Source organism: Clostridium sp. UBA5119 (assembly GCF_002414285.1).
Lineage (GTDB): Bacteria > Bacillota > Clostridia > Clostridiales > Clostridiaceae > Clostridium_J > Clostridium_J sulfidigenes.
Genome location: NZ_DHYX01000051.1, coordinates 26,389 through 84,059 on the forward strand (window position 1 = coordinate 26,389; position 57,671 = coordinate 84,059).

At 31.0% G+C, this 57,671-nt stretch carries 53 protein-coding genes, 5 pseudogenes and 1 riboswitch (1 of these 59 running past the window's edge); of the genes and pseudogenes, 53 read left to right on the forward strand and 5 right to left on the reverse strand.

Annotation, left to right across the window (positions count from 1 at the left end; translation table 11 throughout):
* The 41 genes and pseudogenes from B2671_RS07820 to B2671_RS08020 all read left to right on the forward strand — a co-directional run.
* On the forward strand, positions 1-279 hold a 279-nt coding region (locus B2671_RS07820; protein WP_346869905.1), incomplete at its 5' end, for a hypothetical protein.
* Positions 269-568, forward strand: coding sequence for a hypothetical protein (locus B2671_RS07825; protein ID WP_346869906.1), 300 nt, complete (start codon positions 269-271; stop codon positions 566-568). The genes B2671_RS07820 and B2671_RS07825, both read left to right, overlap by 11 nt.
* A gap of 13 nt (positions 569-581) precedes the next feature.
* Entirely contained in the window at positions 582-1,571 is a 990-nt protein-coding gene (locus B2671_RS07830; RefSeq protein ID WP_346869907.1) for an NAD-dependent 4,6-dehydratase LegB, read from the forward strand.
* A gap of 18 nt (positions 1,572-1,589) precedes the next feature.
* Complete coding sequence (locus tag B2671_RS07835; RefSeq protein ID WP_346869908.1) at positions 1,590-2,753, forward strand: LegC family aminotransferase; 1,164 nt, start codon at positions 1,590-1,592, stop codon at positions 2,751-2,753.
* 29 nt (positions 2,754-2,782) lie between these two features.
* Complete coding sequence (locus tag B2671_RS07840; RefSeq protein ID WP_346869909.1) at positions 2,783-3,826, forward strand: nucleotidyltransferase family protein; 1,044 nt, start codon at positions 2,783-2,785, stop codon at positions 3,824-3,826.
* A 25-nt stretch (positions 3,827-3,851) separates the two neighbouring features.
* Positions 3,852-4,523: an acetyltransferase gene (locus B2671_RS07845; RefSeq protein WP_346869910.1), complete on the forward strand. Its 672-nt coding sequence runs from the start codon at positions 3,852-3,854 to the stop codon at positions 4,521-4,523.
* Between the two features lie 11 nt (positions 4,524-4,534).
* Positions 4,535-5,539, forward strand: coding sequence for an N-acetylneuraminate synthase (gene neuB, locus B2671_RS07850; protein WP_346869911.1), 1,005 nt, complete (start codon positions 4,535-4,537; stop codon positions 5,537-5,539).
* Positions 5,536-6,696 (forward strand): UDP-N-acetylglucosamine 2-epimerase, encoded by a 1,161-nt coding sequence (gene neuC, locus B2671_RS07855; RefSeq protein WP_346869912.1) that lies wholly within the window; start codon positions 5,536-5,538, stop codon positions 6,694-6,696. Before neuB ends, neuC begins: the two co-directional genes overlap by 4 nt.
* Before the next feature lie 25 nt (positions 6,697-6,721).
* Positions 6,722-7,420 carry an acylneuraminate cytidylyltransferase family protein gene (locus tag B2671_RS07860; RefSeq protein WP_346869913.1) on the forward strand — a complete coding sequence of 233 codons (699 nt, stop codon included), beginning with the start codon at positions 6,722-6,724 and terminating at the stop codon, positions 7,418-7,420.
* An 89-nt stretch (positions 7,421-7,509) separates the two neighbouring features.
* Positions 7,510-8,328 carry an EFR1 family ferrodoxin gene (locus tag B2671_RS07865; RefSeq protein ID WP_346869914.1) on the forward strand — a complete coding sequence of 273 codons (819 nt, stop codon included), beginning with the start codon at positions 7,510-7,512 and terminating at the stop codon, positions 8,326-8,328.
* 395 nt (positions 8,329-8,723) lie between these two features.
* Positions 8,724-10,319: a methyl-accepting chemotaxis protein gene (locus tag B2671_RS07870; RefSeq protein WP_422653229.1), complete on the forward strand. Its 1,596-nt coding sequence runs from the start codon at positions 8,724-8,726 to the stop codon at positions 10,317-10,319.
* Between the two features lie 271 nt (positions 10,320-10,590).
* Positions 10,591-11,436 carry a flagellin gene (locus tag B2671_RS07875; RefSeq protein WP_346869916.1) on the forward strand — a complete coding sequence of 282 codons (846 nt, stop codon included), beginning with the start codon at positions 10,591-10,593 and terminating at the stop codon, positions 11,434-11,436.
* 110 nt (positions 11,437-11,546) lie between these two features.
* Positions 11,547-11,629, forward strand: a riboswitch (cyclic di-GMP riboswitch).
* A 414-nt stretch (positions 11,630-12,043) separates the two neighbouring features.
* A complete protein-coding gene (gene flgB, locus B2671_RS07880) occupies positions 12,044-12,424 on the forward strand; it encodes a flagellar basal body rod protein FlgB (protein ID WP_346869917.1) in 381 nt (126 codons plus the stop codon).
* Positions 12,425-12,426: 2 nt separating this feature from the next.
* Positions 12,427-12,858, forward strand: a complete 432-nt coding sequence (flgC, locus tag B2671_RS07885; protein WP_346869918.1) for a flagellar basal body rod protein FlgC — start codon at positions 12,427-12,429, stop codon at positions 12,856-12,858.
* Between the two features lie 19 nt (positions 12,859-12,877).
* A complete protein-coding gene (fliE, locus tag B2671_RS07890) occupies positions 12,878-13,198 on the forward strand; it encodes a flagellar hook-basal body complex protein FliE (protein ID WP_346869919.1) in 321 nt (106 codons plus the stop codon).
* Between the two features lie 16 nt (positions 13,199-13,214).
* A complete protein-coding gene (gene fliF / locus B2671_RS07895) occupies positions 13,215-14,792 on the forward strand; it encodes a flagellar basal-body MS-ring/collar protein FliF (RefSeq protein WP_346869920.1) in 1,578 nt (525 codons plus the stop codon).
* Between the two features lie 2 nt (positions 14,793-14,794).
* Positions 14,795-15,783: pseudogene (gene fliG, locus B2671_RS07900) on the forward strand (flagellar motor switch protein FliG).
* Positions 15,767-16,534: a hypothetical protein gene (locus B2671_RS07905; RefSeq protein WP_346869921.1), complete on the forward strand. Its 768-nt coding sequence runs from the start codon at positions 15,767-15,769 to the stop codon at positions 16,532-16,534. Before fliG ends, B2671_RS07905 begins: the two are co-directional and overlap by 17 nt.
* A 14-nt stretch (positions 16,535-16,548) precedes the next feature.
* Positions 16,549-17,856: a flagellar protein export ATPase FliI gene (gene fliI, locus B2671_RS07910; protein WP_346869922.1), complete on the forward strand. Its 1,308-nt coding sequence runs from the start codon at positions 16,549-16,551 to the stop codon at positions 17,854-17,856.
* A 14-nt stretch (positions 17,857-17,870) separates the two neighbouring features.
* Positions 17,871-18,311, forward strand: coding sequence for a flagellar export protein FliJ (fliJ, locus tag B2671_RS07915; protein ID WP_346869923.1), 441 nt, complete (start codon positions 17,871-17,873; stop codon positions 18,309-18,311).
* 5 nt (positions 18,312-18,316) lie between these two features.
* A complete protein-coding gene (locus tag B2671_RS07920; protein WP_346869965.1) occupies positions 18,317-19,645 on the forward strand; it encodes a flagellar hook-length control protein FliK in 1,329 nt (442 codons plus the stop codon).
* Positions 19,646-19,656: 11 nt separating this feature from the next.
* On the forward strand, positions 19,657-20,358 hold the full coding sequence (locus tag B2671_RS07925; RefSeq protein ID WP_346869924.1) for a flagellar hook capping FlgD N-terminal domain-containing protein: 702 nt from the start codon (positions 19,657-19,659) through the stop codon (positions 20,356-20,358).
* A gap of 42 nt (positions 20,359-20,400) precedes the next feature.
* A pseudogene (locus B2671_RS07930) lies at positions 20,401-21,460 on the forward strand (flagellar hook-basal body complex protein).
* Positions 21,461-21,561: 101 nt separating this feature from the next.
* Complete coding sequence (locus tag B2671_RS07935) at positions 21,562-21,777, forward strand: flagellar FlbD family protein (protein ID WP_346847892.1); 216 nt, start codon at positions 21,562-21,564, stop codon at positions 21,775-21,777.
* Positions 21,764-22,535, forward strand: a pseudogene (locus tag B2671_RS07940) (motility protein A). The gene B2671_RS07935 and the pseudogene B2671_RS07940 overlap by 14 nt, the downstream one beginning before the upstream one ends.
* Before the next feature lie 10 nt (positions 22,536-22,545).
* Positions 22,546-23,262: an OmpA family protein gene (locus B2671_RS07945; RefSeq protein ID WP_346869925.1), complete on the forward strand. Its 717-nt coding sequence runs from the start codon at positions 22,546-22,548 to the stop codon at positions 23,260-23,262.
* 1 nt (position 23,263) lies between these two features.
* Positions 23,264-23,761 carry a flagellar basal body-associated FliL family protein gene (locus B2671_RS07950; protein ID WP_346869926.1) on the forward strand — a complete coding sequence of 166 codons (498 nt, stop codon included), beginning with the start codon at positions 23,264-23,266 and terminating at the stop codon, positions 23,759-23,761.
* Between the two features lie 7 nt (positions 23,762-23,768).
* Positions 23,769-24,110 (forward strand): flagellar biosynthetic protein FliO, encoded by a 342-nt coding sequence (locus B2671_RS07955; RefSeq protein WP_346869927.1) that lies wholly within the window; start codon positions 23,769-23,771, stop codon positions 24,108-24,110.
* Between the two features lie 32 nt (positions 24,111-24,142).
* A complete protein-coding gene (fliP, locus tag B2671_RS07960) occupies positions 24,143-24,964 on the forward strand; it encodes a flagellar type III secretion system pore protein FliP (protein WP_346869928.1) in 822 nt (273 codons plus the stop codon).
* Between the two features lie 14 nt (positions 24,965-24,978).
* Entirely contained in the window at positions 24,979-25,248 is a 270-nt protein-coding gene (locus B2671_RS07965; protein ID WP_035129252.1) for a flagellar biosynthetic protein FliQ, read from the forward strand.
* An 11-nt stretch (positions 25,249-25,259) separates the two neighbouring features.
* A complete protein-coding gene (locus tag B2671_RS07970) occupies positions 25,260-27,095 on the forward strand; it encodes a fused FliR family export protein/FlhB family type III secretion system protein (protein ID WP_346869929.1) in 1,836 nt (611 codons plus the stop codon).
* A gap of 20 nt (positions 27,096-27,115) precedes the next feature.
* Entirely contained in the window at positions 27,116-29,179 is a 2,064-nt protein-coding gene (flhA, locus tag B2671_RS07975; protein WP_346869930.1) for a flagellar biosynthesis protein FlhA, read from the forward strand.
* Positions 29,179-30,357, forward strand: coding sequence for a flagellar biosynthesis protein FlhF (gene flhF, locus B2671_RS07980; protein WP_346869931.1), 1,179 nt, complete (start codon positions 29,179-29,181; stop codon positions 30,355-30,357). Before flhA ends, flhF begins: the two co-directional genes overlap by 1 nt.
* A complete protein-coding gene (locus B2671_RS07985; protein WP_346869932.1) occupies positions 30,351-31,217 on the forward strand; it encodes a MinD/ParA family protein in 867 nt (288 codons plus the stop codon). Before flhF ends, B2671_RS07985 begins: the two co-directional genes overlap by 7 nt.
* 9 nt (positions 31,218-31,226) lie before the next feature.
* The gene (locus tag B2671_RS07990; RefSeq protein ID WP_346869933.1) at positions 31,227-31,886 is read left to right on the forward strand and encodes a flagellar brake protein; all 660 of its coding nucleotides are present in this window, start codon (positions 31,227-31,229) and stop codon (positions 31,884-31,886) included.
* Positions 31,887-31,898: 12 nt separating this feature from the next.
* Entirely contained in the window at positions 31,899-32,633 is a 735-nt protein-coding gene (locus B2671_RS07995; RefSeq protein WP_346869934.1) for a FliA/WhiG family RNA polymerase sigma factor, read from the forward strand.
* A 15-nt stretch (positions 32,634-32,648) separates the two neighbouring features.
* Complete coding sequence (locus B2671_RS08000; protein WP_346869935.1) at positions 32,649-33,191, forward strand: hypothetical protein; 543 nt, start codon at positions 32,649-32,651, stop codon at positions 33,189-33,191.
* Positions 33,192-33,199: 8 nt separating this feature from the next.
* Entirely contained in the window at positions 33,200-33,394 is a 195-nt protein-coding gene (locus tag B2671_RS08005) for a hypothetical protein (RefSeq protein ID WP_346869936.1), read from the forward strand.
* Positions 33,387-34,169, forward strand: a complete 783-nt coding sequence (locus B2671_RS08010) for a flagellar hook-basal body complex protein (protein WP_346869937.1) — start codon at positions 33,387-33,389, stop codon at positions 34,167-34,169. The genes B2671_RS08005 and B2671_RS08010 overlap by 8 nt, the downstream gene beginning before the upstream one ends.
* A 45-nt stretch (positions 34,170-34,214) precedes the next feature.
* On the forward strand, positions 34,215-34,979 hold the full coding sequence (locus B2671_RS08015) for a flagellar hook-basal body complex protein (RefSeq protein WP_422653230.1): 765 nt from the start codon (positions 34,215-34,217) through the stop codon (positions 34,977-34,979).
* A 136-nt stretch (positions 34,980-35,115) separates the two neighbouring features.
* Positions 35,116-35,883, forward strand: a complete 768-nt coding sequence (locus B2671_RS08020) for a hypothetical protein (RefSeq protein ID WP_346869939.1) — start codon at positions 35,116-35,118, stop codon at positions 35,881-35,883.
* Positions 35,884-35,930: 47 nt separating this feature from the next.
* On the opposite strand, the gene B2671_RS08025 is transcribed toward B2671_RS08020, so the two are convergent.
* A complete protein-coding gene (locus B2671_RS08025; RefSeq protein WP_346869940.1) occupies positions 35,931-37,571 on the reverse strand; it encodes a putative manganese-dependent inorganic diphosphatase in 1,641 nt (546 codons plus the stop codon).
* A gap of 165 nt (positions 37,572-37,736) precedes the next feature.
* On the opposite strand from B2671_RS08025, the gene B2671_RS08030 reads away from it, so the two are divergent.
* Complete coding sequence (locus B2671_RS08030; RefSeq protein WP_346869941.1) at positions 37,737-40,307, forward strand: calcium-translocating P-type ATPase, PMCA-type; 2,571 nt, start codon at positions 37,737-37,739, stop codon at positions 40,305-40,307.
* A gap of 190 nt (positions 40,308-40,497) precedes the next feature.
* Here the strand turns inward: B2671_RS08030 and B2671_RS08035 are convergent, their stop codons facing one another.
* The 3 genes from B2671_RS08035 to B2671_RS08045 form a co-directional block, all read right to left on the reverse strand.
* A complete protein-coding gene (locus B2671_RS08035; RefSeq protein WP_346869942.1) occupies positions 40,498-41,190 on the reverse strand; it encodes an LrgB family protein in 693 nt (230 codons plus the stop codon).
* Positions 41,187-41,546, reverse strand: coding sequence for a CidA/LrgA family protein (locus tag B2671_RS08040; protein WP_346869943.1), 360 nt, complete (start codon positions 41,544-41,546; stop codon positions 41,187-41,189). Before B2671_RS08040 ends, B2671_RS08035 begins: the two co-directional genes overlap by 4 nt.
* Positions 41,547-41,697: 151 nt before the next feature.
* Positions 41,698-42,129 (reverse strand): hypothetical protein, encoded by a 432-nt coding sequence (locus B2671_RS08045; RefSeq protein ID WP_150845003.1) that lies wholly within the window; start codon positions 42,127-42,129, stop codon positions 41,698-41,700.
* Positions 42,130-42,350: 221 nt separating this feature from the next.
* On the opposite strand from B2671_RS08045, the gene B2671_RS08050 reads away from it, so the two are divergent.
* Both B2671_RS08050 and B2671_RS08055 read left to right on the forward strand, forming a co-directional pair.
* Positions 42,351-44,642, forward strand: coding sequence for an AAA family ATPase (locus B2671_RS08050; protein ID WP_346869944.1), 2,292 nt, complete (start codon positions 42,351-42,353; stop codon positions 44,640-44,642).
* Positions 44,643-45,130: 488 nt separating this feature from the next.
* Positions 45,131-47,125 (forward strand): methyl-accepting chemotaxis protein, encoded by a 1,995-nt coding sequence (locus B2671_RS08055; protein WP_346869945.1) that lies wholly within the window; start codon positions 45,131-45,133, stop codon positions 47,123-47,125.
* A 77-nt stretch (positions 47,126-47,202) separates the two neighbouring features.
* Here B2671_RS08055 and ychF read toward each other — a convergent pair whose 3' ends face one another.
* On the reverse strand, positions 47,203-48,300 hold the full coding sequence (gene ychF, locus B2671_RS08060; RefSeq protein WP_346869946.1) for a redox-regulated ATPase YchF: 1,098 nt from the start codon (positions 48,298-48,300) through the stop codon (positions 47,203-47,205).
* 354 nt (positions 48,301-48,654) lie between these two features.
* Here ychF and rsmH point away from each other — a divergent pair, with 354 nt between their 5' ends.
* From rsmH to B2671_RS08105, 9 genes and pseudogenes are all read left to right on the forward strand, one after another.
* Complete coding sequence (gene rsmH, locus B2671_RS08065) at positions 48,655-49,587, forward strand: 16S rRNA (cytosine(1402)-N(4))-methyltransferase RsmH (protein ID WP_346869947.1); 933 nt, start codon at positions 48,655-48,657, stop codon at positions 49,585-49,587.
* A gap of 27 nt (positions 49,588-49,614) precedes the next feature.
* Entirely contained in the window at positions 49,615-50,112 is a 498-nt protein-coding gene (locus B2671_RS08070) for a septum formation initiator family protein (protein ID WP_346869948.1), read from the forward strand.
* Between the two features lie 51 nt (positions 50,113-50,163).
* Positions 50,164-52,298: pseudogene (locus B2671_RS08075) on the forward strand (stage V sporulation protein D).
* A 119-nt stretch (positions 52,299-52,417) separates the two neighbouring features.
* The gene (locus B2671_RS08080) at positions 52,418-53,866 is read left to right on the forward strand and encodes a UDP-N-acetylmuramoyl-L-alanyl-D-glutamate--2,6-diaminopimelate ligase (RefSeq protein WP_346869949.1); all 1,449 of its coding nucleotides are present in this window, start codon (positions 52,418-52,420) and stop codon (positions 53,864-53,866) included.
* Positions 53,867-55,240: a UDP-N-acetylmuramoyl-tripeptide--D-alanyl-D-alanine ligase gene (locus B2671_RS08085; protein ID WP_346869950.1), complete on the forward strand. Its 1,374-nt coding sequence runs from the start codon at positions 53,867-53,869 to the stop codon at positions 55,238-55,240. It abuts the gene before it with no gap.
* A 13-nt stretch (positions 55,241-55,253) separates the two neighbouring features.
* Positions 55,254-56,210, forward strand: coding sequence for a phospho-N-acetylmuramoyl-pentapeptide-transferase (mraY, locus tag B2671_RS08090; RefSeq protein WP_035129292.1), 957 nt, complete (start codon positions 55,254-55,256; stop codon positions 56,208-56,210).
* Positions 56,211-56,232: 22 nt separating this feature from the next.
* Positions 56,233-56,352 (forward strand): annotated as a pseudogene (locus tag B2671_RS08095) (stage V sporulation protein E); the annotation flags it as partial.
* A 4-nt stretch (positions 56,353-56,356) separates the two neighbouring features.
* Complete coding sequence (locus tag B2671_RS08100; protein WP_346869951.1) at positions 56,357-57,076, forward strand: serine hydrolase domain-containing protein; 720 nt, start codon at positions 56,357-56,359, stop codon at positions 57,074-57,076.
* A gap of 305 nt (positions 57,077-57,381) precedes the next feature.
* On the forward strand, positions 57,382-57,671 hold the 5' portion of the coding sequence (locus tag B2671_RS08105) for a LytTR family DNA-binding domain-containing protein (RefSeq protein ID WP_346869952.1). Its footprint extends 175 nt past the window's final position; 290 of the gene's 465 nt are visible here — the first part of the coding sequence; the start codon lies at positions 57,382-57,384; its stop codon lies off the right edge, out of view.

The following is a 57,671-nucleotide window of genomic DNA, read 5'->3' on the forward strand; positions in this document are numbered from 1 at the left end:
TCATTAAAGGTTTTAGAAGATGTAGATAATTTTATAAGAGAAATACCTAAAGAAATTAAATTTATAGAATATTTATTTGCAGGTACTACTAATATAGTTTTATATAATCCAGATTATAAAATTAGCAATGAAGATACAGAGTTAAGTAAGGCTAAGAAGATATATGAAAAAAGTAAAATACTTTATTCAAACTTGTTAAATGAAGCTGAATATGCATTAAAATATATAAAAAATGAAAGAGAATCTATATGTAAAGGAGAAAATTATAGTGAATATTAAGGAATTTGCAGAAAATTTAGTAGAACTTATTAGTATAAACAATGAAGAAATAAGAAATAACGGAGGTAAAATAAATACTCAAGTATTTGAAAGTATACTTGAATATATACAAATATTCATGACAGAAGCTATAAATATAAATAGTAATTGTATTAATGTAGAAAAATTCAATGAAATTCTTAAAGAGATATTAGAAGCACTAAAAAACAATGATTTCATATTAATGAGTGATATGTTTGAATATGAGATTATACCAGAAATAAATAAAGTTATAGAACAATTAAGTTAATGAGGTGTATTAGATGGGTAAAAAGATATTAATAACAGGAGCAGACGGATTTATTGGAAGTCATCTTACTGAAACACTTTTAGAAGAAGGTTATGATATTAAGGCATTTACATATTATAATTCATTTAATTCATGGGGTTGGCTAGATACATTGTCTAAAGATAAATTAAAGGAAATTGAAGTATTTACGGGAGATATAAGAGATCCTAATGGGGTTAGAGAGGCTATGAAAGGAGTAGATGAAGTATTTCATCTTGCAGCTTTAATCGCAATTCCTTTTAGCTATCATTCACCAGATTCTTATGTTGATACTAATATAAAAGGAACTTTGAATGTATTACAAGCAGCAAGAGATTTAGAAACTGAGAGGATACTAGTGACTTCTACGTCAGAAGTTTATGGAACAGCTCAATATGTTCCTATAGACGAATTGCACCCATATCAAGGTCAATCTCCTTATTCAGCAACTAAGATAGGTGCAGATAGGTTAGCGGAATCTTTTTATAGAAGCTTTAATATGCCAATTTCTATTGTTAGACCATTTAATACATACGGTCCAAGACAATCAGCTAGAGCTGTTATTCCAACAATAATAACACAATTACTGTCTGGAGAAACTGAAATAAAATTAGGTTCTTTAACACCTACAAGAGACTTTAATTTTGTTAAGGATACAGCAAGAGGGTTTATAGAAATTGCTAAATCCGATAGAACCATAGGGGAAGAAATAAACATAGCTACTCAAGATGAAATATCCATAGGAAGACTGGCTGAGGAAATGATAAGACAAATAAATCCCAACGCCAAAATAGTATGTGATGACCAAAGATTAAGACCTGATAAAAGTGAAGTAAATAGATTATTAGGTTCAAATGAAAAAATTAAGAAGTTAACAGATTGGTCGCCTAGTTATACTTTTGAAGAAGGAATTAGAGAAACTATAGAATGGTTTAGAAAACCAGAGAACTTAGCAAAGTATAAAGCCGACATATATAATATTTAAGCAAAGGAGATGAACTAGGTGAAAAAGTTTATTCCACTTTCAGTACCTAATTTAAAAGGAAATGAATTAAAATATGTTGTGGATGCGGTAGAAAAAGAATGGGTATCTACTGGTGGATCATATATAAATGAATTTGAGGATAGCATAGCTAAATATCTTAATATTGAATCTGCTGTTGCTTGTCAAAGTGGAACTGCTGGTATTCATTTATCACTAATTTTAAGTGGAGTAGATGCTGGAGATGAAGTCATAGTTCCTACATTGACATTTATTGCAGCAGTAAATCCTGTTAGATATATTGGAGCAGAACCTATATTTATGGATTGTGATGATTCATTGACAATGGATGCTAATAAACTAAAAATGTTTTGTGAAGAAGAGTGTGAATTTATTGATGGAAAATTAATAAATAAGCTTAATAGGAAGCATATAAAAGCTATAATTGTAGTTCATGTTTTTGGTAATAGTGTAAATATAGAGATGATAATGGACATTGCAGAAAAATATAATATTAAAGTTATAGAGGATGCAACAGAAGCATTAGGAACTAAATTTATCTCAGGAAAATACATTGGAAAGTATGCTGGAACTATAGGCGATTTTGGGGTGTACTCATTTAATGGAAATAAAATAATTACCACTGGTGGAGGTGGGATGATGGTATCCAATCATCCGGAACTTTTAGCAAAAGGAAAATACATCTCTACTCAAGCTAAAGATGATGAACTTTACTATATACATGATGAGATAGGATATAATTATCGAATGACTAATTTACAAGCTGCACTAGGAGTTGCACAATTAGAACAACTAGATAAGTTTATAGAAATTAAGAAAAGAAATTATGAGTTATATAATAATGGATTGAAAAATACTAAAGGATTAACAATGCTTGATTTTAATAAAAATATACAACCTAATTATTGGTTTTATTCTTTATTAATAAATAAAGATATATATCCATTAAAAGTAAAAGAAATTATTCCATACCTTAAAGAAAAAAATATACAAGTAAGACCAATATGGAATTTAATTCATACTCAAAAACCTTATAGAGAATCAAGAGCTTATAAAATAGATAGAGCTAATTATTATTTAGAAAATGTAATAAATATTCCATGTAGTAGCAATTTAACAGAAGAAGAAGTTAATTATATTATTAATGTTTTAAGTAGTATTTAAAGCATTATTAAGTATGGGGAGATATAACTATGAATATTCAGGATATAATGATAAATGAAGATATAAATATAAGACAAGCTGCTAAGGTTTTAGATAAAACTGCCAAGCAGGTTTTACTTATAACACAAGATAATAAGTTAAGGGCTGTACTTACAGATGGTGATATAAGAAGATGGATTTTAAAGAATGGGGATTTGTCGGCACCTGTAAAAGAAATTGCTAACTATTCGCCTAAATATATAACAGAAACAGAGAGATATAAAGCTAAAAGACTTATGAAGAAATATTCAATTAGTTCTATACCTGTAGTTAGTACTGAAGGCGAAGTAAAATCAATAATATTTTGGAATGACTTGGATATGGCTAGTGTTGAGAAGAAGCCTTCATTAGATATACCAGTAGTAATTATGGCTGGAGGGCTAGGCACTAGATTATATCCTTACACTAAAATTTTACCTAAGCCTCTTATACCTATTGGTGATATACCTATAGTAGAAAGAATAATTAATAGATTCAAAGAATTTGGATGTAATGAATATTATTTAACCGTTAATTATAAGAAAAATATGATTAAAGCATATTTTGAAGAAGTAGTTAAAAATTATAATAANNTAGAAGAAGATAAACCACTAGGTACTGGAGGAAGCCTTTATTTTCTTAAAGATAAAATAAAGAGCACATTTTTTGTATCTAACTGTGATATATTAATAGATAGTGATTATGAAGCTATGTATGATTATCATAAAGAAAATAAAAATTTTATTACTATGGTATGTGCAGTTAAAAATATGGTAATACCTTATGGGGTAGTTAACTTAAATAACGAAGGTAATATACAGAGTATGGTAGAAAAACCTGAGTATTCATTTTTAACTAATACAGGAATGTACATAATAGAGCCTGAGGCACTACAGTTAATAAAAAAGGATACATTTATTCACTTACCTGATATAGCAAAAGAATGTATGGATAAAGGAATGAAAGTTGGAGTTTATCCTATAACAGAGAGAGCTTGGATGGATATGGGACAACCAGATGAAATGGAAAATATGGCTAAAAGGTTAATGGTATAAATAAATTTAGAAATGAGGCATTAAAATGAGTTTGTGGAAAGGGTTACCATTATTGATATTTGGAACTTCAGGTATTTCTAAGGAAGTTAGAAGTATAATTGACGAGATTAATAGAGTTAATCAAGTTAATGTGTATGATTTTTTAGGATATGTAGGAGAAAATGACGATTTGATAGGAATGGACTTTGATTGTGAGAAAGTAGTTACATCAGATAATTATTTTGGAGAGTATATATCAAAATTTAAAGAAGTAGGTGTAGTGATTCCAATAGGGACACCGCATATTAAAAAAAAGATATATAATTTAACATCTAAGTTTAATAATGTGGTATATCCTAATATTATTTCACCATCTGCAAATATTATGTCAAAATCTAAATTGAAATTAGGAATGGGAAATATAATAGCAGCTGGAGTTAATATTACAGTTGATGTAGAAATAAATAATTTTAATTTAATAAATCTAAATTGTACCATAGGTCATGACGTTAAAATAAAAGACTTCTGTGTAATAAACCCTCTAGTATCCATATCAGGAAATGTAGAGGTAGAATCAGAAGTTCTTATCGGATCTGGAAGTTCAATCAAGCAAGGGCTGAAGATAGGGAAAAATAGTATTGTAGGGTTAGGAGCCGTAACTGTTAAAGATGTAAAGGAAGAAACTACAGTAATATCTAGAAGAGCTACTGAAATATAGGAGGTGGTAACATGTCTAAAAAAAGTGTATACATTATAGCTGAAGCAGGAGTGAATCATAATGGGAGCATTGAACTAGCGTATAAAATGGTAGATGTAGCTGTAGATGCTGGAGTAGATGCAATTAAATTCCAAACATTTATAGCTGAATTAGGAGTATCTAAATTTGCAAGAATGGCAGAATACCAAGAAAATAACACTAGAAAAAAAGAAAGTCAACTTGAGATGGTAAAGAAATTAGAACTTAGTTTTGATGAGTTTAAAAAGATAAGGGATTATTGCAATGTAAAGGGAATAGAATTTCTTTCAACACCTTTTGATTTAGAAAGTGTTAGTTTTTTAAATGAGCTAGGAATTAGTGCATTTAAAATTCCATCAGGGGAAATTACCAATCTTCCTTATTTGAGAAAAGTAGCTCAGACAGGGAAAAAAATTATAATCTCTACAGGTATGTGTAATGAAGAAGAGATAAGTGATGCACTTATATTACTTAAATCTATGGGGGTAGAGGATATAACCGTACTTCATTGTAACACAGAATATCCCACACCTATGGAAGATGTAAATCTTAAAGCTATGAATACAATTAAAGATAATTATAATGTTAAGGTTGGATATTCAGATCATACTTTAGGTATAGAAGTGCCGGTAGCTGCAGTAGCATTAGGAGCAGAAGTAATAGAAAAACACTTTACTTTAGATAAAACCATGGAAGGTCCTGATCATGTTGCTAGTTTAGATCCTAATGAGTTAAAGAATATGGTTAAGGCAATAAGAAATATAGAAATTGCACTAGGAAATGGGATTAAGAAACCAAGTAAATCTGAAATTAAGAATAAAGGTATAGCTAGAAAAAGTATTGTTGCAAGAATTAAGATAAAAGAAGGTCAAGTATTTACAGAAGAAAATTTAACTGTAAAAAGACCAGGTACTGGTATTTCGCCAATGAGATGGGATGAGGTTGTAGGAATGACTGCTTCAAGAAATTATGAAGAAGATGAGATGATAGAAATATGAAAAGAATAGCTATTGTAACAGGTACTAGAGCGGAATATGGATTGTTGAGACCTTTGATAATTAAGCTGAAAAATTGTGATGAATTTGAAGTTAAATTAATAGTTACTGGCGCACATCTGTCTCCTGAATTTGGTTATACATATAAAGAAATTGAAAATGATGAAATGATTATTGATGAAAAGGTTGAAGTATTAATGAGTTCAGATTCAGCTATTGGTATAAGTAAAACTTTAGGGTTAACAATTATTAGTTTTTCAGAAGTTTTTAGCAGAATTAATCCAGATGCTGTTGTAGTATTAGGGGATAGATATGAGATTTTTGGTGCAGTGACAGCTGCAAGTATTGCTAAAATACCTTTAGTACACCTATGTGGTGGAGAAACTACAGAAGGAGCTTTTGATGAAGCTTTTAGGCATTGTATAACTAAAATGAGTTATCTTCATTTTACAGCTAATGAAGAATATAGAAAACGTGTTATACAATTAGGGGAAAGCCCTGAAAGAGTATTTAATGTAGGAGCTATAGGAATTGAAAATATAGTATCTATGGATTTATTAACAAAGTCTGAATTAGAAGAAAATATAAAATTCAAACTAGATAAACCCTATGGACTTGTAACTTTTCATCCTGTAACTTTAGAGAAAGGTACTGCACAAAAACAATTTAAAGAACTATTAAATTCATTATCTAAGATGAAAAATATGAAGTTTATAATTACAAAGGCTAATGCAGACAGTGATGGAAGAATAATAAATAAAATGATAGATGAGTATGTGCAGAATAATAAAGAGAGAGTTATTAGTTTTACTTCAATGGGACAACTTAGATATCTAAGTGCTATGAAATATTGTTCACTTGTAATAGGGAACTCTTCAAGTGGAATAGTAGAAGCTCCAACCTTTAAGAGACCAACTATAAATATTGGGGATAGACAAAAAGGGAGAATTCAAGCAGCCTCTATAATCAATTGTAGGTCACAAGAAGATAAAATTTTGAATGGTATTAATAAAGCATTAAGTAAAGAATTTTTAGATGAAATTCAGCAAATAGTAAACCCATATGGAGATGGGAATACTACTAGTAAAATAATTGAAGTGATGACAAAAGAATTATTTAAAGACATAAATATGAAAAAAATTTTTTATGATTTAAATTAACTAAAAAATTTATGTAGGTGATTAAATGTATAAAGATAAAAAAATTCTAGCAATAATACCTGCAAGAAGCGGTTCTAAGGGGCTAAGGAATAAAAATATAAAATTATTAAATGATAAGCCATTAATAGCATATACCATTGAAGCTGCTATTGAAAGTGATATATTTACCGATATAGTTGTTTCTACTGATTCAGAAGAGTATGCAAGTATATCTAAAAGATATGGAGCAAGTATACCATTTTTAAGACCAGATGAATTAGCTAGTGACATAGCTAGTAGTGCAGATATGATTGTGTATACAATTCAAAGATTAAAGGAGCTAGGGAAAGTATATGATTATTTTATGTTGCTACAACCTACTTCACCCCTAAGAAAAGCTTTAGACATAAAAAAATCAGTAGATTTATTAATAGAAAACAAAGTAGATTCTGTAGTAAGTGTTTGTGAAGCTGAACATTCTTTAAGTATATATAATACATTGAGTGATAGTTTATCTTTAGAAGGTTTTATAAATAAAAACAGTGCAACTCGAAGGCAAGATGACAAAAAATACTATCGTATAAATGGTTCAATATATATATCTAATGTTGAAAAATATTTAAGCGAAAGGGATTTCTACGGAAAGAAAAGTAGAGCATATATTATGAGTAGAGAAAGCTCGATAGATATTGATACAGAGCTAGATTTTAGAATTTCCGAATATATTATGACTCAAGATCTTTAATTAAGCTAATTTTGCTGGGTTAAACGTAACTCAATATAATACTATGGAATCTTCATACTAGTCTTTCATTCATTAAGAGGTGATAATTTTTGCATTATAAACTAAACACATTATATTTTAGTGCTACAGATACAACTAAGAAGGTAATATCGGGTATAGCAAAAGGACTTTCAGAAGTTATGAACTTAAAGGAAAGTATAAATAATATTGATTTTACCTTACCAAAGATAAGGGAGAAATATGTATCTTTTTCAAAGGATGATATTGTTATTGTAGGAGTTCCAGTTTATGCAGGGCGAGTGCCTAATGTGCTTTTAAAGTATATAAATTCTATTAAGGGTAATGGTGCTTTGGCTGTTGCAGTGGTGGTTTATGGAAATAGAAATTATGATGATGCTTTGATAGAGTTAAGGGATATATTAGAACTAGATGGGTTTACGGTTATTGCAGGGGCTGGATTTATAGGACAACATTCTTTTTCTAAAATCTTGGCTAAGAATAGACCTGATGAAAAGGATATGGATATAGTTAGAAGGTTTGCTGATAAAATTTATAGTAAGCTTATTGATGAAGATGGAGCAAAGGGTGTATTAATAAATGGATACAAGCCTTATAGAAATTATTATATGCCAAGGGATGAAAAGGGAGAGCCTATTGATATAAGAAAGGTGAAGCCAAAAACTAAGGATAGTTGTATAGATTGTAAACTTTGTGCTAGTGTTTGTCCCATGAGCTCTGTTGATCTTGAAGATGTGACTAAAGTTAATGGAATTTGTATTAAATGCTGTGCATGTATTAAAAAATGTCCTGTAGAGGCAAAATATTTTGATGATATTGGATATTTAAAGCATAAAGAAGAATTAGAAAATAATTTTATATGTAGAAAAGAACCAGAATTATTTTTATAAAGGCACAGTGGTCATCTAGGAGATTCAAGCCTAGCTATATCAAGGGTTTATTCTAGGAAGAACATAAAAAGCTAAAAACATAAGAACATAAAAAGCATTAATGGCTAAAAATAGCTGTTAATGCTTTTAAAATGTCATAAAATTTATAGAAAACTATAAAGTTATTATAATAAATATCGATAATATTAATAATTTTAATTATACATTGCTAAAATTTTGTGACAGAGGGGATTAAATTTATGAAAAGCTTAAAATGGAAAATAACTATTATTATTCTTACTATTATTATAATTATTTCGTTGTCTATGATGTTTATGGGACTTTTTAAGTCATTTAGTATTACTAAAAATATTATAAACAAACAATTTGAGCAAACAATAGGTTCCGGTTATAGTATGCTAGATATTTATCTTAAGGAACAGTTTGGTACATTAAGTCTAAATGCTGATGGGAAACTTATAGACTCTAATGGTAAGCCAATTGATGGTGACTATGAGTATATTGACAAATTATCAGAAGGTATGGATATACTTGCCACTGTCTTTGCTAAGTCTGGTGAGGATTATGTGAGAGTATTGACCACAATTAGAGATGATAAAGGGGAACGAATTATTGGAACAAAATTGGATGCTAGTGGTAAAGCCTATGAAGAGATTTCAAAGGGTAATGAATACTTTGGAGAAGCTGATATTTTAGGTGAAAAGTATATGACAAAATATGTACCTATTTTTGGTGATAATAATGAAGTCATAGGTATTTATTATGTTGGTAAATCTGTAGAATCAATTTTAGATATATATAATGAAGGGGTATTATCTACCATAAAATCGGTAGTTATAGTAATAGTTATTGGACTGCTTATATCTGTTGCAATAAGCTATAGCTTAGGAGCATCAATTACAAAACCTATAGTTGCTTTAACTAATACTATAAAAAAACAATCAAATTTAGATTTTAAATTTAATGAAAAAGATGAAACATTGAATTATTTGAAAAGGAAAAATGAAATAGGTGTTATGGCAAATTCTCTTAAGGTTATGGAGGACAATGTAAGAGACTTTGTTATTAAAACTTCAGAAGGTGCAGAGAAGGTAATAGCAACTTCCCAGGAACTAACAGCAACAGCGGAGCAATCAGCCATAGCTTCTGAAGAGATATCAAGAACTATAGNNATAGAAAATATAGCTAGTGGAGCAAGTAGCCAAGCTCAAGATACAGGAGAAGCAGCTTTAAGTGTAGAAGAAATGGGTAGTTTACTAGAAGAGAATAAAGAATATACAGAGGAATTAAACAACGCAGCAAAGGATATAGAAAAGGAAAAAGAAGAAGGCTTTATTATATTAAAAGATTTAGTACTAAAAACGGGAGAAAGTAATAATGCTTCTAACCAGGTGTATGAAATTATAATAAGTAATAACGAAAGTGCAGAAAAGATAGAAAAGGCAAGTACAATGATTCAATCTATATCAGAACAAACAAACCTACTTGCTTTGAATGCAGCTATTGAAGCAGCAAGGGCAGGTGAGCATGGAAGAGGCTTTTCTGTAGTAGCAGAAGAGATAAGAAAACTTGCTGAAGAATCTAATAATTTTACAGGAGAAATTAAAACTGTAATAGAGGAGTTGAAATTAAAATCTGAAAATGCAGTAAATAGAATGAAAGAAGTAAAAGGAATAATTGATTCCCAATCTGAAAGTGTAGAAAAAACTGAAGAAAAATTTCATAGGATATCAAACTCTATAGAGATAACTAATAATGTTATAGATAAGCTTAATGAATCATCAGAAAAAATGAATGAAAATAAAGAAAAGCTTGTAGATCTAATGCAAAATTTATCGGCTATAGCAGAAGAAAATGCAGCAGGAACTGAGGAAGCTTCAGCAGCTATAGAAGAACAATCAGCAAGTATCGAAGAAATAGCTAATAGTAGTGAAGGATTGGTAAATATTATAGATGAACTACAAGGTATTATAAATAAATTTACAGTATAATTATTCCACGGGGTCAGACCCCGTGGTAATTTTTTCAATTAAATTTGGTGACAGGCACTTGTGAAAGAATGAAAAAGTATTAATGGCTAAAAATAGCTGTTAATGCTTTTTGCTAATCATAAAGTTATTAATAAAAAGTAACGATAAGTAAAATGAATTTAAAGTAAACATAGTTTGAATAAATGGGATTTTATTCCACGGGGTCAGACCCCAAGGAATTTTTTTCCTTTGGGTCAGACCCCGTGGTAATTTTTGTGTAAGGAGTGAGATGATGAGATTAAGTAGAAATATGTCCGCTATGAGGATATTTAATAGCTATACTAAAAATTTAGTAGCTCAGTCTAAGGCTTATGGTAGTATTAGTTCAGGTAATAAGATACAGACCTATAGAGATAATCCTAATGCTAAGGCTAAGAGTGATAAGTTGAAGTTAGAGATTAGAGGTCTTCAAATGGCCACTAGAAATATTCAAGATAGTGTAAGTCTTATGCAAACCATGGATGGTGGTATGCAAAGTATAAGTGAATCCTTGCAAAGGGCTAGAGAACTTATGGTTCAAGTTGGAGGAGCAACTACATCAGAAGATAAAGCAGTTATTCAAAGGGAAATAGATCAGAACCTAGAGCATATAACTTATACTGCAAATAATACGGAGATGAATGGTGTAAAACTGTTAGCTGATAAAAATAATCCGGGTGATACAGTGGATCTACTTATTGGAGCAACTAGTGATTATATAACTAAACTGCCAACATATAATTTCACATCCACTGGATTAGGACTGGTGAATGCTGATGGTAGTAACAAAATAAGTGTAGAGAATATAAATGATGGGTTAGAACGATTAGATGATGCTATAGATAAGCTGAATTCTGGAAGAGGAAAGTATGGAGCTCTAAGTAATAGAATGGAGTCGACTGCGGATTATACCAGTGAAATAGTAGGTAAGGTAGAAGGAGCAGAAGGTGAAATTACTGGTGCTGATATAGCATTAGAAATGGTTGAATATGCTAAAAATTCAATTTTAGTGGAATCAGGTATGGCTATGATGGCTCAAAGCAATGAATTTCCACAGGATATTCTACAAATATTGAGCAATGTATATCCTAATAGGTAGAGAAAAGAAATTTCATGTAGTAAATAAGGAATTTTAAGTAAAAAGTAAATAATTTACGTTTAAAAGGTTGAATGGAAGAAAAATATAGTATATAATGCAGATATGTGAAAAAATTAAATAGGCAAAATTGACGAAAGTTAGTGACGCAAAGCTGTAGGGGCTAAGCCTAAGGGTATGCCAGCCAGTTGCCAAAGAGTAAGTATACTTTTTGTTTTAGGTATTATAGAAGTAAATAATATTTTTATTTTAACCTTGTTGTAATTAAAAGCTACTCTTTTTGAGTAGCTTTTTATTATATAAATTTTACAATTTATTATAAAAAATTACAAAGGATTTTGTAAAATATACTGGATTATAAACAATTACTCAGTTTCGTGTTTTACAATGATTATTTTACATAAAATAACATGTAGCCATTATTATTCAATCTCTACCATACTATTTTTTACTAATGATGAAATTTGTAGATTTATTTCTATTTAAAGTAAGTTTAAAGTATATAAAATAAATAAAAAATCGTATAACTAACAAAAAAAAGAAGGGATTTAAGTATTTATGTCTAATTTATAAACATCAAGTATGTTTTAGTGGAAAATGGAGGTATAAAATGTCACAAAATGAAGTATATGGATTATTGAAAAAATCTATGAATGTAACTGTTCAGGCTAATAAGGTTATTGCTAATAATATTGCAAATGTAAATATAAAAAACTATAAGAGATATTATGTTCCCTTTGAACAGGTTATGGAAGAGTCAACAGCTAATGGTAATTTAAAAACTACAAATGAAAGACATATAGGCATTGGAAGCAAAGATGTACAAGTTAAAAAAGATGACAGTGCATCTATGCGAGAAGATGGAAATAACGTAGATATTGAAACGGAAATGACAAGTCAAGCTGCTAATACTATGATGTATGAGTCTTTAGTTAGATTTGCCAGTGGAAAGCTAAATAGTACAAGTAGAGTTATAAAAGGAGGGAACTAAAAGTGGAGGCATTTAGAGGAATGAGAATTTCAGCTAGTGGTCTTACTGCAGAAAGATTAAGAATGGATACTATCTCTTCTAATATTGTTAATGCAGGAACTACTAGAGGAGAAGATGGGAAACCTTATGTGAGAAAAATTGCTATGTTTCAAGAGAACTTAAAGGAAGCCTACAATAAAAGTAATGGAAAAGTAGAGGACAAGTTAAATGGGGTTAAAGCAGTTGGCATTGTAGATGATGAATCAGAACTTATTAAAGTATATAATCCAAGTCATCCAGATGCGGATGAAGAAGGATTTGTAACTATGCCAAATGTAAATATCTCCAATGAAATGGTGGAGTTAATAGCATCAAGTAGAGCTTATGAAGCCAATGTCAATGCAATGAATGCACAAAAAAGTATGTTTTTAAAAACTTTAGAAATAGGTAAATAAAAGATGGGAGTAGTACTTTATGATGAACAATTACATATCAAATGCAACAATTTTTCAAAATGAGATAAGGGAAATTTATGGGGTAAAAGAAAAGGATACTGAAGAGAATAGCGCTTCAAGTGGCACAGGATTTGCAGCTGTTATAAAGGATGAATTGCAGAAGGTCAACGATCTACAAGTTGAAGCAGATAACAATGTAACAGGATATATTGCAGGAGAAAAAAGTATCCATGAAGTAGTATTAGCTACAGAAGAGGCATCTATGTCCCTAGAGCTTGCTATTCAAATAAGAAATAAGCTAGTTGATGCTTATAAGGAATTTAATAATATGCAAGTATAATGGGGGTAAGGATTAGATGAGTAAGCTATCGGAGCTAATGAAGAAGATAAAAGATAAGTGGAATTCCATGTCGAAAACTAGGAAGATAGCTTTAGTGATAATTGCGGTGGTGACTTTTATAGCAGTAGGAACACTACTTTATGTATCACTTAAACCAAAGTATACAGTTTTATTTTTAAATATGGATTCCCAAGATTCAGGAAAGATTATAGCCAATTTAGAAGGTAAAGGAACTAAGTATAAAATAGAAGGAAATTCAATCTTAGTTGAAAAGTCTCAAGTAGATAAACTGAGAATGGAAATGCTATCAGAGGTTCAAATAACAGAAGGAAGCCAAGGCTTTGAACTTTTTGATGAGGGTAGCATTGGGGCTACAGATGAAGAATCAAGAATAATGTATCAAAGAGCACTTTCTGGAGAACTTGAAAGAACTATAAAGGGTTTTGAAGAAGTTGAGGCTGCAAAAGTGAATTTAGTTTTACCAAACAACTCAGCCTTTGTAACTAAACCAACTCCTGCTAGTGCTTCAGTAACGGTAAAGTTAGTGCCAGGAAATGAACTTTCACCAGAGCAAGTTAAAGCTATTGTACACTTAGTAACAGGTAGTGTGGAAAACTTAGATAAGGAAGACGTTACAATAGTATCAGATAATCTAAAGTTATTAACGGAGGGTTTGTTTGATAATGAAAAAGGAACCCAGGCTACTAGTACAGAAAATCAAATTGATTCAACTAAAAAAGTTGAAAAAGAATATGAAAAGAAAATCTTAAATGTATTAGAACCAATTTATAAAGATAATATAAAAGTATCTGTAAATGCACAACTTAATTTTGACGCTGTAAAGCAGAATAATGTTACATATGATCCAAAGGGATCTGCAGTAGTAAGTGAGCATATTATTAAAGACAATAGTAAGGGTACTGAAAATACTNNTACTTCAGGAAGTACTGTGGATAATAATATGACTAATGAGCAAGATGCAGAAAAAGATACTGAAAAAGCAGGCTATTCAGAGGAAACAAGAAATTATAATAATACTAAGAGTGAAGAAACAGTTGTGAAGGCACCAGGTCAAGTGGAGAGAATTACCACATCTGTTGTTGTAAATGGAGATATAGATAATGCAACTAAGAATACTATAAAAAATTTAGTATCTGATGCCATTGGTTTTGATGAGGCACGAGGTGATGGAATTTCAGTTGAAAGCTTAGACTTTAATGATGATTATAAAACACAAGCAGAAGAAGAAATTAACGCTATGAAGGAAGCAGAAGCAAAATCTAGAAAGATTAAGCTTATTGCTTTAGGAGTAGGGGCAGTTATAGCACTTATACTTATTATTGTAGTTGTTTCTATTATTAGAAGTAAGAGAAAAGAAGATGATGATGAAGAGGAAGAGGCTATAGAAGGACTAGATGTAGTTGTAGGAGATGAAACTTTAGAAACAGTGGCTGATTTATATAAAGATTTAGATTTAGAAGCAGAAACTGAAAGAGAAAAGATCATGAAAGAAGTTAAAAAATATGCAGAAAAGAAACCAGAACAGGTAGCTGATATTATAAAATCATGGATGACTGATGAAGAAGGGAGATAGTAATGGCTAAAACAGAAAAATTTACAGGTATTCAAAAGGCAGCAATATTATTTATCTCTTTGGGACCAGATGCATCTGCAGCGATAATAAAAAGATTAAATGAAAGAGATATACAAAAGATAACCTATGAGATTGCTAATATGTCATCGGTTAAAGCTGAGGATAGACAAGCTATTTTAGATGAGTTTATGGAATTAAATAAGGCTAAGGATTATATTCTTGAAGGTGGAGTAGAGTATGCTAGGAGCGTTTTATCTAAAGCTTTAGGAACTCAAAAGNNGAGTTTTCACAGCAGTTTAGACCTTTTTCTATTGCTAGAAAAGCTGATGCAACTCAGCTTATGAATGTAATTTCAGGAGAACATCCTCAGACTATAGCATTAATACTTTGTCATCTACAGCCTGACAAAGCGGGTCAGATAATGTCTGCACTTCCATCTGAATTACAAAGTGAAGTTGCTTTTAGAGTTGCTACTATGAGTAATATATATCCGGTGGTAGTGAAGGAAATTGAAGAGGTATTAAATAGTAAGTTATCTTCAGTGGTTACTAGTGAAAGTAGTGTTATAGGAGGAGTTCAATCTTTAGTTAATATACTTAACCAAGTTGATAGGACTACAGAGAAAAACATTACAGAAGGTCTTGAAAGGGAAGATATGGAACTTGCAGATAAAGTTAAGGAATCTATGTTTGTATTTGAGGATATTATTACTATCAATGATGTGGAAATTCAAAGAATTTTACGTGAAGTTGATAATAAGGAGCTATGTATGGCTCTAAAGGGTACTTCAGAACAAGTAATAGAAACTATATCAAGAAACCTTTCAAAACGTGCAGCAGCTACATTGAAAGAAGATATGGAATTCTTAGGACCTGTAAGACTTATGGATGTTGAAAAAGCTCAACAAAAAATTGTTGCTTTAATTAGAAGACTAGATGAAGCGGGAGAAATAACAATTGTAAGAGGTGGAGACGATGCACTCATCTTATAGGGTAATAAAAAGTGTTAATGTATGTGAAAGTGGAACGAAGGCAATAGATACAGACTTTTATATAGAGCCAGCTCCAATAATAGAAGAGACCATAGAGTTTGAGGATACTAATCCTAGGAGCATGGAGGAGTATCTAAAACTAAAGAAAAAGGGTGAAGAAATAGTTGAAAATGCCCATAAAGAAGAGGAAGCTATTCTTGCAAATGCAAAGGAAAAAGTAGAAGAGCTTCTATATGAAGCCAAGGAAGATGGATTTAACAAGGGTTATGAAGAAGGCCATAGTATCGGTTATAGAGAAGGCTTTGACAAGGCTTATGATGAAGGAGTAAAAAAAGGTGAAGAAATAATCCAAAATGCAAATTTTATTCTTTATCAAGCTAAGGAAGAGTATGATAAATTTCTTAAGTCTAAGGAGATGGGCATTAGAAAAATTATTGTAAATGCCGTAGAAAATATGCTTAAAAAGGAGTTGGAAAGTAAAGAAGCACTAAATGGATTACTTTTCAACATCCTATCTGAAGAGAAAAATGCCAAGATGATAATTATAAGGGTAGCACCTAACTATTTAGAAGAAATAGAGACAAAGATAGAAGAATTCAAGCATAGTATGGGCATCAGAGGAGAAGTAGTGGTTTTACAGGATAATTATTTAGAGTATGGAACCTTAGTTGTTGAAAAGGATGATGGAAAAACCACCTTTACTATTAAGGGGAGTATAGAGAAACTAAAGGAAATTCTCATGGAAGCATAGAGGAAGATGGTATTATGATTAATTTGAATATAGGAGACATCGAAAAAAATATTAATAAAACAAATTTTAATCATATGGAAGGCGTAGTTAAAAACATTATAGGTCTTACCATTGAAGTAAAAGGAGTTAAGGGTTTTGTAGGGGAAATTTTCCATATATATAATGAGGAAAATAAAACTATAGTCTGTGAAGTAGTAGGTTTTAAAGATGGAAATCTAATTCTTATGCCCCTTGGAAACTTAATAGGTATATCTCCTGGATGCAGAGTAGAGAGGACAGGAAAGCAGTTAAGTATAAAGTGTTCAGATGAACTTTTAGGAAGAGTTTTAGATGGAATTGGAAATCCTTTAGATGAAAAGGAATTGTCCCTTTATAAGAATTATCCCTTGGAAGCTATGCCACCAGACCCATTGAAAAGAAGAAGGATTAAAGAAGTTCTTCCTACAGGGGTAAGAGCCATAGATGGATTTCTTACTTGTGGTGAAGGACAAAGAATTGGTATCTTTGCTGGTTCAGGGGTAGGAAAAAGTACTACACTGGGAATGATTGCTAGAGAAGCTAAGGCTGATGTAAATGTGATATCCCTAATAGGAGAAAGAGGTAGAGAGGTTTTAGATTTTATAGAAAAAGATCTAGGTCCAGAAGGGTTAAAGAAATCTGTAGTAGTATGTGCTACTTCTGATCAACCAGCACTTGTTAGGCTAAAGGGTGCATTTACAGCAACAGCTATTGCGGAGTACTTTAGAGATAAAGGATTAAAGGTTATTCTTATGATGGACTCAGTAACACGTTTTGCTATGGCACAAAGGGAAATTGGACTTGCCATAGGAGAGCCTCCAGCTACTAAAGGATATACTCCTTCGGTTTTTGCAATGTTACCTAAACTTCTTGAGCGTAGCGGTATGTCTGACAAAGGATCTATTACAGCTTTTTATACCGTCCTTGTTGATGGAGATGATTTTAATGAACCCATTGCAGATGCGGTAAGAGGTATTTTAGATGGACATATTGTCTTAAGCCGTGAGTTAGCTACTAAAAATCATTATCCAGCCATAGATGTACTTAAAAGTGTATCCAGACTTATGCCAGAAATTGCAGAGGAAATCCATATAAAGGCTGCTTCCCTTGCTAGAGATTTAATGGCCTCTTATAAAGAAGCAGAAGACTTAATAAATCTAGGAGCTTATGTAAAGGGAAGTAATTCTAAAATAGATATGGCCATTGAGTATATAGATAGTATAAATGGATTTTTAACTCAAGAAATAAAAGAAGGTTGCGAAATTGAAGCTAGTAAAGACATGCTTATTAATATGTTTAAATAAAGGTGGTGTAAATTTTGGGACAAACTTATAAATTTAAATTACAAAGGTTATTGGACTTAAGAGAAAAAGAAGAAGATGGTAAAAAAATAGTTTTTATGGAGGCTCTAAGGGAAAAGAACAGAGTAGAAGAAGAGCTTAAAAATCTAGAGGATAGCTTCCAAAGATACTCTACTGTGAGTAATAACATGAGTGTAACTGAAAGAAAAATTCAACATCATTATTTAAATCTATTAAATAGTACTATTGATATTACACAAGAAAAGCTTAAAACTGATGAAGAAAGAGTGAAGCACACTAGGAAAGAATTAGTTACTGCTCAAGTAAATAAAAAGATTGTAGGCATATTAAAAGATAAGGATCAGGTAGCATTTATAAAAGAAGAAAATCGAATAGAACAAATTCAAAACGATGAATTTGCACTTTATGGATTTATACGTGAGTGTGGGAGGCGATAAATTTGATGGAAATGGCACAATTTAGTGTTGGAAATGACCTGTATAAAGGTAGTGGTACTAGTGAAAAAGTTAAGAAGTCTGAAGGCAATAAAGGATATTCCAATAAGGAATTTTCTAAGGAACTTAAAAACTACAGTACAGATAATGAAAGCTCTAAAACTAAATCAGTAAATTCTATTAAGCAAGAAAAAGTTGAAGAGCCTTCGAAGGATTACATAGTGAGCTCTGAGGAAGTTCATGAAGATGAAAAGCTAATTACCTCAGAAGATATGCAGTCACTAATAAATCTAATAATAGATCTTTTGAATAAGGAGGATACTTCTAAGGCTGAAACGGTTTCTTCTGACCTTATTAGTGGAAATGAAGGTAAAGTGGAACTACAACCTTTATTAGACCTTTTAGGAAGTGAAAAAAAGGCAAATGGCCTATTAGAATTATTAAGGGAAGCATCAATTAATAGTGACATGAAAAATAAACTTACAGAGTTATTAACTTTAATTAATGAAGATATTACTGAGCTAGACAATAGTAGTGAAAGTCTTATGAAACTATTAACATCAGAAGAAGGTATAGATAATGATGATCTAATAAGTCAGTTACAAAAAATAGTTTCAATGAAGGATGCTTACAAAGAAGATGAGCCTTTAAATATACCTAGAAGAATAGAACTGGAAACTAATGTTATAGAAAAAAGTAGTGTAGTAGCTGGAGTAGACGATAATGAAGAAAGTAGCAGTAAAGATAGTAAATTTTCAAAGGAAACAGCTATTTTGAATAAAGTAATTAATGGTGAAGAGAAGGATTCAAAGGTTACAAGAGCTGCTGATTTTATGTCATACTTTGAAAATAGTGTGCAAAAATCAGGAGAAGTATCTAGTGAAAAGCCTATAGCTATTACAAAGAGTGATGTTAATAATGATGTGATAAAAGCTCTATCATACATGGATAAAAATGGAATTAAGGATTTAACTGTAAAGATTTATCCTAAAGAGTTAGGTGAAATATCCATATCCGTAAGTATGGAACAAGGTGCTTTAAAGGCAATGATTAAGGCTACATCAAAGGAAACCGTAGAGATGTTAGCTTTAGGACTTAAGGACATAAATGAAAAGTTAAATGGAAACAACATAAAAATACAATCAGTAGATATAGGACTTTATGAAGAGGATACTACCTATTTTGCTCATGAAAACAGCCAAGGCAAAGCATATGAAAATGGTGGACAAAGAGGTAGTGAAAAGGGTAGACAAGGTTCAGAGGTGAATATAGTTGAAGAGGATGTTATATCTGAAGCTAATGTGAAAGCCTCTAATGAGATAGATTTACTAGTTTAGGAGATGATGAAATGGCAATATCAACTAATAATACAACAGCACCTTGGGTTGAAGGAAACAAAACTAAAAATGGTACACCTATTGTAAAACCAGGGGCAGAACTTGACAAAAATTCTTTCTTTAAAATATTAGCTGCTGAGCTTTCTAATCAGGATCCAACTCAATCACAAGATACTACTGCATATGTCTCACAGTTAGCTCAATTTACAACCCTTGAACAGATGAGTTCATTAAATTCCACAATGACTCTTTCTTCTGCACAAGGATTAACTGGAAAATTTGTAGCTTTAGATGCATTAGATGCTAATGGAGTACCTCAGTGTGGCGTAGTTAGGGCTGTGTATAAACATAAGGGAGACGTTTATGTTACTGTGGAAGGTGTAGATGGAAAATATACAGATTATGAATATAGTCAAGTTACAGATGTCATTGATTCAGGAGATCCAAACATGGATAACTTAACCTTCTCTAATGCAGTAACATTGATGGGTAAGATTGTTGAAATAGCACTACCAGCAGATACATCTGTAGAAAAGCCTAAGGGAGATGGCAAGGAAGAAGAAAAGCCAGTTGAACCTAAGAGTATTACAGGGAAAGTTTTAGAAGTATATAGGGATGCAGAAGGCATCAAGCTTAAGGTTGAAGTTGAAGTGGATGGAAAAATGGAAGTTAGAGATTACTTATTTGACTCTGTAATTGGAGTAAAAAGCTAATAAAAATATATTAAAAATACAGAATCGGAGGGATAGTATAATATGCTAAATTCAATGTACTCAGGGATATCAGGTTTAGGAGCAAATCAAAAAAAGTTAGATGTAATAGGAAATAATGTGGCCAACTCAGGAACTACTTCCTTTAAATCATCTTCAGTTACTTTTCAAGATAGTATGTATCAAAGTTATAAGGGAGCGTCAGGTCCAGGATTAAACTTAGGAGGAGTTAACCCTTCTAGAGTTGGTATGGGAGTTTCTATACAAAGTATAGTAACAAATATGGCTCAAGGAAGTCTGCAACCAACAGGAAGACCTTATGATGTAGCTGTAGATGGAACAGGATATTTTATAGTAGCTAAAGGAAAAGAAAATGGCACAATAACAGTTAATCCAGATCAAAGTATGGAATCTACAACTTTAGAAAGTTTTTATACAAGAGATGGTTCATTTAAGGTAGATAGTAAGGGAAATCTTCTAAATTCTAATGGATATAGAATTATGGGTTATGCTATAAGTGATGGAACAGCAACATCTCCATTAGGTGGAATAGTTAACTATGTAGATGGAGAATCTGAAAACTTAAATNNCTAATCAAAATGAATTAGTACCACTTAAAATACCAGAGACTGTTTCTAAGCTGGTAACTGATAAAGATGGAAATCCAGAAGTAGATGCTGGTGGAAATCCAACAGGAAGAAGAGAAGATGTTAGAATTCAAGGTTTCTCTATAGAAAATGATGGATTAATTAAGGCTGTCCTTGCTGATGGTAGTACTACTGTTCTTGGACAAGTTGCCATGGCATCATTTACCAACAATGAAGGTCTTGAGCAAAAGGGAAATAATATGTACTCTCCTTCAGCAAACTCAGGAAATCCATTAGCTAGAGTTGGTAAATATGTTGATAAAGCTGCTTTAGGTGGAAGAGAAGACAATGGCAAGGCTTATGGACAAGTTTTAAATGGATTCTTAGAGATGTCAAATGTCGATTTATCTGCACAGTTTACAGATATGATAGTTGCAACTCGTTCTTTCCAGGCTTGCGGTAAAATTATCACCACTGCAGATGAAATACTACAAGAACTTGTAAATTTAAAAAGATAACTTATTTAAATATGTAAATGTGATTTTCCTTAGGCTAAGACGGTGCTTATATTGATCTTAGCTTAAGTAAATTTACTATATCATAGGAGGTATAGGAGAATATGATAGAGGTTAATCCCTTAAATGGAAACAAATTTATTCTTAATAGTAATCACATTGAAAAAATTGAAGAAATCCCAGAGACAGTAATTACCTTAGTCAATGGAAAAAAGTATTTAGTTAAAGAAAGTTCTAAAGAAATAGTTGATAAGGTTATAGAGTTTAGACGAAAATACTGGGCAAATGTACGGTTGGAGGAAAGCAATGAAGAAGAATGATATGTTAACAGCTATAGGTTTTGTGATTGCAATTGTTCTTGTATTTTATGGAATGCTAAATGGAGGATCATTAAAGTTATTCTTTGATGTACCATCCTTAGCTATAACAGTAGGAGGGTCCTTCGGTGCACTTTTAATGTCTTATCCAATGAATGAAATAAAAAGATTTATCAAGGTTGCAGCACAGGCTTTCAAAGAAGATGGAACATCTAAGGTAGATAATATTGCACTATTTGTTAATTTATCTAAAAAAGCTAGAAGAGATGGACTACTTTCTTTAGAAGAAGATATACAAGAGATTAATAACGAGTTTGTTAAAAAAGGTTTAAATATGATAGTTGACGGTATTGAGCCTGAATCTATTAGAGAAATTATGACTTTAGAAATTAAAGAATTAGAAAAAAGACATGAAGATGCAGCATCTATGTTCACAACTTGGGGAGCATATGCTCCAGCCATGGGTATGATTGGAACATTAATTGGACTTATACAAATGCTTGCTAACTTATCAGATGCAGACAACTTAGCATCAGGTATGGGTAAGNNGTTCAATGCTTGCTAACTTAGTTGTACTTCCTATAGCAGGAAAGCTAAATTATAAAACATCTAATGAAGTAAACCAAATGGAAATGATGATTGAAGGAGTACTTTCTATACAATCAGGAGTAAACCCAAGGGTAATTGAAGATAAAATGATAGTATATTTATCACCAGAGGATAGAGTAAAGTATTTAAGTAGTGTTAATCAAGGAGAGTAGGTGAATAATTATGGCCAAGAAAGACATAAAAACTGATGGGTGGTTAGCTACTTATGCAGATACTGTTACTTTGCTATTAACCTTCTTTGTTTTACTTTATTCACTATCAACTATAGACTCACAAAAATTTCAGCAGATAGCTGTAGCTATGCAAAGTGTTTTTAGTGGTAAGGCTGATAGGTCCATACTTGAATTTAATTCAAGTAGTGGGGATGTACCTATAGTTGGAAAGCCACAGCTTACCGTGGAGGACATTCAAGAAAATGAAGACTTGGAAATTTTAGAGGATGTATTAACTTACATTAAGGAAAATGATTTAGAGAATGATGTTCAAATATATGAAGATGAAAAAGGTCTTAATATCCAGATGAAAGACTCGGTTCTTTTTGATACTGGAAAAGCAGAACTAAGGTCAGATAGTAAAACAGTATTAGATAAGGTTAGTGACTTAATTGGAAAGGTAGATAATAAGATTATAATTGAAGGGCATACAGATAATATACCAATTAATACACCAGCTATGCCAAATAACTGGCACCTATCTTCTGCTAGAGCATTAAGCGTATTGGATTATTTTCTTGGTAGTAAAAAGATTTTAAATCCTCAAAGGTTTTCAGCTCAGGGATGTGGAGAGTATAGACCTATAGCTAAAAATGATACGGATGAAGGTCGAGCTAAAAATAGAAGAGTTAATATTATAGTTGTAACTAATGTAAAGGAGCAGTAAAATGAACAAAAAAAATAGCAAAGGTAATGAGTTAGAAAAAGAAAAGGGTGGAAGTTCTAAATTGGTTCTAGTTATAGTAACTGCTATAGTAATATTTGCACTTATAAGTGGAGCTGTATTTGTTGGATATACCGTTGCAACAAAGAATGTAGGTAAAAATAGTAATGACACTAGTGAAAGTAATGTAGTAGAAAAGGAAGCTACCTTAAATTTAGACGAGTTCTTAGTGAATTTAAGTGATGAGGGAAAGTCTAAATTTGTAAAGGTGAAAATTTCCTTAGGGTCAAATTTAGAGAATGAGGAGCTACAAGAAGAACTTATAGCAAAGATTCCGCAAATAAGAGACAGTATAAATAAGGTATTAAGAGCTAAGAAATCTACGGACTTCAAAACAGAGGGAGATGCTTTATTAAAAGAAGAGATAATCGTAAAGGCAAATGAGCTTTTAAATAGTGGTAAGATAACCAATATTTACTTCACAGATATAATTGTTCAATAGGTGACATATGGATAGTCAATTGATTTTAACCTTATTAAAACTTGTAATATTTTTCCCCTTAGTTATAGGATTAATTCTTTGGCTAGGGAAGACCGTTGAGAAATATAGTCACATAAACAGGAAATCTACAATGAGAGTAGTAGAGAGACTAACCATTAGTAAGGATAACTCTCTGCTCATTGTAAAGATAAGAGATAAATTTTATTTAGTAACTTCAGCTCAAGGAAAAATAGAAATTGTAGAAGAAGTTGCAGGGGAAGATTACAAAGAAATTGAAATGATTAAATTGAAGAATAGTAGTGAGTTAAAACAAATCTTTAAAAACAAGTATCTAAAATGGAGAAAGTAAAATATTATTTTAGGAATAAAGGGATAATACATATGAAAAAATTTGATCTAAAAAAGTTTATAAAACCTATAATGCTAATACTACTGGTGTTTTGTGTTATTTCAATTAGTAGTAAAGTAGCTTATGCTACTGGAGATACCATGCCAATTCCAGATATAAATATATCCTTTGGTGATGGGGATGCAAAAACTCCTACTGAATATGTGGACAATATAAAATTATTATTAGTACTAACAGTACTTACAATACTTCCATCAATCCTTATAATGACTACAGGATTTATAAGAATTGTAACTGTACTTTCTTTCTTTAAGAGCGCTATAGGAGCTACATCACTGCCAAAACAAATAATTGTTGGTTTGTCCTTATTTTTAACTTTCTTTGTAATGGCACCTACCTTTTCAGAAATTAATGAGAAGGCAGTTCAGCCTTACATGAAGGAAGAAATAACAATGGATGTTGCTATAGATAAAGGGGTAAAGCCCATGAAGGAATTTATGTTAAAGCAAACTAGAGTAAAAGATTTAAAGTTGTTTCTTGAAGCTGGAAAGGTAGAGGACGCTGTTAAAGTGGAAAAGGATGCAGATGGTAAGGAAACTTATAATTATGATGATGTTCCACTTTATACAATTGTACCAGCCTTTGTTATAAGTGAGTTAAGAACAGCCTTTGAAATAGGATTTTTGTTATTTATACCATTTATATTGGTGGACATTGTAACTGCTAGTGTTCTTATGTCTATGGGTATGTTTATGTTACCGCCAGCTATGATTTCTCTGCCATTTAAATTACTTTTATTTGTATTAGTAGATGGATGGAATTTGTTAAGTCAATCCTTAATACTAGGATTTTAGAGAGGTGATGTAATATGACACAGACTATGGTGGTTGCAATATTACAGGATATGGTGAAGACAGCTTTAATGGCAGCTGGACCAATACTACTTACAGCTACGGCAGTAGGTCTTTTGATAAGTATATTTCAAGCCACAACTCAGATACAAGAACAAACTTTAACCTTTGTACCTAAAATAATAGCTGTGGCAATAGTGGGAATAATTACTGCCACTTTTATAGGAAACACAGTGATAGGTTTTACTCAAAGAATTTTTTCAATAATTTCTAATATAGGAGCTTAGGTGGGATAACGTTGGTAGATATTTTAATGTTTATAGCTTTTTTAATGGTGTTTATGAGGATAACATCCTTGATTTTTACAGTGCCAACCTTTTTCCCAACAGGAACACCCAATATAGCAAAGATTGGTGTAGGACTTATTATATCCATGATTTTATCTCCCATAGTCAGTACTGAAGCATTACCAGAAATAAGTAATATATTTGTTTTAATAGTGCTTATAGGTAAAGAAGTAATCATAGGAATATGTCTAGGATATATAGTAAATTTACTGTTTAGTGTTGTACAGATGGCAGGACAAATTATGGATTTTTCCATGGGCTTTTCTATGATGAGCTTATTTGACCCAGTTGCAGGTGAAAACATATCAGTAATGGGAAGGTTGATGTACTGGATTTGTCTTGCTGTATTTATGTTAATTGATGGACATCTTATTTTAGTGCAGTGTCTTATAGATAGTTTTACTTCAGTTCCTGTAGGAACTGTAACCTTTAATAAAGAAATTTTAGGATATATTATTCAAGTTGTATTTGAATTTTTTACTATTGGGATTAAGATTGCAGTGCCAATAATGCTTATAATACTTATGACGGAAATTGTATTAGGCTTAGTATCAAGAGTTATGCCTCAGCTTAATGCTATGATACTAGGAATGCCAATCAAGATTTTTGTTGGGCTTGCAACCTTTATAATTTCTATTCCTTTAATTATGAAAATTATAGCTTCAAATTTTGGTGCTATTAAGCATATATTCTCGGAAATCTTTACTATGATGCCTTTTATATTAATTTCCGCATCTAATGATAGTGGAGATAAGACGGAAAAGCCTACTCCTAAAAAACTTCAAGATGCTAAGAAAAAAGGTCAAGTAGCTAAAAGTAAGGAATTATCTTCTGCCTTAACTCTTTTAGCAGCTACTTTAGTTATAGCTATCTTAAGTAGCTTTGTGCTGAAGGTATTAAGCTCCAGTATGAAAAAGTATCTAGGGAGCTACTTAAATTTTCAGTTAAGCCAAGAGAGTTTAGTAGGACTTTTAATAAAGGTATTCATGGATATCTTTAAAATATTTATACCAGTGGCAGTTCCTATTATGGTTATAGGCGTAATTGGATCAATAATTCAAACGGGTTTTATATATACTGGAGATCCATTAAAACCTAAGTTTAGTAAACTAAATCCTATAAGTGGATTTAAAAGAATGTTTTCTATAAGATCCTTAGTGGATTTAGTAAAAAATTTGGGTATTGTTTCTATTGTAGGATATATAGGATATAAGTTTGTTATAGATAATTACTATAGTCTTTTGAACTTTGGAAATCTTAAAACAGGAACAATACTTACAGAATTGGCTAGCTTAATAATTAATGTTTTTGTTAAAGTTGGTATAGCCTTATTAATAATAGGATGCATAGATTTTTTATATCAGAAATTCCAACATAATAAGGATTTAAAAATGACTAAACAAGAGATAAAGGAAGAATATAAACAACAAGAAGGAGACCCTATAGTTAAGGGAAAAAGAAAACAAAAGCAAAGAGAAATGGCTATGAGAAGAATGATGCAATCAGTACCAGATGCTACTGTTGTAATTACAAACCCAACCCACATTGCGGTGGCTTTGAAATATGAAGAAAATAGTGGAAAAGCACCAATAGTTGTGGCAAAGGGCAGTGAGTATGTGGCGTTAAAGATTAAGGAAAAGGCTATTGAAAATAATGTACCGATTATAGAAAATAAACCATTAGCTAGACTTATGTTCAAAGAAGTGGATTTAGATAAGGAAATTCCCTTTGATATGTATAAAGCAGTGGCAGAAATATTAGTATTAGTTTATAAAATGAAGAAATAACGTAAAAAAGGATGATAATTATGCTTAAAGATAAGGGATTTAGTATTAAGAATAACTTAGATATAATAGTAGCATTTGGGGTAATTCTTATTGTACTAATGATAATTATACCATTGCCCCCAGGAATACTTGATTTTTTCTTTGCCATTAATATTTCAATATCTATAATTATAATGTTACTTACAATGTTTACTACAAATGTATTGCAATTATCAGTATTTCCAACATTATTACTTGTAACTACTCTATTTAGATTAGCACTAAATGTATCCTCTACTAGACTAATTCTAGGACAAGCAGATGCAGGAAAGATAGTGCAGGCTTTTGGAGAGTTCGTAATTGGTGGTAACTATTTTGTTGGAATAATAATATTTTTAATTATTGTTATTATACAGTTTTTAGTTATAACTAGTGGTGCTGGAAGAGTATCTGAGGTTTCAGCAAGATTCACCTTAGATGCAATGCCAGGAAAACAGATGAGTATAGATGCAGATTTAAATGCAGGAATGATTACAGAAGAAGATGCTAGGAAAAAGAGAATAGATCTTCAAAGGGAAGCAGATTTTTATGGAGCTATGGATGGTGCATCTAAATTTGTTAAAGGTGATGCCATAGCAGGTATTATAATTACTATAATAAATATTTTAGGCGGTATTGTTATAGGGGCAGTAATGATGGATATGAGTATAGGAGAGTCTGCTGCTAAGTTTACACAACTCACCATAGGAGATGGACTTGTAAGTCAATTACCTGCACTGTTAATTTCTACAGCTTCAGGTATATTAGTTACTCGTTCAGGAAGTGATGATAACTTTGGAACACAGGTTTCATCACAATTGACAGCATTTCCAGTAGTTATAGCAATTGCATCTCTAGTACTATTTATCCTTGGATTAATTCCAGGGATGCCTATGCTAGTATTCTTTGCTCTATCTGCAGCAGCTGGAACAAGTGCTTACCTAATGTATAAGGATGAAAAGCAACAAGTTAAGCAGAAGATAGAAATAGAAGAAAAGGAAATTGTAGAGAGTGAGAGTAGAGAGCCAGAAAATGTGATGAATTTAATTTCTGTTGAGCCATTAGAGGTAGAAATAGGCTATGGGCTTATTCCTATGGCTGATGAATCCTCAGGAGGAGATTTGTTGCAGAGAATCTCATCAGTGAGAAGACAATGTGCTATAGAGATGGGAATTGTGGTTCAGCCTATTAGAATTAGAGACAATCTACAAATTAAAAATAATGAATATGTAATAAAGATAAGAGGAACAGTGATAGCTAGAGCGGACATAATGCCAAGTATGTTTCTATGTATGAATTCTTCTGGAGAAGATATAAATATGCAAGGAATAAAGACAATAGAGCCTACCTTTGGAATAGATGCTCTATGGATAAATAAGGATCAAAGAGAAGATGCAGAGATAAAGGGACTTACTGTGGTAGATCCAACTACAGTTATGGTTACTCATCTTACAGAAACTATTAAAGCTCATTCTTATGAACTTCTTGGGCGTCAAGAAACTAAAGTTATTTTAGATTCTGTAAAGGAAAAGTATCCTACTGTGGTAGAGGAACTTGTACCAGACCTTATGACCATAGGAGAAATTCAAAAGGTTTTACAAGGACTTTTAAAAGAGAAGGTATCTATAAAAGACATGGTAACTATATTAGAGTGTCTTGCTGATAATTCGCGAAATACTAAGGATATTGAAATGTTAACGGAATATGTAAGATTTTCACTAAGCAGAACTATTTGCAATGATTTAGTGGATGAAGAACATAGAATTACAGCAGTAACCATATCTCCAGATATAGAAAAGCTGATAGGAAGTAATATTCAAAAATCTATGCAGGGTTCTTTCCCAGCCATAAATCCAGATATTACAACAGAAATATTTAATAGTATCAAGGTAATGTTAGAAAGTACCCACTTTCCAACTAATATACCTATAATTCTAGTTTCTCCAAGAATTAGACCAGCATTTAGAAAGCTTATAGAAATGGTATTTCCAAGTATTGTAGTGTTGTCTTTAAATGAAATACCTAATGATGTAGAGATAAGGACCGAAGGAGTTGTATCTATCTAATGATTATAAAGAAATATGTAGCTTCTACCGTGAAGGAAGCATTAAGTAAGATAGGTAAGGAATTAGGCAAAGATGCTGTAATTATAAGTCAAAGAGCTATAAGAAAGCCTGGTATTAAAGGGTTATTTTCTCCTAAAGTAGTGGAGATAACCGCAGCTGTTGAATCTAAATCTAATGATTTAAGTTGGAATGATAAAGAAATAAATAGTAATAGTATTTTACCAGTAGATATAGTGAAAAATGATGAATTGGAGCTAAGACAAGAAGTTGAAACGATGAAGAGTCTTATAAATTCCTATTTTTCTACTCAAAGCAATAATTCTATAAATGCGGAAATGGAATTAGAAGAATTAGATAACAATAACAAAGAAGAAAATCAATTACAACAAGAAAAGGCTAATAATAGTGAAATTTATTTCAAAGAAGCCAAGGAAAGACTTAGAGAATTAGATATATCTAAAGATATAGTTGAAGAATTAACAGAAACTATAAAAATAAATAAACAAGTGTCTTCCATCGATGAAATCATGAATGGAATTAAAGAGGAACTTGGCGCTACTATAAAAATAGATTCTAGTGAAATAAATGGAACCATAGCTTTAGTGGGTCCTACAGGAGTAGGAAAAACTACAACTATAGCAAAGCTAGCAGGGGAGCTAGCTCTTGTAAAAAAGAAAAAGGTAGGTTTAATTACTGTAGACACCTATAGAATAGGAGCAGTAGAACAGTTAAAAACCTATGCAGATATTATGAATATTGATTTTAAGGTGGTATTTTCATTAACTGAGATGGAAGAAGCTATAAACTCAATGAAAGACTGTGATGTGATCTTATTAGATACTACTGGTAGGAGTAGTAAAAATACTATGCAAGTATTAGAATTGAAGGCTTTTCTAGATAGGGCTAAGGTCGATAATGCTTATTTAGTAGTCAGTGCTACTACTAAGAGTGGTGACATGGACATCATTGCTAATGGATTTTCTAATATAAAATACAATGGACTAATACTAACTAAGTTAGATGAGACTTCAACTTATGGTTCCATACTAAATATATGTAGAAGGACTGAGGTTCCTATTAAATTTATCACTGTAGGACAGAATGTACCAGATGATATAAAGATACCATTGGAGGATGAGATAATAAAATTGGTGTTAGGGGAAAATAGTATATGTTAGACCAGGCTTCGAGATTAAGACAAATGGTATTTGAAAAGCAAGGTACTATGGAAGAAAGCAATAATAGTACTAAAATCTTTACCATAACTTCCGGTAAGGGAGGGGTAGGTAAGAGTAACATGGTAATTAATTTAGCAATTTCTCTTAAAAAACTAGGGAAAAAAGTCTTAGTACTAGATGCAGATTTAGGTATGGGCAATGTAGATGTTTTAATAGGGACTATACCTAGATATACTATTTTTGATATAATATTAAATAATAAATCCGTTAATGAGGTAGTAATAAATGGACCTTTAGGTATAAAAATTTTATGTGGAGGTACAGGACTTTCTAGATTAGATGACTTAAATATGTGGCAAAGAGAAGTTTTAATTAATAAGTTAGGCGAAATAAAAGATTTTGACTATATATTAATTGATACAGGAGCAGGCATAAATAGAACCGTTATGGCTTTTATCGAATGTAGTCATGAAGTTTTTATTGTTACTACTCCAGAACCAACAGCATTAACGGACGCATATAGCTTATTAAAAACCATATGTAATCATAATATGAAAAATAGAGCGAAAATTATTGTTAATAAGGTTTTAACTAAGGAAGAAGGAAATAATACTTTTAATAGACTTAATAGTTCAGCAAATAGATTTCTAGGAGTTAATCTAGTGCATTTAGGAAACATCGCTGAAGATAAAAAATTAGTGCAAGCTGTAAGAATGCAAAGACCTGTGGTATTGTCTTTCCCTAAAAGTGAAGTAAGTGAAAACATTGAGGCTATTGCAAAGGAGTTAGAAGGTATATCTTATAATAAGGGCAATAGCATCCAGGGTATATTTAAAAAAATGCTTAATATTTTTTCATAGGAGGAGAGTATGAAAGCTAATAATATTATGGAAATCAATAATAAAATAGAGATTTATACAAAAAATCGAGAATTAGCAAAATCAAAAATTCAAGATATTGATGAAGAATGTATATATATAGCTATAGCTACACCTATACTAAATGGCATAAGTTATCCTTTAAACACTGGAGACACAGTTAAGTGTAATTATAATGATGGAAAAGGTAATATATATAATTTTTGGGCTAAGGTGAAAGGAAGAAAATTTGATAAAATAGCCTTGATTACATTGGAAAGAGAAAGTGAATTGCAGAAGGTACAAAGAAGAGACTATGTAAGATTGCCCTTTATAAATATGATGAGATATTCACCAATAGATAAATATAATGAAAGTATCCTTAGGGATATTGAAAACTGTAATTATAGGGAAGGACAAACTTTAGATTTAAGTGGTGGAGGTATTAGAATAAAGATAAAGGAAAGTCTTAATTTAGGACAACTAGTCATGTTGAATACTAAGATTAATAACGAAGATATATTAGCCTTAGGTAAAATCGTTAGAGATGAGACACAAAATAAAAATGAATATGTATATGGAGTAAAATTTCAATTTATTGATGATAAGGTAAGGGAAAACATAATACAGTTTATTTTTAAGAACATGAGAAAGTTAATGAAAACGAAGTAGGAGGGAAATGATGTGTCTGTAGCTTGTGATGTAGATGTTAGAGAAGAGATAATTAAAAAAAATATACCTCTTGTAAAGTATATTGCTTCCAAGATTATCGTAGGAAAAAATAAATATGTTGAATATGAAGACTTAATAAGTTATGGAATGATTGGGCTTATGGATGCTATAAATAAGTATGATGACACTAAGGGTATGAAATTTTCCACCTATGCTGCCATAAGAATAAATGGAAGTATTATAGATGAAATACGAAAAAATAGTCCTATATCGAAAAGAGCCATCGATAAGCTTAATAGATACAATAAGGTAGTGGAAGAATTACAAAATAAGCTTTACAGAGAACCAAAAGATATTGAAGTAGCTGAAAGGATGGAAATAAGTTTAAAGGAGCTTACAGATATACAAGGTTATGTAAACTATATTTCAATGATGTCCTTAGAAACTATTTTATTTGGGGATGATGAGGAAATGTCTTTAATCAATTCTATAGAGGATACTAAAAGTCCTTCTCCACAAAAGTCTTTGGAAGAAAAAGAAATGCTAGAGTACTTGAGGAGAGGCCTGGATAATCTAAAGGAAAGAGATAGACTTATACTAAATCTATACTACTTTGAAAAACTTACTTTAAAACAAGTAGGAGCAGTGTTAGAAGTATCAGAATCAAGAGTTTGTCAACTTCATAGTAGAGCTATTTTAAATTTAAGAAAAGAAATTGAGAAACTCCAATATGATATTAGATCGTAGAAGATAGGTGAGAATATGTATATTTTATTAATTATTATTGGGGTGGCTTTAATTGCTACAAATATAAGGGCTATAATGAGAGAAGAAAATAACTTTAGTAAAGCTATGATAGATGCAGAATCTAATATAGATGAAGTAGATATGAGACTTATTGAAATAAGAAGTGAGTTTGCTAAAACAATTACAGAATTACAAAGAGAAATAAATGATTTAAAAAAAGTAAATCATACTGAATTTATTAAAAATGAATTATTAGAAAAAAGGGATGATTCAGATAAAAATATTAGTAACGATGAGTACATAAATACCTTGGTAGATAAGATTGATTCCTTAGATGATAATATTATTCTTGAAGGAAAAAATGTGAATGAGTTAATAGATGATTTAAAAGAAGAAGAAAAAGACAGTAATCCTAAAAAAGATATAAAAGGTAATAGCTTAAAAGTAGAAGAAGTAAAAGCCTTATTAGCTGAAGGCTTAAGTGAAGAAGGCATAGCACAACAGCTGAATATAGGAAAGGGTGAGGTCTTATTAATAAAGGAATTATATTTAAAATAAAAAGGTGTATGAGAGCTTTAAGTGATAGAAAAATTTTATTTGGTATAGGCATTGGCATAATACTAGGAATATTTTTTACTATACCTGCAAAAATAGATTATAAACTTAGCGATGGTGAAATTGAAATAAGAGCAAAAAAGTTAGGAATGACCTATCCAGACCAGATTAAAATTGATATAAAGGCGGGTGCAAACAATGATTAGAGGATTGTATACAGTAGCTTCAGGAATAATTACCAGTGAAAAAAATCAAAGTGCTATTATGAATAACATAGCAAATATAAACACCACAGGATATAAATCGCAGATATTGTCCATGAAGAGTTTTGATGAGGTATATATTTCTAATAAAGATGGAAAAAACAATGAAAGAGTAACCATTGGAGCTATGAGTAATGGAGTAGAAATAAATGATCGAACCACTAATTTCTCACAAGGAACTATAAAGGATACAGGAGTAACAACTGATTTTGCCCTTCAGGGAGAAGGATTTTTTGTAGTTCAAAGACAAACCGCTAATGGAGCTACAAATTATTATACAAGAGATGGTCATTTTGCTGTAGACACTTCAGGATATTTAGTCACCTCTAATGGAGATAGGGTACTTAGTAGGAGTGGAAATGGACTAGCACCTATATATATAGGTGAAGGAAGTATTTCTGCAGACAATATTGGGAATATATCTGTGGATGGACGAGAAGTTGGCAGATTAGCTGTAGTTAATTTTCCAAAGGATAACCAAGGTAAATATGAAAATCTTAATGAATTTACATATAACCTTTATGAAGGAGTTAATCCTACCTTTGTTAATAATCCTTATGTGGTTAATAAATCTCTTGAAGGATCTAATGTTAGCGTAGTTCAAGAAACTAGTAACATGATGACTGTTATGAGAAACTTTGAAAGTAATGCAACTATTTTAAAGGTTTTAGATTCTACCTTGGACAAGGCTGTCAATGAAATAGGTAAAACTAGATAGAATTAATAGAGAAAGAAAAATTTGAGGAGTGAGTTTATGTACGGTATGTTTTACACCAATAGAAGTGCAATGGAGGCACAACAGAATAAATTAGACTTAGTATCAAATAATATAGCAAATTCCGGTACTATTGGATATAAAAAAGTAACATCTACATTCCAAGACCTTTATACCAGTTCATTAGAGAGACTAGGAGTACCATGGTCTAAGAATGCAAATACTGAACTTTATGTTGGTACAGGAGTGAAATCTACTAATGAAGTTAGAATAAAAACTCAAGGAAGCTTAACTAATACAAAGATANNAGATGGAGAAGGATTCTTTAAGGTATATAAACAAGATGGAAGTGTAGCCTACACTAGAAATGGAAACTTCAAAGTGGATGCTTCAGGAATTTTAGTAGATAATAATGGATATAGATTATCTATAACTGATGCTAATGGTAATGAGATAAATGTGCCAGGGGGTCAAATTAACTTTGCTAAAGATAAGTTTTCTATAGATGCAAATGGAGCTTTATCCTTAGATAATGATGGAAGCTCTATAAAAGTTGGAGATATTAAAACCTATAAGACCATAGGTGATACAGATTTTATTTCTGCAGGACAAAGCTTATTTGTTCCAATAGAAGGAGCTACTGTAATGGAGACTACGGATAGAGATATTTATCAAGGGTTTACGGAAAGATCTAATGTAGATATGTCTACTGAGATGACTGACATGATTGTAGCCCAAAGAGCTTTTCAATTAAGCTCCTCTGCATTAAAAACTGCAGATGATATGTGGGGAATGATAAACAATTTAAGATAGCAATGGAATAGAAAAGAATGAAAGACATAGTTTTTCATTCTTTTTTTATGTACTAAAACATATAATATAATATTAACAAAGGATAAGCTTTAAATAGGAGGGGTGATATTATGGGGTAGGATATTTATTTGGATGTTTGCTAAGTATATTATTTTGGAAGTTTGATAGACATAGATTAGCAATAGAAGTCAATGAGAAATTTAGTTCTAAAATAAGAAGCAAAGTAGTTTTACAATGGGTATACTTTATACTTATATCTACCATAGGGGTAATGATAAGTCTTATATCTAATAGGGAAATTGTTAATGCTATTGTAGCTTTCTTCGTTATAGAGATAAGCAATAGTGAAAGAAAAACAGTAATTAAAAAGTCCACTGAAAAAAAGGAGTTTTACAATACTTTATCCTTAATTAGCAAATCATTGATTTGTGGTTTTTTGGCACCCTTAATTTATATTATAATCATAGGTAATGGAGGAGGAGTAATATATACATTAATATATTATATGAGTGACGATGAGAGTCTAAAGTTTATTAATGGTATATTAAATGTGTTAAATATTATTCCAACTTTAATAGGTGGAATATTCTTATATATTGTCTATATTATTAGAAATAAAACCTTTAAAATTAATTTCAAGGGGGATTTTTTAAAAAATCTATTTACTAATCCACTTTTAAACATTTATATTTTTGCTGCATATATTGAATCAGTTAATTTTTACTACATAGAAGATAAGGGGGTACATTATCTAAAAAGTTATGGAGTGTATCAAGGAAAGATTGATGATTTATGTGTTAAGGATTTTTTAACTGTTATATATGGAGTATGTTTTATTTTCTTTGTTATATTTTGGATTTATATTATTAATAAGGGTTCATTTTTTAAATTAGTGGTACAGTAAATAAAAGGAGACTGTCTTTAAGGACAGCCTCCTTTGGAGTTAAAGAATTACTTAATTTGGTTTATAACCTCTGTAAGAGGTGGGATAACTTGTTTCTTTCTAGAAACTATCTGGTCAATATATGCTGTTCCATTGTTTAACTTAATGTTAAAGGCTCTTGAGAATACTTCTTTGTGTTCACCACACACGATGAATAAAGAAGAACTTTTAAATATGTCAGTAACCATAAGAATAATTAGGTCAAACTTTCCTTGATTTGCTTTTTCATTCATTACAGTTTTTAAATCATTAATTAGTGGAGTAAATCCATCCATATAAGTAGTTGTTATTTGTCCAACACCTACTTTAAAATTACCCATATTAAAGATTTTGAAATCTTGGTATAAAAGTTCTTTTGAGCTTTTTCCTTCTAATGAAGTTCCCGCTTTAAACATCTCTTGGGCAAATTTTTCTATATCTATACTTGCAATTTCAGCTAATCTCTTTAGGATAATTTCGTCTACAATAGTTGCTGTTGGAGATTTTAATAGTAGAGTATCGGAAATAATGGCGCCACATAATAATCCAGCTACTTTCTTAGATGGTCTAATTCCATTTTCAAAGAATATATTAGCAACTATGGTAGAAGTACTTCCTACAGGCTCATTTCTAAAGTATATTGGTTGACCTGTTTGAATATCTCCTATTCTATGGTGGTCGATAATTTCTAAAATGTCTGCATCTTCAAGACCGTCTACAGACTGAGTCTTTTCGTTATGGTCCACTAAAATTACTTTCTTTCTTTGTTGGGTTATTAAATGATATCTAGAAATGCTTCCAACCACGGAACCATCTTCATCTAAAACTGGATAACTTCTATATCTAGTTTCTAGCATAATATCTTTAATCTCCTCAATGAAGTCACTAGTAGAGAAGGTAATTAAATTATTTTTAGTCATTACGTATTCTATAGGAATACTTTGAGGTATTAGTCTAGCAGCAGTAAAAGAGTCATAAGGAGTAGTGATTATAGTGCAGCCTTTTTCTTTAGCTAGGTCAATAATTTTTTCAGAGGGAGTTGTATTATTAGTGATTATCATTAATCTAGCATTACAATCTAATACAAATTCTTGAACTAACTCACGGTCTCCACAGATACAAATATCTTCCGCTTCTATTAAATTTCTATCATTTGGTTCCATCATAGAAACTACAACTTTACCCTTAAGTTCTAAGTTTTCATCTGATAAGTAAACAATTTTAGCGGATAGAGTTTCTAAAATGTTACTTAGACTTGTTTTACTTTTAGCTAAAACGTAATTATCCCAAATATCTAGATAACTAGCAGCCAGATTTGATACAGATACAATTCCAGCTAATTTTTCATTAGGATATATAACTGGGAGAGTTTTAATATTTTTTTGCTTCATTATAGACCAAGCCATTTTTAAGGATATGTCTGAAGCAATAGGAGCTACTGTATCTATTTTTAAATCTATAATTTGAGGTTTTACAGTTTGAACAAGCTGTGGTGGCTGAACTCCAAAGTAATCTAGGATAAATTGAGTTTCTCTACTAATTTCCCCTAGTCTAATTGGAATAGCATTGATTCGTTGAGTTTTATTTTTAAACTCTGAATAAGCAATGGCTGCACAAATAGAATCAGAGTCAGGGTTTCTATGACCTGTTATGTATACTTTATTTACCATGAATAACCTTCCTTTATAATATCTATTCTTATTTATAATTAGTATTTTAAAGGTTTATTTACCTTATGTAAAGTTAAAGTTTTCATATACTGGTAGGATGGTACATATATTTTAATGATAGATTATTTCTAACTATAAATAAAAAAAATGTAAGGGGGAAAAAATGTGAGTGCTAAAGAATATAGAGGGCTATCTACCAATGAAATAGAAGATAGGCTGAAAGAATACGGATTAAATGAGTTACAGAGTAAGAAAAAAGTGTCACCTATAAAAATATTCTTGTCACAATTTAATGATTTGATTATTTGGATACTAATGGTGGCAACTGTTATATCAGGTTTTATGGGGGATAAAGCAGACGCTATAACTATTCTAATAATTATAGTAATGAATGGAATTTTAGGTTTTGTACAAGAATATAAAACTGAAAAATCCTTAGAACAGTTAAAAAAATTATCCTCACCTACTGCTAAGGTAATAAGGGATGGAAAAATTGAAGTTATTAATTCCATATATCTAGTACCAGGAGATTTGGTTATATTAGAAAGTGGGGATAGGATACCTGCTGATAGTATTTTAGTTGAAGGAAATAATGTTATGATGGATGAATCTCTTCTAACTGGTGAATCCGTAGGAGTGCACAAGAATCCAGAGGATAGTGATAATAATATATATATGGGAACTATCGTATTAACAGGTAGGGGAAAAGCAAAGGTATATGGAACTGGAATGAATACAGAAATGGGTAGAATAGCTCATATGCTTCACTCTATAGAAGATGAACCGTCTCCACTAAAGGAAAGATTAAATTCACTTGGAAAGGTACTTGTAGTTCTTTGCTTAACTATATGTGCTGTGGTAACCTTTTTAGGTATTTATAGAGGTGAAAATGTCTATGACATGTTTTTATCTGGCGTTAGTTTAGCTGTTGCTGCGATTCCAGAAGGGTTATCAGCTATAGTAACTGTTGCCCTTGCATTAGGAGTATCAAGAATGCTTAAGAGAAATGCCCTAGTAAGAAAGTTACCAGCGGTAGAAACTCTAGGATGTACATCTGTAATATGTAGTGATAAAACAGGAACTTTAACAGAAAATAGAATGACGGTAACAGCACTTCTTCATAATGGAAAAATTCATGATATTGATGAAGATAAAAGTTTTGACCATGATATTTTAAAAAAGATATTTGTATATTGTAATGATTGTAACTATAATTATTATTCTAATTCCATGGAAAAGGCTTTAATGGGAGATCCAACAGAGACTGCTTTAATAAAAGGCTTCTTTAAAAAGGTTTCTGAAATAGAAGGATTTAATAGTAAAGTAGAGAGGATTTTTGATATCCCATTTGATTCTACAAGAAAAATGATGACAGTAATTGTGAAGGACGTAACTACTAAGAAGGATGTATGTTATGTTAAAGGAGCTCCAGAGCGAGTACTTGATAGATGTTCACATATATTAGTAAATGGAAGGGTAGAGCCATTAACTATTCCTTATAGAAGAAGTGCAGAAAAACTTATTGATGATATGTCCTTTAGAGCTCTCAGATGCATTGCAGGTGCATATAAAGAGAATAACTTAATTAAAGGAGACAAGGTGGAAAATGGTTTAATTTTTGTAGGGGTGGCTGGAATTATAGACCCACCAAGAAAAGAAGTAAAGGATGCAGTTTTAAAATGCAGGGTTGCAGGAATAAGACCAGTTATGATTACAGGTGATCACAAAAACACAGCCTTTGCTATAGGAAAAGATCTAAATATATGTAATGAAAGCAAGGAAGTAATTACAGGAGCTGAACTTGATAGAATAAATGATAAAGAACTTGAAAAGTCCATAGATGATTATAGAATATTTGCGAGAGTTAGCCCTAAACATAAATTAAGAATAGTAAAGGCTTTTAAAAGTAGGGGTAATATTGTAGCTATGACTGGGGATGGAGTTAATGATGCCCCTGCTATTAAAGAAGCTGACATTGGAATAGCTATGGGAATTTCAGGAACAGATGTAACTAAAGAAGCTGCATCTATGATATTATTAGATGATAACTTTGCTACTATTGTAACTGCAGTTGAAGAAGGTAGAGTTATATATGATAATATTAGAAAATTTATAAGATATCTATTATCTTGTAACTTAGGTGAAGTATTGACTATGTTCTTAGCTTCATTGTTTTATTTAGAAGTACCACTTCTTCCAATTCAAATTTTATTTGTAAATTTAGTTACAGATGGACTTCCAGCTATAGCTCTTGGAGTAGATCCACCAAATAAAAACATAATGTATGAAAAGCCAAGAAAAAAAGGTGAAAGTGTTTTTGCAAGGGGATTAAAAGAAAAGATATTAATTAGAGGTGCATTAATTGGTGTTTGTACAGTTCTTGCATTCTTAGCGGGTAAATATTATGGATATGGATTAGGAGTATGTAGAACTTTAGCCCTTGGAACTCTAATTTGCTCACAGTTAATTCATGTATTTGAATGTAGAAGTGAAAAGTATTCTCTATTTGAAATCAATCCTTTTAGCAATATGTATTTATTGGGTTCTGTTATTATTTCAGTGACAGCACTTTTGTTAGTAATATATGTTCCTATGTTACAAGGTATATTCCATACCATGTCTATAGGTATTGGACAGTGGGCAATCATTGTATTTTTCTCAGGAATAATATCCTTTATTAATAGCATTGCCACTTTTGTAGGAAACAGAACTAAGAATATTTTAAGTGAAAAATAGCCAAGGTACTTTTTAATGTGTTTATCCTTATAGTAAATAGTTCTGTTATTTAAACTGTCTGCAATAAGGGAAGTATATCACTCTAGGTACCATGGCTGTTTTATATGTTCTGGAGCTTTTTAAAGTAATAAAAGTTTGAGAGAATTTAATAGCCTGTACGAATTCTCTCATTGTAAAGTTTATTAAAGACTTATAAAAGATTAGCAAAGATGGAGGCACCAATTACTGTGAATAAACCTGCTACTGCTATTGCAAGACCACTCATGGCACCTTCTATTTCTCCAATTTCCATTGCCTTTGCAGTTCCTATGGCATGGGAAGAGGTTCCTATGGCGATTCCTTTAGCAATTGGTTCATGGATATGAAATACCTTACAAATAATTTCAGCAAGGATATTACCAATAATACCAGTTACAATAATAACAGCTACTGTAATTGTGACAATTCCATTTAACTCTTCTGAAATTCCCATTCCTATAGCTGTAGTAATGGATTTTGGAAGCAAGGTTACATACTGTTCATGGGTAAACTTAAAAAGCAGAGCAAATAAAAATACACTTATAAGACTGGCTGCTACTCCAGAAAAAATTCCTATTATAATAGCTTTAAAATTGTTTTTTAATAAATCCAGTTGCTCGTATAGAGGAATTGCTAGACATACTGTAGCAGGAGTTAGTAAATAGCTTAAATATTTTGCTCCATTATTGTAACTTTCAAAATCTACTTTAAAAATAACTAAAGCTACCATTACAAAAAGAATTGAAATAAGTAAGGGATTAAAGATCCCATTATTAAATTTCTTTTTTAAAAACAACCCTATTTCATAGCCTAGAATACTGACTACTACTCCGAAAAATGCTGAATTGCATAATAAATCCTTCAATTTTTATTCATCCTCTCTAGTTTAATCATAAACTGGGTAACTTTACCTGTAACTATCATTACAATAACTGTGGTTAAAATAGTTATTATAATAACAGGAATACAAATATCCTTTAGTACATCCCAAGAAACTAATAAACCAACTGCTGCTGGTATAAACATAAGAGGCATAATTTCTATTAAAAAAGTTCCAGTTTCTTTAACTTGTTCAAGGGAAATTATTTTTACTTTTAAAACTATAAGCATGAGAATTAAACCATATATGCTAGCAGGAATAGGTAATGGAATAATATATTTTAATATTTCTCCAATAAAAGTTACTGCCAAAATAATTGCAAATTGACGAAAATACTTCATATAAACATCCCTTTCTAAATTGGTACTACCAATTTAGAATTGTACATCTTTTTTATAGGTATGTCAAAAAAACACAGGATACAAGTAGTATCCTGTGCTAACTAAAAAGTTAAGTTTTTCTATTACGCCCCAGCCAAGGGAGCTTCATTACTTATTTAAACCTTCTATCTTGTCTTACTCTCTGTATCTTCTTTTGACCACCTTCAACAGGAACTAAGTCTCTCTTATTAGTAAGGTTCATAACGTTCATTATGCTTATGTAGTCCTTAAATTTCTTTTTCTTCTTTTTCTTTTTAGAATAATCAGGTTTTAAACCTTGGATCAATAAAGAATGACCTTGAGATACAGGAATGAATTCTGGCTTTTTAAACCATCTCTTTTTCTTATAAACACAAGTTGCTATAGTTCTAGCACTGTCTTGTTTTACTACAATAGTAACAATAATAGTATTTAAAATTCCAAGAAAAGATTTTTCCTCTGTTTTAACAGATAAAGCTCTTCCTTGAACTTGCGTTATTCTATCACCATATCTATTTATAAAAGCGTTAGAATAACTTTGTGATAATTTGTCTTTGAATCCCATATGAATAACTCCTTTACATGAAGAATAAATAACTACGTATAATATCTGACTGTATTCAAGTGTATAATATTACACAATACCATTATTATATAATAATTAAGTTGTTATAACAAGTTTATGTTTAATTTTTAAAAATTATAATATGAATTTTTATGTTTTTGTTCCAAAAGTCCTTTTATAAGAATATTAATATACTAAATGATTTTATTTGGGAGGACAGTATGAAAAGAGTTTTAAAACCCAGTGAAGTTTTGTACGATTTTGAAATTGTTGAAGATAGAGAAATAGAAGGCGAATTTATATTGCCACAATATAAGGATGCATATAATAAAATAAAAACCTCACTTCTTTTAAATGGTGAAGGGTATAATATTTACTTAGTTGATGAATTTTGCAAGGATAGAGTAAAACATATTATTAGCTATGTAAAACATATATTGAAGGATGGAAAGCCACCAAAGGATATATGTTATGTTATAAAAGGAAATGCAAAGGAGCCTATTCATTTGTTTGTTAACAATGGATATGGAAATAAGCTTAAAAAGGTAGTAGATAAGATTCAAGAGTTTTATGCAAAAAGTATATTTAAATTTTATAATGGCATAGATAATAAAGAAAAAGAACACCTTATTAGCACTATTAAAGACAGACGTAGCAAAATAGTAGGAGATTTAATTAAACTTTCTAAAGACTATGGTTTTGATATAAAAACTAGTGGGGATGGATTTACATTTATACCCCTAGTTGATGGAAAAGAAATGACAGAGGATGAATTCGATAATCTTAAGGAAGAAGAAAAATTTGAAATATTAAATAAAGTTGATGAGTTAAAAATAAATGCTAATGATATATTAGAAAAGTTAAGAAATATGAAAAGTGATGAAATAAATAGAATTAGAGAGATAATGGATAACTTTTTTAAAGAAGAAATGGAAGAGTTAAATGTAGTAATAGAAGAAGAATTTAAGGATGATAGTGAGGCTAAGGCTTATATTCATTACTTAATCACTGAGATTAAGGGCGAACTTGAGGAAAACTATTCTATAAGCTATGAGGATGATGAAGAAGCTATAAGAGACATTATATATAAATATGATGTAAATGTAATTGTTGATAATTCAGATATTGAGTATCCACCAGTAATCTTTGAAGAAGATCCTAGTGTATCTAACCTTTTTGGGTCTATAGATTATGAAAATCATAATAATATATATGTATCTACAGTAAAATCCATAAGAGCAGGTAGTTATGTAAGAGCTAATGGGGGATGTCTAATTCTCAGAGCCAGTAGTCTACTTAGTAATTCTCAGTCTTATTATTATTTGAAAAGAGCTATAATATCAGAAAAAGTAGATTTAGATTACAACAGAGGATATATAGAACTATTCACTTTAAGTGGTTTAAAACCAGTACCTATGCCTATTAACACTAAAGTAATAATAATTGGAGATTATGATATTCATGACGCTTTATATAACTATGATAAAGAATTCAGAACAATATTTAAGACAAGAGCTGACTATAGGGGAGTATTAAAGGCCGAGAATAAGGTTAAAACTGTATTACTAAAAGAAATAAATAGATTGTCTAAGGAAAATAATATTAAACCTATAACATCTAGTGGCATAAGAGAAATTGCAAAATTTTTATCTAGAAAGGCAGAAAATAAAAATAAGGTACATTTCGACCATGATGAATTATCAAACCTTATAATACAAGCTAATTATAAAGCAGAAGAAGAGGCAAGGGAATTTATTGATGGAGATGATATAGAGAACATTGCTTATAGGAAAGAGCCTATAGAAAGAGAATATCTAGAGTTATATGATGAAAAAAAATTGCTGATAGATGTTTCAGGAAGCAAGGTGGGACAAATTAACGGGCTTTCTGTCATTGATACGGGATATACAAGTTTTGGTAAGCCTGTTAAAATAACCTGCACCTGTTTTAAGGGGGAAGGAAAAATCATTGATGCTCAAAGAGAATCCAACCTAAGTGGTAAAATTCATACTAAGGGAATTAATATTTTAAAAGGATATATTAATAATATCAATGGAGGATATAAAACTCTGCCAGTAGATTTCAATCTTAGCTTTGAGCAGTTATATGGAGTTATAGATGGTGATAGTGCATCAGTAGCTGAAGCATTAGCTATAATATCTGCTCTTTGCAAGATTCCTATTAAACAAAATATTTCAATTACTGGATCTATAAATCAATTTGGTCAAGTACAGCCTATAGGTGGTGTAAATGAAAAAATTGAAGGATTCTTCGAAGTGTGTAAAATCATGGATGATACGGAAGGGAAGGGAGTTGTTATTCCTCTATCTAATAAAGATGATTTAGTACTTTCAAGAGAAGTTGAGAGAGCAATTTTTGAAGGAAAATTTAAAATATATACTATAGAAACTGTAGAAGATGCCATGGAGTTAATATTTGATGCTGAAGAAATTACTATGGATAATATAATGGAGTTAATAAGTAAGCAGTGTATAGAATATGATAAGAAATGATGGTAAAGAAAGGGTGGAAATTCCTTGAAACCCCCATGAACAGAACAAATAGTTAACTATTAATATATGTAAAAATTAATATATGTATATAGTAATATAGATATATTGTTATATAACTAGCTAGTCTTATGGGAATGTATTAGCATACCATATATTTTCAATATTGATGAAATAAATATACAATAAATAAGTGTAAGGTGGAGAGTATTATGCAACTTTTAAGGTGATGAGTTGTAATAATACCCTCCATTTATAGTTAATTAAATTTTCAAAATAGAGCTATTACCATTGTAATAGCAGCATGACTATAGAGGGTTTTGAGCTTGGAAACATCTATTTTTGTTTTATTATTTTAATCAACTAAAGGCCTGATTAATAATTTTATATCATTATAATTATTCTATATAAAGAAATTTATGAATGTTGCGAAAATTAAAATATAAAGTGTAAAAACTTTATATTAATAAACTTTGAATGGGGATGGGTATATGAAAAAGAATTTTAACAGCTTAAAGAGTAAACTTATAATTTCGTTGCTAGGAGTATCTATTATCCCTTTAATTTTTATATCATTATTGGTTTATAATGAATGTTATAGTTTGCTTAAAGATAACTTAAAGTACTCCACTAGTCAAACGCTAGTAGAGGTGAATAGAGGGATAGAAAATTATTTTAATACAGTTGCAAATCAAATAAATTCACTAACACTTAACAGTAAATTTATTGAGTTGGATAATAGCAGTGAAAGCATTAAAGATATAATAAGTCATATGAATAATGTAGAAGTATCAGATTCTAACATTAGTACAGTATTTTATGGAACAGAGAATGGTGATTTTTATGCTTCCCACAAAATTAATCTTCCAGATGGATATAATCATAAGGAGAAGGAATGGTATACTTTAGCTACAGCAAATAAGGACTCTTATATAATTACATCTCCATATACTAGTGCTGAAGATCAAAAAACTACGGTTACACTGGCTAGGACAGTGGTAAAGGATGGACAGGTTGTTGGAGTTGTTGGATTAGATTTATCTTTAGATGTTTTTAGTTCAAGTATATCTAATATAAAAATAGGTGATGAAGGAGTTGTAGTTGTATGTAGTAGTAATGGTGATATTGTATCTCATACAGATGAAGGCTTAATAGGTAAAAATTTAATAGAGGTAGATGAGAAACTTAAATCTGTAGTAGATGATAATTCAGGTTTTATAGAATTAAGTAATAATGGAAAAAGAAATTTTGTAGTTTATAATTTGAATTCATTAAAAAACATAAAATTAGTAGCATTTATACCTGAAATAGAATTATTGAAAGATACTAATGCAGTTAGAAACTTTTTAATAATAGGGATAATTGTAATAGGAATAGCTACAACAATTATAAGTATAATTTTAGGAGAAGGCATCGCTAAAAACATGAAAAAGGTTAAGAACGTAATATCTAAAGCTGCCAAAGGAGATTTCACAGGTAAAGTAGAAATTAAGTCCAAAGATGACTTTAAAGAATTAGGAGATTACTTTAACAATATGATGCAATCCATTGCACTATTGATGAAAAATGTGGACAAGTCATCTCAGGTGGTATTAAAAACTGCAGCTGATTTAGCTATCATGTCTAATGAAACTACTATTGCCCTTTCACAAACTCATATAGCCATGGATGAAATAGCTTCAGGTGCTTCTAATCAAGCTGAAAGTACTATTCAATGTGCAAACCATATGGAAGATTTAGCTGTAGGAATTGATAATATAGAAAATTCCTCTACAGAAATTGATAGTATATCTAAAGATACAAAGAATTATAGTATTGAAGGAAGCAAAATAGTTTCAGAGCTAATAAACAGTTCTACGAAAATAAAAGATACTTTTGAAGTTGTTGGAAATATAGTGAAAGAAGTAAATGAAAGTATGGATCAAATAAATCTTATATCTAAAACAATTTCTGATATAACAGAACAAACTAATTTATTATCTTTGAATGCATCTATAGAGGCAGCTAGATCTGGCGAGGCAGGTAAGGGGTTTGCGGTAGTAGCTAATGAAATAAGAAGATTAGCAGATCAATCAAAGAGTTCAACTGATAGAATAAATGTTATGATTAAAGCCATAGAAGAAAAATCTATGTTAGCTGTATCTGCTATAAATAACTCTCAACAAGTGGTAGATGAAGAAGGAAAAATGGTAAGTGAAACTTCACAAATTTTTGAAAACATATCTGGAAGTGTACTTGAGTTATCAAGTAAGATAAGTGAAATTAAAAAATCTATTGAGAATATTCAATATGAAAAAATTAATGTAGTAAGAGAAATAGAAAATGTTACATCAATTTCAGAAAGCACTGCTTCAGCCACAGAAGAAATATCAGCTTCTACAGAAGAAATTACTGCTAATATGGATGAAATTTCAAGATATACTCAGAATTTAAATGAATTATCTGAAACTTTAAAATTTGAGATTTCAAAGTTTATAATTGAATAATACATTATATAAAAAATGTATGAGTGAATTTCACTCATACATTTTCAAATTATATAAAGAATTTAATTTCAGAATAATTATACATTAAATCTAAAGTTTACTACATCTCCATCTTGCATTATATATTCTTTTCCTTCAAGTCTGTAGAAGCCTTTTTCTTTAGCTGCAGCTTCAGAGCCACATTCAACTAACTTATCAAAGGAAATTACCTCAGCACGGATAAATCCACGTTCAATGTCGGTATGAATTTTACCAGCAGCAGCAGGTGCCTTTGTACCTATTTTAATTGTCCAAGCTCTTACCTCTTGAACACCAGCAGTTAAGTAGCTCATTAGTCCAAGAAGTTTATAACTTGCATGGATTAGTTTATCAAGGCCTGATTCTTCAAGACCATACTCTGAAAGTAAGTCTTTCTTTTCTTCATCGTCTAATGTAGATAATTCTTCTTCTAATTTAGCACATACTATGATAATTTCAGATTTCTCCTTAGCAGCATAGGCTTCTACTTCTTTTACCATTTCGTTTTCTCCGCCACACTCCATTAAGTCTTCTTCACTTACATTGCATGCATATAATACAGGTTTAGAAGTTATTAAGAAAAGAGATTTAACAAATTCTTCTTCTTCATCTGTAAACTCTAAAGTTCTAACTGGCATATTGTCTTCTAAATGTTTTTTGATTTTTTCCATAATTGCATATTCAACTTTTGCAGTCTTATCCCCTGAGCGTACTAGTTTTATAGATTTTTCCATTCTTCTTTCTAGCACTTCTAAATCAGAAAAAATTAATTCTAAATTAATAGTTTCAATATCTCTTATAGGCGATACAGATCCTTCTACATGAACAACATTATCATCTTTAAAACACCTAACAGTATGAACTATTGAAGCTACTTCTCTTATATGAGATAAAAACTTGTTTCCAAGTCCTTCACCTTTACTTGCTCCTTTAACTAATCCTGCTATGTCATAGAATTCTATAGCAGTATGTACTTGTTTTTTAGAATTATATAATTTTTGTAATACATCAAGACGGCTGTCAGGTACACTAACAACTCCTACATTTGGCTCTATAGTACAAAATGGATAGTTAGCAGACTCTGCTCCTGCTTTTGTAATAGCATTAAATAATGTACTCTTTCCTACGTTAGGTAAACCTACTATTCCTAATTTCATATAATATTCGTCCTTTCTATGTAAACCATGTGGCTTATTACTTAAAAATTTCATTCTTTTAAATTATACTCTACAGAAAAGGTAATTTCAATAATTCTACAAGTTATATAGAGTAATTAGGAAAAGCTCGTAGAAAAATAAGGAATTATATTATAAAATTTAAATATATTGGAAATTAATTGGAGATTCTTTATATATATTTATAAATTTGTTTAAAAAAGTTTTTCATTTAGGGAATATTTAAAAGGAATTTATGTAAACTTATAGAATTATTTATGGTACAATGATAAGTGTATAAATGGATTCTGTAGTTTATATTTTATAAACCATAGACATAACAAAGGAGAATATATAATGGAATTTAAACACTTTTCAGTAATGTTAGAAGAATGCATAGAAATGTTAGATATTAAAGAAGATGGTATATATGTTGATTGTACTTTAGGTGGAGCAGGTCATTCAAAGGAAATTTTAAAGAAACTTTCACCAAAAGGAAGATTAATAGGAATAGACCAAGATTTAGATGCACTTAAGGCTGCAAAGGAAAAGCTAAAGGATTTTAATAACGTTACCTATGTACACAATAATTTTTATAATATTAAGGACATATTGGATTCTTTAGGAGTAGAAAAAGTTGATGGTATACTCATGGATTTAGGAGTTTCATCTTATCAGTTGGATCAAGGTGAAAGAGGCTTTAGCTATATGAAGGAAGCAGACTTAGATATGAGAATGAATAGGGAAGAAGCTTTTTCAGCCTATAATGTAGTGAATGAGTATAGTGAGGATGAACTCTTTAGAATTCTTAGAGATTTTGGTGAGGAGAAGTTTTCAAGAAGAATTGCTAACAGGATAGTAGAAAAAAGAAAAGTGAAACCTGTTGAAACTACCCTTGAACTTGTAAAAATTATAGATGAGTGCATACCTGCCAAGTTTAAAAGGGAGGGAGGACACCCTGCTAAAAGAACATTTCAAGGTATTAGAATAGAAGTAAACAGTGAATTGAGTATTTTAGATAGAGCCATAGGCGATGGCATAGAAGCTTTAAATAAGGATGGAGTTATGGGAATAATTACATTCCATTCTTTAGAAGATAGAATTGTAAAAAATAAGTTTAGAGATTTAGTGGATCCATGTAAGTGTCCTAAGGATCTTCCTATGTGTGTTTGTGGGAAAAAGCCAATAATTAAATTAATTAACAAAAAGCCTATAGAAGCTACTAAGGAAGAACTTGATAATAATTCAAGAAGTAAAAGTGCCAAGTTAAGGGTATGTAAAAAGATTTAGTTCTAAAAACTAGATGGGGGTAGTAAAATGGTAGTAGAAAATAGAAAAAATGGGGTAAGTGGGAATACAGCCTTAGCTTCTCAGGTAAATCCGTTACCTAGAGAAAGGGTAAAAACTCCTACTAAACAAGGCCCAAGTAAAGAAGAATTAAGAAAAATTAGGAAGCAAAAGATAGCAAAATTTTTAAAGCTTAATGGAAGTATAGTAGCAGCAGGATTAGTAGGGGCTATTATTGTATCTAGATACAGTGCTATATATAATAATCAAAAGGAAATAATAGTTCTTCAAGAGCAAATACAAACGCTAACAGAAGAGAGTGAAGATTTGAGAATAAAACTACTTAAGTTTAACAATTTTTCCTACATAGAAGAAGTTGCCACTAAAGAATTAAAAATGATTGAACCAAAGAGTACTAATGCGATCTATTGTGATATTAATGCAATTAAAGAGATAGCTACAAGTAGCACTGATGAAGAAAAAGGGGTTAGTTTATTAAGTAAAATTAAAAACTTATTATTTAATTAGTTAGTGAGGTAATTGTAGGTGGCAAAGAAATATTTTGTTGATAAAGTGTTAATGAAAAAGAGAATGATGTTAGCTATGCTATTAGCATTCTTAGTTTTTCTAGGATTAAGTATAAGATTAGGTTATGTTATGTTTGTTGAAGAATCAACCTATAAGTCTTTAGCGAAACAGCAATGGACCAGTGATGTTAGAATAAATGCTAAAAGAGGTAAGATATTAGATAGAAATGGTAATGAGCTAGCAATAAGTGCTAATGTTTATAGAGCGGATTTAGATTTGAACACTTTAAGAAAAGATATAGAAAATAATGGAATGACCATGGAACAAGTTGCAACAACTTTAAGTGGAATAATTGGAGAAGAACAGGCTGATGTATTACACATATTAACCAATCCTCTTCCCAATGGAAAACCTAGAGGCTCTGCAATATTAAAGAGAAGAATAGAAAAGGATGCAACAGATGCCATAAGAGAGTTTTGTAAAAATAATAACATAAATGGTATAGTAATATCACCTGATACTAAAAGGTATTATCCAAATGGTAATTTTGCTGCTCATATATTAGGTCATACTAATTCANNTATTATAATAAGTATCTATCTGGAGTTCCAGGAATTAAAGTTGCTGAAATTGACCAAAAGAGTGAGGGATTACCATATACAATCTCAGAATTTACAGAACCTATCGATGGAAGAAACGTAATTACTACCATTGATGAGAATATACAAAATTTTGCAGAAAAACTAGCTGAAGAGGCCTTGGCAGATAATGAGGCTAAAGCAGTATCAATTATGGTTATGGACCCTAATACAGGAGAAATATTGGCTTTAGCAAATAAGCCTGATTATGATCCTAATAATCCATGGGTTGGAGGAACATCAGATGATGAAATTCAGCAGATGTGGAGAAATAGATTAGTTAGTGATGCCTATGAACCAGGTTCTATTTTTAAGGTAGTTACAGCTACGGCAGCTATAGAAAAAGGGATTCTTACAGAGGGAGAAGCTTTTAATTGTGGAGGCTCCCTTACCATTGGAGGAAGAAATATTCACTGTTGGAAGACTTCGGGTCATGGTCCTCAAACCTTTGAAGAAATATTAAAAAATTCTTGTAACGTTGGATTTATGATTTTAGGAGAGAGATTAGGTGCTGCAAACCTTAACGAATATATTGAAAAATTTGGGCTAGGACATAAAACAGGAATTGATTTACCAGGTGAATCAGCAGGTATAGTTAAAGCAACAAAAGATATATCTGTAACAGACTTAGCTACTATATCCTTTGGACAAAGCAATACAACTACAGGGGTTCAATTTATGAGAGCTTTCAATGCAATTGCCAATGGTGGATATTTGATAACACCTCATTTAATGAAGGAAATAAATCATTACGATGATAAAGAAGAGCTAGTAGTTGATGAAACCTATAAGATAGAAAAACAACAACAGTTTACTCCAGAGGCTATGACTGAAATGAGGTCTCATTTAGAACAAGTAGTTGGCGCAGGCGGAGGATCAAAGGCTAAAATTGATGGATATAGAATCGCTGGTAAAACAGGTACAGCACAAAAGGTAGACACTGTTAATGGTGGATATGCAAATGGTAAGTATCTATCATCCTTTGCAGGGATGGCCCCTGCTGATAATCCAAAGTATACAGTATTTGTATCTATTGATGAACCAAATCCATCTTGGTACTATGCGGGACAAATTGCTGCCCCAGTTGGACAAAAGTTATTTAATGATTTGTTTAATTATACAGAAATGAAGCCTAATGGAAGCTATATGGAGGTTGATGAAAGTTTAAAAGCAGATGTAATTGTTCCTGAGGTTAGAGGACTATCAGTTGCAGATGCTAAAAAAGTAATAACTGATGCAGGGTTAACTATTAGAGTAGAAGGTAGTGGAGGCACTATAACAGATATAAATCCAAAACCAGGGTTTACTATTAAGGAAGGTAAAGAAATAATCCTATATGCAGGAGGCAGTAATGGAAGCGTAGATACAGTTATAATTCCTGATTTAAAGGGATTTACAAAGGAAAGTATCATAAAGCTTTTCGATGATTTAGGATTAAAGAGTGAATTTATAGGTGAAGGTCTAGTGGTAGAACAAAGTGTTGCAGGAAACCAAGAAATTAAAAAAGGAACCACGGTAACCTTCCATCTTGGCACCTTAGTAGATTAGATTATCCGGTAGTTACAGGTTGACTTGTGCTACCGGATTTTATATGCTATAAGGTATAAAAATCAAATTTTGGACAATGTTTTAATTAGAAAGAAAAGTATTTTAAGGATGTGAGTAAGATGAAAATAGAAGAGATATTAAAGGGAGCAACCTATACAGTCTTAAGTGGAGATGAGAGTATAGAAATTAATAATCCTCAATATGATAGTAGAAAAATAAAATGTGGAGATATATTTTTTGCCATAGGGGGATTTAATGTAGATGGACACAATTTTATATCAAAGGCTATAGAAAATGGTGCTAAAGCTGTAGTGGTTGAAAAAGATGTGACTCTTGTTGAAGGAATAACATTTATAAAAGTTGAAAATGGTAGAAGGGCATTAGCTACAGCAGCTTCAAACTTTTATAACAATCCAAGCAAAAAGATGAAAATAATAGGTATAACTGGTACCAATGGCAAGACTACTTCTGCCTTTATGTTAAAGGGAATATTAGAGGCAAAGGGGTATAAAGTTGGACTAATAGGTACCATAGCTAACTATATAGGGAATAAGGAGATTAATACAGAAAAAACTACTCCAGAATCTTTGGAATTGCAACAGCTTTTTAAGGATATGGTGGACAGTGATATGGATTATTGTGTTATGGAAGTTTCATCTCACTCTTTAGACTTAGATAGAGTTTATGGAATTGAATTTTCGCAAGGGATATTTACAAATCTAACTCAAGACCATTTAGATTTCCATAAAACCTTTGAAAACTACTTTAGTGCAAAAAGCAAATTGTTTAAAATCTGTAAACATTCTGTGGTAAATATAGATGATAGTTATGGAATTAAGCTTCTTGAAAAAATAAATTCAAGGGTAACTACTTATTCTATTGAAAAAGAAAGTGATTTAAAGGGAATAGACATTAATTTAGAATCTACAGGAATTATATTTAGTTTAAAAGAAAATGAAAAAATATATAAAGTTCAGTTGCCTATACCTGGTAGATATAACGTTTATAATGCACTAGGTTGTATTGGAGCTACCTTAGATGAAGGTATAGACATGGATACTATTATTGAAGGACTTTCTAAGGTTACTGTGCCTGGAAGATGTGAGAACTTAACTTTAGGGATGAACTTGGGTTTTCAAGTAATTAGAGATTATTCTCATACTCCAGATAGCTTAAAAAATATCTTAGAAAATCTTAGAGAACTTACTAAAGGCAAGTTGATTTGTATATTTGGATGTGGTGGTGATAGAGATAGAACCAAAAGGCCTATCATGGGAGAAATAGGAACAGAACTCAGTGATATAGCCATAATAACCTCTGATAATCCAAGAAGTGAAGATCCTTATATGATATTAGAAGATATTAAGGCTGGGGTTAAGAAATCTAACTATAAACTTATTGAAAATAGAAGAGAAGCCATAAAAACAGCCTTACTCCTCGGGGAAAAAGATGATATTATAATAATTGCAGGAAAAGGACATGAAACTTACCAAATCCTTAAAAATGAAACTATTCATTTTGATGAAAAGGAAGTTGTATTAGAATTGATAGAGGAGTTGGAGCTTTAGATGGAAACTATAGGGTTAAAGGAAATAGCTGAGGCTATATCAGGAGAAATATTAATTAGTGGAACTATAGAGGAATTTTCGAATGTAACCATAGATAGTAGAAATGTCTCTACGGGAGATGTTTTTATAGCAATCAAGGGAGAAAACTTTGATGGTCATAAATTTGTAAAGGGAGCTATAGATAGTGGAGCAAAACTTTGCATAGTACATGAAAAAGAACAATATGAGAATTTACATGAAAAAGATATATCTATAATTTTAGTTAAGGATACTAAGAGGGCGCTCCTTGATTTAGCATCCTACTATATTAGTACTTTAGATATAAAGGTGGTAGGAATTACTGGTTCTACAGGTAAGACATCCACAAAGGATTTAATGGCAGCAGCTCTTAGTAAAAAATATAAAGTGTTTAAAACCCAAGGGAATTTTAATAATGATATTGGACTTCCTTTGATGATATTTAAATTAGATAAAACTTACCAGGTTGCAATTTTAGAAATGGGTATGAGCGATTTGGGAGAAATTGATACCTTGGCAAAAGTAGCAAAACCATCTATAGGAGTCATAACTAACATAGGTACATCTCACCTAGAAAACTTAAAGACTAGAGAAAATATTTTAAAAGCTAAACTAGAAATAGCAAATAATTTTACAGAAGAAAATGTATTAATTATAAATGGAGATAATGATATGCTTCACAATTATTACACAAATAAATACAAAATTGTAAAAATTGGTATAGATAGTGATTATAATTTTAAAGGTTGTAGAATAATTATAAATAAGGACAGTATAGAGTTTGGTGTTAAGGAAAATGGTGAGGATGTAAATGCTACTATAAAAGTACCAGTACCAGGAAAACATAATGTGCTTAATTCATTATTGGCAATAGCTGTAGCTAGAGAATTAGAGGTTACCTATGAAGAAATCCAAGGAGGAATAGAAAATTTAGAGGCTACATCTATGAGATTGGATGTTGTAAATTTAAATAACTGCACTATAATAAATGATGCCTATAATGCAAGTCCAGATTCTATGGAAGCTGCTCTAGAGGTTTTAAAACAATATAATGGAAGGAAAATTGCTGTCCTTGGAACTATGAAGGAACTAGGTGAGGATTCTGCTAGAGCTCATGAGCACGTGGGAGCTTATGCAAAGGCAAGTGGCATAGATTTATTATTTACCTTAGGGGAGTTTAATGAGAACTTTAAAAAGGGCTATGGCAGTGAAAATTTTATGGCTTTTAATTCCATGGAGGAGCTAATAGCAGAATTAAAGAAAACTATTAAAAGTGATGATATTTTATTAATAAAGGCATCTAGATCTATGAAATTTGAAAATATAATTAAAGAATTACAAAAGAAAAATATATAGGGAGGGATGGAATATGAATAAATTAATATATTCTATTTTAGTGGCATTTATAATATCTTTTGCAATAGCACCATTTATAATACCAGGATTACACAAGTTGAAATTTGGTCAGAACATTAGAGAAGATGGACCACAAAGTCATTTGAAAAAGCAGGGAACTCCAACCATGGGAGGAATAATATTTATTATTTCTACTTGTATTACTATGATATTAATGGTTAGAAATCCTCATGATGAGGCAATGCTTGCTCTTTATGCCCTTATTGCCTTTGGAGCTATTGGATTTTTAGATGATGGTCTAAAGATAATCAAGAAGAAGAATGAAGGCTTAAAAAGCTATCAAAAAATGTTGCTTTTAGTAATAGTATCTATAGTCTTTGGATATTATGCTAAGGATAAAATAGGAACGGATATTATGATACCTTTCCTAGGCACAGTAACTTGGGATTTAAAAGTGCTATTTATACCTTTTATAGTAGTATACTTTGCAGCAGTAACTAATGCGGTTAATCTTACAGATGGATTAGATGGGCTTTGTAGTTCTATTACCCTTTTAATTATGACTTTCTTTGCTCTTGTAAGTTTTGGCATGGCATATTATACTTTAGCAATTTTCTGTGGAATTCTAGCTGGAGCTATTCTTGGATTCTTAAAGTACAACTCTTATCCAGCACAAATTTTCATGGGAGATGGTGGTTCATTAGCTCTTGGAGGAGCTGTTGCAGCTATTGCTATGATATTAAAGCTAGAGCTTATAGTAATAATTGTAGGTGGAGTTTATTTATTAGAAACTCTTTCAGTAATTATTCAAGTTGCTTCCTTTAAACTTACTGGGAAGAGAGTATTTAAGATGGCACCTCTACATCATCACTTTGAATTAAAGGGATGGCATGAAAGTAAGATAGTAGCAGTATTTTCCATAATAACAGTTATACTATGTTTAATAGGATTCCTTGCACTAACTTATTAAAATGGCGTAGGAGGAATTTAATATGAAAAAACCCAAAATGAAATTGGGAGATGTGGACTTTCTACTTTTTGCTGTAATTATTATGTTAGTTACAGTGGGAGTTGTCATGGTATATAGTGCCAGTTCATATTTTTCAGCCTTTAAATATGAAGAATACTGGTATTGAAAAAAATAAAGCAATTGTACCAGGGCTAGCTAATGGGTATTATCTAAATGATAATGATTTAATCCATACTGATTATGTAAACATGGATGTAACACTTGGATCAGGGGAAATCTATTCTACAGTTGAAGATATGCTAATATGGGATCAAGCTTTATATAATGGAGGTCTTGTTTCAGAGAAAACACTGAATACTATATTTTCGCCATATGCAAAGTCCGGAGAAAGAGGAACTGAGGATAATGATTATGGATATGGATGGTTTATAGATGAAATGTACGGACGCAAGAGGATAAGTCACGACGGTGGTGGATTGGGGTTCACAACTGGATTTGACAGATACATCAATGAACAAGTAAGTATTATTGTATTAAGTAATTATGGATTTACAGCAGTTTGGCGTATTACAGATATTCTTGCTGCTATAATGTTTCAAGAGGAATATAAATTTCCAAGTAGACCACTCGAATATGATTTAGATTACAAAATATATGAAGAATATATGGGGGTATATGGGGACGGTGAGAAACTCACTGTGGGAAGGGACAAAGAAAAAATGTTTTTTGTTCTAGATGATGAATATATTATACCCATGTATCCAATATCAGAAACTGAATTTCATCATACTTGGATTGATGAGAGTTATACCTTTTATAAAAACAAGAATGGAGAAATGTACTTTTGGGGAGCTAAAAAACAATAATGATCCACTTCAAAGCTTAAAGAGAATTATTTCATAGAAAAATATAAATTGGTTGTTTAGAATTCAAAAAAGCAGTCTGAAAAAGGCTGCTTTTTTAAATTTAAAATGTTTTCTATTTACCTGGAACAAGTATTTTAGCAAGAGGGTAACTTCTATATCAATACAGATAAACTTCTTATTCTATATATTTTAATGTAACATCTGTATAAAAATATACCACTTATAAAGAATAACTAACCACTTACTATTGTTATATTTACAAAGGAAAAAATAGTTAATATAATAAAAATATGGGGAGTGAAAATATGAAAATAAGAATTGAGGNNATTGAGGTAGATAATAAAATAAGCGAAAATGAAGTTATTATTAGATGTAGTGAACTTAATGAAGACATTAAAAATATTCAAACTATGTTTCACGATATGCTATCATACAAGAAATGTATAACTTTTTATAGAGATGATACCGAATATTATCTTTCTTTGGAAGAAATATTGTTTTTTGAAACTGAAGAAAATAGGATTTGTGCACATACCATTGACAATATATATAACGTAAAATATAAGCTTTATGAACTTGAAGAGTTTTTGCCAGG

What these genes read in the sequence shown, in the direction of transcription:
- B2671_RS07830 (WP_346869907.1), top strand. Translation starts at nt 582, where the DNA reads ATGGGTAAAAAGATATTAATAACAGGAGCAGACGGATTTATTGGAAGT.
- B2671_RS07845 (WP_346869910.1), top strand. Translation starts at nt 3,852, where the DNA reads ATGAGTTTGTGGAAAGGGTTACCATTATTGATATTTGGAACTTCAGGT.
- neuB (WP_346869911.1), top strand. Translation starts at nt 4,535, where the DNA reads ATGTCTAAAAAAAGTGTATACATTATAGCTGAAGCAGGAGTGAATCAT.
- neuC (WP_346869912.1), top strand. Translation starts at nt 5,536, where the DNA reads ATGAAAAGAATAGCTATTGTAACAGGTACTAGAGCGGAATATGGATTG.
- B2671_RS07860 (WP_346869913.1), top strand. Translation starts at nt 6,722, where the DNA reads ATGTATAAAGATAAAAAAATTCTAGCAATAATACCTGCAAGAAGCGGT.
- B2671_RS07875 (WP_346869916.1), top strand. Translation starts at nt 10,591, where the DNA reads ATGAGATTAAGTAGAAATATGTCCGCTATGAGGATATTTAATAGCTAT.
- flgB (WP_346869917.1), top strand. Translation starts at nt 12,044, where the DNA reads ATGTCACAAAATGAAGTATATGGATTATTGAAAAAATCTATGAATGTA.
- fliE (WP_346869919.1), top strand. Translation starts at nt 12,878, where the DNA reads ATGATGAACAATTACATATCAAATGCAACAATTTTTCAAAATGAGATA.
- B2671_RS07905 (WP_346869921.1), top strand. Translation starts at nt 15,767, where the DNA reads ATGCACTCATCTTATAGGGTAATAAAAAGTGTTAATGTATGTGAAAGT.
- fliI (WP_346869922.1), top strand. Translation starts at nt 16,549, where the DNA reads ATGATTAATTTGAATATAGGAGACATCGAAAAAAATATTAATAAAACA.
- B2671_RS07920 (WP_346869965.1), top strand. Translation starts at nt 18,317, where the DNA reads ATGGAAATGGCACAATTTAGTGTTGGAAATGACCTGTATAAAGGTAGT.
- B2671_RS07925 (WP_346869924.1), top strand. Translation starts at nt 19,657, where the DNA reads ATGGCAATATCAACTAATAATACAACAGCACCTTGGGTTGAAGGAAAC.
- B2671_RS07935 (WP_346847892.1), top strand. Translation starts at nt 21,562, where the DNA reads ATGATAGAGGTTAATCCCTTAAATGGAAACAAATTTATTCTTAATAGT.
- B2671_RS07945 (WP_346869925.1), top strand. Translation starts at nt 22,546, where the DNA reads ATGGCCAAGAAAGACATAAAAACTGATGGGTGGTTAGCTACTTATGCA.
- B2671_RS07950 (WP_346869926.1), top strand. Translation starts at nt 23,264, where the DNA reads ATGAACAAAAAAAATAGCAAAGGTAATGAGTTAGAAAAAGAAAAGGGT.
- B2671_RS07955 (WP_346869927.1), top strand. Translation starts at nt 23,769, where the DNA reads ATGGATAGTCAATTGATTTTAACCTTATTAAAACTTGTAATATTTTTC.
- fliP (WP_346869928.1), top strand. Translation starts at nt 24,143, where the DNA reads ATGAAAAAATTTGATCTAAAAAAGTTTATAAAACCTATAATGCTAATA.
- B2671_RS07965 (WP_035129252.1), top strand. Translation starts at nt 24,979, where the DNA reads ATGACACAGACTATGGTGGTTGCAATATTACAGGATATGGTGAAGACA.
- flhA (WP_346869930.1), top strand. Translation starts at nt 27,116, where the DNA reads ATGCTTAAAGATAAGGGATTTAGTATTAAGAATAACTTAGATATAATA.
- flhF (WP_346869931.1), top strand. Translation starts at nt 29,179, where the DNA reads ATGATTATAAAGAAATATGTAGCTTCTACCGTGAAGGAAGCATTAAGT.
- B2671_RS07985 (WP_346869932.1), top strand. Translation starts at nt 30,351, where the DNA reads ATGTTAGACCAGGCTTCGAGATTAAGACAAATGGTATTTGAAAAGCAA.
- B2671_RS07990 (WP_346869933.1), top strand. Translation starts at nt 31,227, where the DNA reads ATGAAAGCTAATAATATTATGGAAATCAATAATAAAATAGAGATTTAT.
- B2671_RS08000 (WP_346869935.1), top strand. Translation starts at nt 32,649, where the DNA reads ATGTATATTTTATTAATTATTATTGGGGTGGCTTTAATTGCTACAAAT.
- B2671_RS08005 (WP_346869936.1), top strand. Translation starts at nt 33,200, where the DNA reads ATGAGAGCTTTAAGTGATAGAAAAATTTTATTTGGTATAGGCATTGGC.
- B2671_RS08010 (WP_346869937.1), top strand. Translation starts at nt 33,387, where the DNA reads ATGATTAGAGGATTGTATACAGTAGCTTCAGGAATAATTACCAGTGAA.
- B2671_RS08025 (WP_346869940.1), bottom strand. Translation starts at nt 37,571, where the DNA reads ATGGTAAATAAAGTATACATAACAGGTCATAGAAACCCTGACTCTGAT.
- B2671_RS08040 (WP_346869943.1), bottom strand. Translation starts at nt 41,546, where the DNA reads ATGAAGTATTTTCGTCAATTTGCAATTATTTTGGCAGTAACTTTTATT.
- B2671_RS08045 (WP_150845003.1), bottom strand. Translation starts at nt 42,129, where the DNA reads ATGGGATTCAAAGACAAATTATCACAAAGTTATTCTAACGCTTTTATA.
- B2671_RS08050 (WP_346869944.1), top strand. Translation starts at nt 42,351, where the DNA reads ATGAAAAGAGTTTTAAAACCCAGTGAAGTTTTGTACGATTTTGAAATT.
- B2671_RS08055 (WP_346869945.1), top strand. Translation starts at nt 45,131, where the DNA reads ATGAAAAAGAATTTTAACAGCTTAAAGAGTAAACTTATAATTTCGTTG.
- ychF (WP_346869946.1), bottom strand. Translation starts at nt 48,300, where the DNA reads ATGAAATTAGGAATAGTAGGTTTACCTAACGTAGGAAAGAGTACATTA.
- rsmH (WP_346869947.1), top strand. Translation starts at nt 48,655, where the DNA reads ATGGAATTTAAACACTTTTCAGTAATGTTAGAAGAATGCATAGAAATG.
- B2671_RS08070 (WP_346869948.1), top strand. Translation starts at nt 49,615, where the DNA reads ATGGTAGTAGAAAATAGAAAAAATGGGGTAAGTGGGAATACAGCCTTA.
- B2671_RS08080 (WP_346869949.1), top strand. Translation starts at nt 52,418, where the DNA reads ATGAAAATAGAAGAGATATTAAAGGGAGCAACCTATACAGTCTTAAGT.
- B2671_RS08085 (WP_346869950.1), top strand. Translation starts at nt 53,867, where the DNA reads ATGGAAACTATAGGGTTAAAGGAAATAGCTGAGGCTATATCAGGAGAA.
- mraY (WP_035129292.1), top strand. Translation starts at nt 55,254, where the DNA reads ATGAATAAATTAATATATTCTATTTTAGTGGCATTTATAATATCTTTT.
- B2671_RS08100 (WP_346869951.1), top strand. Translation starts at nt 56,357, where the DNA reads ATGAAGAATACTGGTATTGAAAAAAATAAAGCAATTGTACCAGGGCTA.